The organism is Fulvivirga sp. M361 (genome assembly GCF_007097395.1).
Lineage (GTDB): Bacteria > Bacteroidota > Bacteroidia > Cytophagales > Cyclobacteriaceae > Fulvivirga.
Genome location: NZ_VKDC01000016.1, coordinates 57,672 through 115,342 on the forward strand (window position 1 = coordinate 57,672; position 57,671 = coordinate 115,342).

Annotated in this window: 53 protein-coding genes (2 of these 53 cut by a window edge); 19 read left to right on the plus strand and 34 right to left on the minus strand. The window is 39.8% G+C overall.

The window, feature by feature from the left end:
- The 3 genes in view from guaA to hemL are tightly spaced (at most 9 nt apart) and all read left to right on the plus strand, a layout consistent with a single transcriptional unit that may run on beyond the window.
- Nucleotides 1–1,313, plus strand: the 3' portion of a protein-coding gene (guaA, locus tag FNH22_RS17595) for a glutamine-hydrolyzing GMP synthase (protein ID WP_143399742.1). It extends 217 nt beyond the left edge of the window; 1,313 of the gene's 1,530 nt are visible here — the last part of the coding sequence; the start codon falls outside the window, past its left edge; it ends in the stop codon at nt 1,311–1,313.
- A gap of 9 nt (nt 1,314–1,322) precedes the next feature.
- Nucleotides 1,323–3,086, plus strand: a complete 1,764-nt coding sequence (locus tag FNH22_RS17600) for a tetratricopeptide repeat protein (RefSeq protein ID WP_143399743.1) — start codon at nt 1,323–1,325, stop codon at nt 3,084–3,086.
- Nucleotides 3,067–4,368 (plus strand): glutamate-1-semialdehyde 2,1-aminomutase, encoded by a 1,302-nt coding sequence (gene hemL / locus FNH22_RS17605; RefSeq protein WP_143399744.1) that lies wholly within the window; start codon nt 3,067–3,069, stop codon nt 4,366–4,368. The genes FNH22_RS17600 and hemL overlap by 20 nt, the downstream gene beginning before the upstream one ends.
- Before the next feature lie 21 nt (nt 4,369–4,389).
- Here the strand turns inward: hemL and FNH22_RS17610 are convergent, their stop codons facing one another.
- Nucleotides 4,390–5,667: a DUF3667 domain-containing protein gene (locus tag FNH22_RS17610; RefSeq protein ID WP_143399745.1), complete on the minus strand. Its 1,278-nt coding sequence runs from the start codon at nt 5,665–5,667 to the stop codon at nt 4,390–4,392.
- A 254-nt stretch (nt 5,668–5,921) separates the two neighbouring features.
- On the opposite strand from FNH22_RS17610, the gene FNH22_RS17615 reads away from it, so the two are divergent.
- The gene (locus FNH22_RS17615) at nt 5,922–6,959 is read left to right on the plus strand and encodes a hypothetical protein (RefSeq protein ID WP_255518084.1); all 1,038 of its coding nucleotides are present in this window, start codon (nt 5,922–5,924) and stop codon (nt 6,957–6,959) included.
- A gap of 57 nt (nt 6,960–7,016) precedes the next feature.
- Here the strand turns inward: FNH22_RS17615 and FNH22_RS17620 are convergent, their stop codons facing one another.
- Nucleotides 7,017–7,418, minus strand: coding sequence for an OsmC family protein (locus tag FNH22_RS17620; protein ID WP_143399746.1), 402 nt, complete (start codon nt 7,416–7,418; stop codon nt 7,017–7,019).
- A 23-nt stretch (nt 7,419–7,441) separates the two neighbouring features.
- Here FNH22_RS17620 and FNH22_RS17625 point away from each other — a divergent pair, with 23 nt between their 5' ends.
- Nucleotides 7,442–7,972, plus strand: a complete 531-nt coding sequence (locus tag FNH22_RS17625; RefSeq protein ID WP_143399747.1) for an adenine phosphoribosyltransferase — start codon at nt 7,442–7,444, stop codon at nt 7,970–7,972.
- Here FNH22_RS17625 and FNH22_RS17630 read toward each other — a convergent pair.
- On the minus strand, nt 7,955–8,395 hold the full coding sequence (locus FNH22_RS17630) for a response regulator (protein ID WP_185154274.1): 441 nt from the start codon (nt 8,393–8,395) through the stop codon (nt 7,955–7,957). The two genes, FNH22_RS17625 and FNH22_RS17630, sit on opposite strands and share 18 nt — an antisense overlap.
- A gap of 1 nt (nt 8,396) precedes the next feature.
- On the minus strand, nt 8,397–11,396 hold the full coding sequence (locus FNH22_RS17635; protein WP_143399749.1) for a PAS domain S-box protein: 3,000 nt from the start codon (nt 11,394–11,396) through the stop codon (nt 8,397–8,399).
- Nucleotides 11,397–11,504: 108 nt separating this feature from the next.
- On the opposite strand from FNH22_RS17635, the gene FNH22_RS17640 reads away from it, so the two are divergent.
- Nucleotides 11,505–12,095, plus strand: coding sequence for an LON peptidase substrate-binding domain-containing protein (locus tag FNH22_RS17640; protein ID WP_143399750.1), 591 nt, complete (start codon nt 11,505–11,507; stop codon nt 12,093–12,095).
- Nucleotides 12,096–12,257: 162 nt separating this feature from the next.
- Here FNH22_RS17640 and FNH22_RS17645 read toward each other — a convergent pair whose 3' ends face one another.
- The 3 genes from FNH22_RS17645 to FNH22_RS17655 form a co-directional block, all read right to left on the minus strand.
- Nucleotides 12,258–15,638, minus strand: a complete 3,381-nt coding sequence (locus FNH22_RS17645) for a methylmalonyl-CoA mutase family protein (protein ID WP_143399751.1) — start codon at nt 15,636–15,638, stop codon at nt 12,258–12,260.
- Between the two features lie 115 nt (nt 15,639–15,753).
- Nucleotides 15,754–18,078 (minus strand): patatin-like phospholipase family protein, encoded by a 2,325-nt coding sequence (locus FNH22_RS17650; protein WP_255518085.1) that lies wholly within the window; start codon nt 18,076–18,078, stop codon nt 15,754–15,756.
- Nucleotides 18,053–19,201, minus strand: a complete 1,149-nt coding sequence (locus FNH22_RS17655; RefSeq protein ID WP_143399752.1) for a class I SAM-dependent RNA methyltransferase — start codon at nt 19,199–19,201, stop codon at nt 18,053–18,055. The genes FNH22_RS17650 and FNH22_RS17655 overlap by 26 nt, the downstream gene beginning before the upstream one ends.
- 84 nt (nt 19,202–19,285) lie before the next feature.
- Between FNH22_RS17655 and FNH22_RS17660 the strand changes: the two genes are divergently transcribed.
- Nucleotides 19,286–19,858: a hypothetical protein gene (locus tag FNH22_RS17660; protein ID WP_143399753.1), complete on the plus strand. Its 573-nt coding sequence runs from the start codon at nt 19,286–19,288 to the stop codon at nt 19,856–19,858.
- A gap of 127 nt (nt 19,859–19,985) precedes the next feature.
- Nucleotides 19,986–20,414, plus strand: coding sequence for a hypothetical protein (locus FNH22_RS17665; RefSeq protein ID WP_143399754.1), 429 nt, complete (start codon nt 19,986–19,988; stop codon nt 20,412–20,414).
- 84 nt (nt 20,415–20,498) lie between these two features.
- Here FNH22_RS17665 and FNH22_RS17670 read toward each other — a convergent pair whose 3' ends face one another.
- The 8 genes from FNH22_RS17670 to FNH22_RS17705 form a co-directional block, all read right to left on the minus strand.
- Nucleotides 20,499–21,152, minus strand: coding sequence for a hypothetical protein (locus FNH22_RS17670; RefSeq protein WP_143399755.1), 654 nt, complete (start codon nt 21,150–21,152; stop codon nt 20,499–20,501).
- A 24-nt stretch (nt 21,153–21,176) separates the two neighbouring features.
- The gene (locus FNH22_RS17675) at nt 21,177–22,025 is read right to left on the minus strand and encodes a hypothetical protein (RefSeq protein ID WP_143399756.1); all 849 of its coding nucleotides are present in this window, start codon (nt 22,023–22,025) and stop codon (nt 21,177–21,179) included.
- Complete coding sequence (locus FNH22_RS17680) at nt 21,973–22,842, minus strand: tol-pal system YbgF family protein (protein WP_143399757.1); 870 nt, start codon at nt 22,840–22,842, stop codon at nt 21,973–21,975. The genes FNH22_RS17675 and FNH22_RS17680 overlap by 53 nt, the downstream gene beginning before the upstream one ends.
- Nucleotides 22,839–23,189, minus strand: a complete 351-nt coding sequence (locus FNH22_RS17685) for a hypothetical protein (protein ID WP_143399758.1) — start codon at nt 23,187–23,189, stop codon at nt 22,839–22,841. Before FNH22_RS17685 ends, FNH22_RS17680 begins: the two co-directional genes overlap by 4 nt.
- Entirely contained in the window at nt 23,189–23,896 is a 708-nt protein-coding gene (locus tag FNH22_RS17690; protein WP_143399759.1) for a hypothetical protein, read from the minus strand. The genes FNH22_RS17685 and FNH22_RS17690 overlap by 1 nt, the downstream gene beginning before the upstream one ends.
- Nucleotides 23,897–23,999: 103 nt before the next feature.
- Nucleotides 24,000–24,749 carry a succinate dehydrogenase/fumarate reductase iron-sulfur subunit gene (locus FNH22_RS17695; RefSeq protein ID WP_143399760.1) on the minus strand — a complete coding sequence of 250 codons (750 nt, stop codon included), beginning with the start codon at nt 24,747–24,749 and terminating at the stop codon, nt 24,000–24,002.
- A gap of 70 nt (nt 24,750–24,819) precedes the next feature.
- Entirely contained in the window at nt 24,820–26,754 is a 1,935-nt protein-coding gene (locus FNH22_RS17700; protein ID WP_143399761.1) for a fumarate reductase/succinate dehydrogenase flavoprotein subunit, read from the minus strand.
- A 17-nt stretch (nt 26,755–26,771) separates the two neighbouring features.
- Complete coding sequence (locus FNH22_RS17705) at nt 26,772–27,455, minus strand: succinate dehydrogenase cytochrome b subunit (RefSeq protein WP_143399762.1); 684 nt, start codon at nt 27,453–27,455, stop codon at nt 26,772–26,774.
- A gap of 426 nt (nt 27,456–27,881) precedes the next feature.
- Between FNH22_RS17705 and FNH22_RS17710 the strand changes: the two genes are divergently transcribed.
- On the plus strand, nt 27,882–29,114 hold the full coding sequence (locus FNH22_RS17710; RefSeq protein ID WP_143399763.1) for a M48 family metallopeptidase: 1,233 nt from the start codon (nt 27,882–27,884) through the stop codon (nt 29,112–29,114).
- A 23-nt stretch (nt 29,115–29,137) separates the two neighbouring features.
- Here FNH22_RS17710 and FNH22_RS17715 read toward each other — a convergent pair whose 3' ends face one another.
- Entirely contained in the window at nt 29,138–31,600 is a 2,463-nt protein-coding gene (locus FNH22_RS17715) for a YfhO family protein (protein ID WP_143399764.1), read from the minus strand.
- 592 nt (nt 31,601–32,192) lie between these two features.
- The gene (locus FNH22_RS32060; RefSeq protein ID WP_185154275.1) at nt 32,193–32,345 is read right to left on the minus strand and encodes a hypothetical protein; all 153 of its coding nucleotides are present in this window, start codon (nt 32,343–32,345) and stop codon (nt 32,193–32,195) included.
- A 320-nt stretch (nt 32,346–32,665) separates the two neighbouring features.
- Here FNH22_RS32060 and ffh point away from each other — a divergent pair, with 320 nt between their 5' ends.
- A complete protein-coding gene (ffh, locus tag FNH22_RS17720) occupies nt 32,666–33,997 on the plus strand; it encodes a signal recognition particle protein (RefSeq protein ID WP_143399765.1) in 1,332 nt (443 codons plus the stop codon).
- A 47-nt stretch (nt 33,998–34,044) separates the two neighbouring features.
- On the opposite strand, the gene FNH22_RS17725 is transcribed toward ffh, so the two are convergent.
- The 4 genes from FNH22_RS17725 to FNH22_RS17740 form a co-directional block, all read right to left on the minus strand.
- Complete coding sequence (locus FNH22_RS17725) at nt 34,045–34,284, minus strand: hypothetical protein (protein WP_143399766.1); 240 nt, start codon at nt 34,282–34,284, stop codon at nt 34,045–34,047.
- A gap of 43 nt (nt 34,285–34,327) precedes the next feature.
- Nucleotides 34,328–34,771 carry a hypothetical protein gene (locus tag FNH22_RS17730; RefSeq protein WP_143399767.1) on the minus strand — a complete coding sequence of 148 codons (444 nt, stop codon included), beginning with the start codon at nt 34,769–34,771 and terminating at the stop codon, nt 34,328–34,330.
- A gap of 172 nt (nt 34,772–34,943) precedes the next feature.
- The gene (locus tag FNH22_RS17735) at nt 34,944–35,921 is read right to left on the minus strand and encodes a pyruvate dehydrogenase complex E1 component subunit beta (RefSeq protein WP_143399768.1); all 978 of its coding nucleotides are present in this window, start codon (nt 35,919–35,921) and stop codon (nt 34,944–34,946) included.
- A gap of 123 nt (nt 35,922–36,044) precedes the next feature.
- Nucleotides 36,045–37,811, minus strand: a complete 1,767-nt coding sequence (locus FNH22_RS17740) for a tetratricopeptide repeat protein (RefSeq protein WP_143399769.1) — start codon at nt 37,809–37,811, stop codon at nt 36,045–36,047.
- 223 nt (nt 37,812–38,034) lie between these two features.
- On the opposite strand from FNH22_RS17740, the gene FNH22_RS17745 reads away from it, so the two are divergent.
- Nucleotides 38,035–38,250 carry a PspC domain-containing protein gene (locus tag FNH22_RS17745; protein ID WP_143399801.1) on the plus strand — a complete coding sequence of 72 codons (216 nt, stop codon included), beginning with the start codon at nt 38,035–38,037 and terminating at the stop codon, nt 38,248–38,250.
- Here the strand turns inward: FNH22_RS17745 and FNH22_RS17750 are convergent.
- From FNH22_RS17750 to hisS, 5 genes are all read right to left on the minus strand, one after another.
- Nucleotides 38,247–39,260: a glycosyltransferase family 2 protein gene (locus tag FNH22_RS17750; protein ID WP_143399770.1), complete on the minus strand. Its 1,014-nt coding sequence runs from the start codon at nt 39,258–39,260 to the stop codon at nt 38,247–38,249. The genes FNH22_RS17745 and FNH22_RS17750 overlap by 4 nt on opposite strands.
- Nucleotides 39,261–39,593: a YbaB/EbfC family nucleoid-associated protein gene (locus FNH22_RS17755; protein ID WP_143399771.1), complete on the minus strand. Its 333-nt coding sequence runs from the start codon at nt 39,591–39,593 to the stop codon at nt 39,261–39,263.
- A 102-nt stretch (nt 39,594–39,695) separates the two neighbouring features.
- On the minus strand, nt 39,696–41,645 hold the full coding sequence (locus tag FNH22_RS17760; RefSeq protein WP_143399772.1) for a gliding motility-associated C-terminal domain-containing protein: 1,950 nt from the start codon (nt 41,643–41,645) through the stop codon (nt 39,696–39,698).
- Entirely contained in the window at nt 41,642–41,893 is a 252-nt protein-coding gene (locus FNH22_RS17765; protein WP_143399773.1) for a hypothetical protein, read from the minus strand. The genes FNH22_RS17760 and FNH22_RS17765 overlap by 4 nt, the downstream gene beginning before the upstream one ends.
- Entirely contained in the window at nt 41,894–43,264 is a 1,371-nt protein-coding gene (gene hisS, locus FNH22_RS17770) for a histidine--tRNA ligase (protein ID WP_143399774.1), read from the minus strand. It abuts the gene before it with no gap.
- A 133-nt stretch (nt 43,265–43,397) separates the two neighbouring features.
- Here hisS and FNH22_RS17775 point away from each other — a divergent pair, with 133 nt between their 5' ends.
- Nucleotides 43,398–43,772: a hypothetical protein gene (locus tag FNH22_RS17775; protein WP_143399775.1), complete on the plus strand. Its 375-nt coding sequence runs from the start codon at nt 43,398–43,400 to the stop codon at nt 43,770–43,772.
- A gap of 45 nt (nt 43,773–43,817) precedes the next feature.
- On the opposite strand, the gene FNH22_RS17780 is transcribed toward FNH22_RS17775, so the two are convergent.
- Nucleotides 43,818–44,312, minus strand: a complete 495-nt coding sequence (locus FNH22_RS17780; RefSeq protein WP_143399776.1) for a metallophosphoesterase — start codon at nt 44,310–44,312, stop codon at nt 43,818–43,820.
- A 116-nt stretch (nt 44,313–44,428) separates the two neighbouring features.
- On the opposite strand from FNH22_RS17780, the gene FNH22_RS17785 reads away from it, so the two are divergent.
- From FNH22_RS17785 to FNH22_RS17805, 5 genes are all read left to right on the plus strand, one after another.
- Nucleotides 44,429–44,983 (plus strand): thioredoxin family protein, encoded by a 555-nt coding sequence (locus tag FNH22_RS17785; RefSeq protein WP_143399777.1) that lies wholly within the window; start codon nt 44,429–44,431, stop codon nt 44,981–44,983.
- Nucleotides 44,984–45,082: 99 nt separating this feature from the next.
- Nucleotides 45,083–45,871, plus strand: coding sequence for a universal stress protein (locus tag FNH22_RS17790; RefSeq protein WP_143399778.1), 789 nt, complete (start codon nt 45,083–45,085; stop codon nt 45,869–45,871).
- Nucleotides 45,872–46,044: 173 nt separating this feature from the next.
- Nucleotides 46,045–46,602 (plus strand): RNA polymerase sigma factor, encoded by a 558-nt coding sequence (locus FNH22_RS17795; protein WP_143399779.1) that lies wholly within the window; start codon nt 46,045–46,047, stop codon nt 46,600–46,602.
- An 11-nt stretch (nt 46,603–46,613) separates the two neighbouring features.
- Complete coding sequence (locus tag FNH22_RS17800) at nt 46,614–47,396, plus strand: HEAT repeat domain-containing protein (RefSeq protein WP_143399780.1); 783 nt, start codon at nt 46,614–46,616, stop codon at nt 47,394–47,396.
- A gap of 59 nt (nt 47,397–47,455) precedes the next feature.
- Nucleotides 47,456–48,277, plus strand: a complete 822-nt coding sequence (locus FNH22_RS17805; protein ID WP_143399781.1) for a DUF4097 family beta strand repeat-containing protein — start codon at nt 47,456–47,458, stop codon at nt 48,275–48,277.
- A gap of 94 nt (nt 48,278–48,371) precedes the next feature.
- Here FNH22_RS17805 and FNH22_RS17810 read toward each other — a convergent pair whose 3' ends face one another.
- The 7 genes from FNH22_RS17810 to FNH22_RS17840 all read right to left on the minus strand — a co-directional run bounded on the left by FNH22_RS17810 (nt 48,372) and on the right by FNH22_RS17840 (nt 55,729).
- Entirely contained in the window at nt 48,372–49,124 is a 753-nt protein-coding gene (locus FNH22_RS17810; protein WP_143399782.1) for a hypothetical protein, read from the minus strand.
- A gap of 105 nt (nt 49,125–49,229) precedes the next feature.
- A complete protein-coding gene (locus FNH22_RS17815) occupies nt 49,230–50,273 on the minus strand; it encodes a hypothetical protein (RefSeq protein WP_143399783.1) in 1,044 nt (347 codons plus the stop codon).
- Nucleotides 50,257–51,126, minus strand: coding sequence for a hypothetical protein (locus FNH22_RS17820; RefSeq protein ID WP_143399784.1), 870 nt, complete (start codon nt 51,124–51,126; stop codon nt 50,257–50,259). Before FNH22_RS17820 ends, FNH22_RS17815 begins: the two co-directional genes overlap by 17 nt.
- A 2-nt stretch (nt 51,127–51,128) precedes the next feature.
- The gene (locus tag FNH22_RS17825; RefSeq protein WP_143399785.1) at nt 51,129–51,698 is read right to left on the minus strand and encodes an RNA polymerase sigma factor; all 570 of its coding nucleotides are present in this window, start codon (nt 51,696–51,698) and stop codon (nt 51,129–51,131) included.
- Between the two features lie 67 nt (nt 51,699–51,765).
- Nucleotides 51,766–52,752: a Gfo/Idh/MocA family protein gene (locus FNH22_RS17830; protein ID WP_143399786.1), complete on the minus strand. Its 987-nt coding sequence runs from the start codon at nt 52,750–52,752 to the stop codon at nt 51,766–51,768.
- Between the two features lie 208 nt (nt 52,753–52,960).
- On the minus strand, nt 52,961–55,357 hold the full coding sequence (locus FNH22_RS17835) for a PspC domain-containing protein (protein WP_143399787.1): 2,397 nt from the start codon (nt 55,355–55,357) through the stop codon (nt 52,961–52,963).
- Nucleotides 55,358–55,390: 33 nt separating this feature from the next.
- A complete protein-coding gene (locus FNH22_RS17840; protein ID WP_143399788.1) occupies nt 55,391–55,729 on the minus strand; it encodes a PadR family transcriptional regulator in 339 nt (112 codons plus the stop codon).
- 310 nt (nt 55,730–56,039) lie between these two features.
- On the opposite strand from FNH22_RS17840, the gene FNH22_RS17845 reads away from it, so the two are divergent.
- Together FNH22_RS17845 and FNH22_RS17850 are read left to right on the plus strand one after the other, a co-directional pair.
- Nucleotides 56,040–57,110: a PorV/PorQ family protein gene (locus tag FNH22_RS17845; protein ID WP_143399789.1), complete on the plus strand. Its 1,071-nt coding sequence runs from the start codon at nt 56,040–56,042 to the stop codon at nt 57,108–57,110.
- Nucleotides 57,107–57,671: the 5' portion of a C25 family cysteine peptidase gene (locus tag FNH22_RS17850; protein WP_143399790.1), read on the plus strand. Its footprint extends 4,487 nt past the window's final position; the window shows 565 of its 5,052 coding nt (coding positions 1–565); it begins with the start codon at nt 57,107–57,109; its stop codon lies beyond the right edge, outside the window. The genes FNH22_RS17845 and FNH22_RS17850 overlap by 4 nt, the downstream gene beginning before the upstream one ends.

Consider the following 57,671-nt stretch of genomic DNA (forward strand, 5'->3'; position numbering starts at 1 on the left):
TACCTGTGTTAGGCGTGTGTTATGGCGCGCAATGGATGGCTCATCAAAATGGGGGTAACGTATTACCTTCGGAAATACGTGAATTCGGACGGGCAAAGCTATCCAAAGTAGATCAGCATAATGAACTAATGAAGGAGATGTCAATTGGCTCACAGGTATGGATGTCGCATGGGGATACTATTTCAACGTTACCTGAAAATTATGAAGTCATTGCCAGTACGTCTTCCATAGATGTGGCTGCTTTCAAAGTTAAGGACGAACAGACCTATGGCATACAGTTCCATCCGGAAGTGACACATTCGCTTCAGGGTAAAACACTGTTAAGAAATTTTGTGGTCCATATCTGCCAATGCGCACAAGACTGGACCCCGGACATATTCGTAGAAACTACTGTTCAAAATATAAAAGAACAGCTAGGAGATGACCAGGTGGTTATGGGCCTTTCAGGTGGAGTGGATTCTTCGGTAGCAGCGACACTTATCCACAGAGCAATTGGGAACAAACTGCATTGCATATTTGTAGATAATGGGCTATTAAGGAAGAATGAATTCGAAGAGGTTCTTGAGTCTTACCAGGGGATGGGACTCAATGTTACCGGAGTAGATGCTAAAGACAAATTCTATAAGGCACTGGAATCACTCACTGATCCGGAGGACAAACGTAAAGCCATCGGGCGTGTGTTTATAGAAGTTTTTGATGAAGAGGCTCATAAAATTACCAATGTAAAATGGCTGGGGCAGGGCACTATCTATCCTGATGTTATTGAGTCGGTTTCTGTAAAAGGACCTTCAGCGACGATTAAGTCACACCATAATGTAGGCGGGTTGCCGGACTTTATGAAGCTAAAAGTGATAGAGCCATTAAACACCTTGTTCAAAGATGAAGTGCGGCGTGTAGGAAGAACACTGGAAATTGATGATAAGATACTTGGCAGACACCCTTTCCCGGGTCCAGGACTGGGCATAAGAATATTGGGAGATATCACTCCTGAGAAAGTACATATACTTCAGGAAGTGGATCATATTTTTATCAAAGGACTTAAAGATGCCGGTCTTTACAGCGATGTATGGCAGGCGGGAGCCATGCTATTGCCTATACAGTCCGTCGGAGTGATGGGAGATGAAAGAACGTATGAACGCGTGGTTAGTTTGAGAGCGGTTGCCAGCGTAGATGGCATGACCGCAGACTGGTGTCACCTGCCTTACGAATTTTTGGCTGATGTCTCCAATGAAATTATCAATTCTGTGAAAGGGGTCAATAGAGTAGTGTATGACATCAGCTCAAAACCACCGGCTACCATTGAATGGGAGTAAAAAATACCTATGAAATTTATAAAGAATACATTGTTTGTCTGGCTTTTGTGTCTTTCTATACTGGGGATTTCACAAGATTTTCAACAGGATTATTTGTTTGCCAAGAATTTTTTCAACGAAGGAAAATATAAATTGGCTCAGGAGGCCTTTAAGCCATTAATTCCTAAAAATGAAAATAATCCGTTTTCAGCTTATGCGAGCTTTTATTATGCTGTGTCAGCCTACCGGGAGGGATTTCCTGCACTTGCTAAAGATATGTTTCTTCAGGTAAAGCAAGTTTACTCTAAATGGAGCCGGATAGATGAAGTTAATTACTGGCTTGGGCAAATTTATTTTGAAAAAAAAGCTTACGATCTGGCTGTTGATGTACTGAGAGACATTAAGTCCAAAACCATCAAGGCAGATGTCAGCGCCCTTAAAAAGCACTACTTTTCTCAAATTTCAGATAATGACCTTCTTATAGAGCTTTATCAAACCTATCCTGCTGAAAGAGAATTAGCCGGTGCGCTGGCTACCAGTATTTCGAAGCAGCCTCTCGTAAATCAGGACCATGATCTTATGAAAGAGATCATAGACCGCTTTCAACTGACTCCTGAAGACTTTAATGTGATTACTATTGAAAAGCCAGTCTTTAAGAAGGAATATAAGATAGCTATGTTGTACCCCTTTATGGTCAAAGACCTTGAGCCGGATGAAAGAAAAAAGTTCAATCAATTTGTGTTGGACATTTACCAGGGTGTTGAACTTGCCGTGGATAGTTTAAGAGGTAAAGGAGTGTCATTGAAATTATATACCTACGATACCCGCCGGGATGAAAAGGTAACACAAATGATCCTGGAAAAAGACGAACTTAAGGGTATGGATTTGATCATTGGCCCGTTTTCTTCCAGGCTCACAGCCATGGTAAACCAGTTTTCATTTACCCATAGAATAAATGTCATTAATCCTTTACGTACAGATTCGGACGTGATAGGGAATAATCCATATGCTTTTTTGTATAACCCCAGTAATGAGACTATTGGAAGGAGAATGGGCGATTATGTGATAAAGAACATGGACCGCAAGCCGGGTATTATTTTTTACGGAGAAAGTAAAAGCGATTCTATACTGGCCCATGCTTATAAAGAACGAGTAGAAAAAGACAGTTTTAATATTATTATCACAAAGCGAATAAAAAAAGACGCTACCAGGGAAATATTGGATATCCTGCTGGTTTCTGATAAAAAACTGAGCGCAGCCTCTTCTGAGGAAGCAAAAGAACGCTATCGCATCCCCCCGGATAGTATCAGTCATATTTTTGTGGCTTCTACAAATGACCTGATCTCGTCTAAAGTTATCAGTGCCGTTGAGACAAGGGGTGATTCGGTAAAGGTCATGGGGCCGGCGGACTGGCTTGAATTATCGCTTATTGATTACGATGCCTACCGAAGACTTAATGTCATGCTCTATGCACCTGTTTACAAAGTGAAAGATTCAGAAATGTATGATGCGTTCAGGCAGGCTTACGTAAGAAAACACAAAGTGGCGCCCAATAAATACGTGGAAATTGGTTACGATTTAATGATGTTGGTGGGGAATGCACTGGATAAATACGGCAAATATTTTCAGATAGGATGGAATAAGGAAGAGTTATTGGAAGGAAGCCTCACGGTAGGGCATCGTTTTAAGAATAGTAACGACAATCACATTGTCCCTTTGCTCACCTTTGAAGATGAAGGGGTGAAAATATCTTATGAGATTGAAGACGATAAGTATGCATTTCAAAAGCAGTAAGCAGCTATTTCAAGACGCACAGAAGTTTATACCCGGTGGAGTGAACTCTCCGGTAAGAGCCTTTAAAGCAGTAGGAGGTGACCCCATTTTCATTAAATCAGCAAAGGGAGCCTATGTATATGATGAAGATGGTAATAAGTACATAGAATTGATTAATTCATGGGGACCGATGATCCTTGGTCATGCACATGAGCTTATAGAAAAGGCAGTGTGTGACGCTATCCAAAATTCGCTATCATTTGGGGCGCCGACACGAAGAGAAGTTGAGATGGCCGAGCTCATTACTCAAATGGTGCCTTCCATCGACAAAGTGAGAATGGTAAATAGTGGTACTGAAGCTACTATGTCGGCAGTTCGGTTAGCGAGAGGGTTTACAGGTAGAACTAAGATCATCAAGTTTGAAGGGTGTTATCACGGACATGGTGATTCTTTTTTGATTGCAGCGGGCAGTGGTGCAGTGACTATGGGAGTACCGGACAGTCCCGGAGTAACCGCCGGCACCGCAAATGATACGCTTACTGCTCCTTATAACGATCTTGAGTCTGTTAAGGCTTTACTAGAAGCAAATACCGGTCAGGTAGCGGCACTTATCATTGAACCGGTGGCCGGTAATATGGGATGTGTTCTTCCTAAAGCAGGGTTTCTGGAAGGGTTAAGAGCACTCTGTGATGAACATGGAGTAGTGTTGATCTTTGACGAGGTTATGACTGGCTTTCGATTATCGCCGGCCGGGGCGCAGCAGGTATATAATGTTAAGCCGGACCTGACTACCCTGGGTAAAATCATAGGCGGAGGTATGCCTGTGGGTGCATATGGAGGTAAAAAGGAGATTATGGACTGCATATCGCCCGTAGGACCGATTTATCAAGCTGGTACGTTGTCAGGAAATCCGGTTGCTATGGCGGCAGGAATTACCATGTTGCAGTATCTTCATGATCATCCCGAGGTATACACACAACTCGAGGCGATTACATCGCGTATGGTGAATGGAGTGAAGGCAAATCTTAACAAGCTTGGCCTTAGCTTCACCATCAATCATATAGGTTCTATGTGGAGCTTATTTTTTAACAATGGTCCCGTTTTTGACTTTGAATCTGCCAAGAAATGTAACACCGCGCTATTTGGACACTATTTTAAAGAGATGCTGAATCAAGGGATTTATCTCGCACCTTCCCAATTTGAGGCATTATTTGTTTCTACGGCCATCAGTGATCAAGACATTGAAAGAATCACCTCAGCAAATTACCGGGTGCTTGAATCATTGAAAATCAATGATATATAAATAGGTGAGCGGTCCTTTTCTCTAGTAAAGAAGAAAGGAAACCACGATCTCAGTAATGAAAAATATAAATATGCAGCTCAGATATATCATGCCTGTGACATTGAACTTTATCAAGGTTTTAAACCAATGCTGTTTGTATACCTTTAGGAAAGACAGGTAAGCGTAAGTAGAAACAACAATGAAGCTCAACATTCCAAAAATTGCTGCATTGTCCTCATCAGATATCGCATACACCATGACCAGCAGGCTTATCCCATAAAAAAAATAGGCAAATGTATGTAAGTGTAATGCATGTATCAGATGTTTGATATAAAGCTGATCTCTTCTCGCATAAAGTAACTTCAATATGAGTGCGAAAAATGGAATTAGTATTAACATCATAAGGGGAAGGTTTTTCAGAATATACTCCACGAATTGCTGTTGGTCAGCGCGGTTTACCCGAATGATTTGACGAATAATATGTTCCTGCAATTCTGTAATATTTCCCATATGCAAAGAATCATATACCTGGTGGTCCGTAATTTGTCTTTTGTCTCTCAACTCGTCAATGAGTTTCCAATCTATTTCATTAAACACATTAAAAAAGTCCTTATTCTCATTTGAAGTAATTTTATCTATGTCTTCTGTGGCATTGTGGCTGGATTTCTTGTAGCTGCTGTCTGTTTCGACCCTTACCGGACTTATAATAGTCGAGTTGACCTCTTTTTCGTTGTTCATGACATCAAAACGCAATAATTTTTGTGCAGTAGTGCTGTCCAGAGCTATTTGCAATGCCTCTTTTTCGGTAGATGTAATATTCTTTTTGAGTGCTTTTCGTAGATCTTTTAACTTCGGGCCGTTGAGTTGTTTTTCTATTTCCTGTAATTTTTTCGCACCTAATGTTGCTTCGAGCGTGGCGAGGTCCTCAGCTTCAAGCCCTATAACATCATCCACTGTGTGATTTACCTGTATAATACCTTCATCGCCATCCTCTTCAATAGATTTTTTACCTACTAAAGTAAATATGAAGAAAAAGAAAAGGCTCACTACCAAGTAAAACCTGAGTGGATGTGCAAAAGACATTCGCTTACCGTTTACATAGGAAATAGTTAGGTTGCCTGGTTTAAAAAGAAACGGTATGACTGTATGCGCAAATTTCGAGTCAAGGGCAAAGAAGGTGTTAAAAAAGTCACTGACCAGCATGTTGAAGGAGACATAATTATCAGTGTTCTCCTGCCCGCACCTGGGGCAATAATTATAAACGCTGTCTAATAAAGCGCCACAATTGGGACATTCATTGGTTCTTCGTCTGATTTTCATTAGCGTCGATGCAAGTAATAAAATATCCGGTAAATGCTAAGCTACAAATCCTTAAAAGAATCATTATTTGATTAAAAATTCAGTTACCTTATCGGCCGTAACATAATCTATAATACGACACATAAATAGGTGAAAAACAACAAATATCATGTGATTTACCTTAAGATGGTCCGATCTAACGGATTTTTTACTATTTTTATATTTTGACGAAGTCTGTAGTGTTATTTGTCTACATATTTTTTAATAGCATGACCGTGAAAAGACCACGCATTTTTTTAGCTGCCGGCATGATGTTTCTCTGTCTTTGTAGTTTGGCGCAAAGCCGTAAGGACAAGAACCCGGTGACCTATGAGGAACTCTACGATGAACCTTATCAGATAAATAAGCTGTTTGTGCAATTTCAGCCAATGTATGGGGAACTTTATGTTTCAAATGTCAATGCTGGATTTGGACTGGAAGCCACTTATTTTTGGAAGGATAAAATGACATTCCGGGCACATGGGCGGCTCACCTATTTCAAACGTTTTGACTTTACCCGGGACCTTGCAGAGAAAAACAGTAATGTGCAAAACGTGCCTAATGTATTTAACTATTATGAGGCAGGAGCTACCTATCACATTAAAGATTTTGAAGAGAGCTCTTCGACGAAAATGTTTCTCTACAAAAAGAGTTATCGGGGCGCCCGTTGGGCATCCCGGGTTCCGTTGACGGCTGAAATACCATGTAAAGTGAGGAAAATATATGGTACCCGGCTTGGAGGTATTATATTTGATACCTCAGTAGATATTAACCGAAGCCTTGAAGCCCAGGACAAAACTTCTGATGTATTAGTAGATACTGACGGTAACTCTATACCTGCTGTGTTTACGGATGGCAATGGGGAAGAACAAGAGCTAGACATCTATAGCGGACAAAATGTAGCCGGTATTTATGTCGGAGGTTCAATTTCATGGATCAAAAATGTGGCAGTAGATTTTGATAGTAAATATACCGAAGGTGTAGACGACCTTATTTTTACCGCTTTTTTAGATATTATAGTAGCTCCTTCCGTGGGTGTGGATGATATCCGTTATAACGGTGTTGTATATTCCTCTGATGCACTGGACACCAGTATAATTGGCTTTAGGGCTGGTATTGATGGCAAATTCAATCGGACATGGAGCTGGGGATATGGTGGTGAAGTGGGAATACGACCGGGACTTAAGGGCAGAGGCTTTTATGCATTAGTGAAAATAAGCTTCCCGGTGTTCAGCACTAACCTTGACTATTCCGTAGAGGCATTTGGCAAGTAGGCCTTTTCGAAATTCTTTATCCACACAGTCTGATAAGAGGGATTTGCAATTAAAGAATTAACTTCGTTTGACTTCACACTCAATGGATATTTCAGGCTGGAGAGAATCTGCTACTGAACAGTATTTTTCTAATGATAAGGCTGTGATTTTTTCCAATTCTTCGACGGTAGCGTCAGGGGATATGAGCAGAAATTTTAATTTTATGTCTGTAAAGCCTCTTGGGTTTTCTTCTTTACGTGTACCTTCTGCTTCTATGATAAGATCATGAACTGTTTTTCTTCGTTTGGGGACCATCAAAGCAATTTCCACAGCAATACAGCCTGAAAGTGCACTTAAAACGAGTTCCATTGGTGAAAGGTGGAGTTTGCCTTCAGGCTTCATATCAATATTCACTATTCGCCCGTCTTCAGTGCTTGCTTTATATTCATAATCACTGGAATACCTGGTGGTAACTTTCATATCTTATCGTTTAATTTGCCGGTATGACTGGAATTGATAAAATTAAGGCGAAAATCCGGGATGTTAAAGACTTTCCCAAAGAAGGTATTATTTTCAAGGATATCACACCTCTTCTTCTGGATCCGGTATCTTGCGATGATGTGCTTGACGCTTTATTGGCGCCATGGGCCGACCAAAAAATAGACGCTATTGCCGCCATCGAATCCCGAGGGTTTTTCTTTGGAATGTTGATGGCCAATCGACTTGGTGTGCCATTTGTGCCTGTCAGGAAGGTCGGCAAGCTGCCCGCCAGGACGGTCCAGTATGCTTACGAACTTGAGTATGGACAGGCTGTTATTGAAATTCATGATGATGCATTACAAAAAGGAAGCAATGTTTTGATACATGATGATCTGCTGGCAACAGGAGGTACAGCTCGTGCAACAGCTGAATTAGTGCAACTGCTGGAGGGAACTGTTACAGGCTTTTCTTTTGTGATCGACCTGACATTTCTTAATGGGGCTTCAATTCTTCAGAAATACAATAAAAATATCCGTTCAGTTATCGCGTATTAATTCAATGTTGAAATATTTCTTTACTATCATGCGGATATGATCCTTAGTAAGAGGTTTGGAAATATATTCATCTATTTGTTCATAGCTTTCTGCCCTTCCAATGTCCTCTTTGTATACCGATGAACTGAGCATACATAATACTGATCGTTTCGGCAATTGAGGCCATACCCTGGAAATATATTCTTCCAGGAACTCCCATCCATTCATGATGGGCATATTGATATCCAGAAATATCAGATCCGGAAAATCTTCGAAATTTCCCAGGTTGTCAATCAGGTACTGCAGCGCTTGCTGTGCCCGTTGAAAATCGTCTATTTTTTTCGCGAAATTACAGTTTTCTATTACCTTCCTATAAATGAAATTTGAAACGTCATCATCGTCAATGATAAGTACCTTGAGTGTTTTATTTATTATCTTCTCCAAATCAGTACCGTTTAAAATAAACCATGAAAGAGGTGCCTTGATTTACTTCACTTTCAACCTCTATTTTTCCTCCTAAGGATTCTATTTGCGATTTTACAATGTACAGACCTAGTCCTTTTCCTTCCTTGGCTTCGTGAAAGCGTTGATACATTCCGAATAGCTTATGTCCTATCTTCTTCAAATCCATACCAATGCCATTATCTTTAATTGTGAGCACGGTATAATTGGCTATAACTTCTGTCTTGAGTGTGATGACAGGTGGAGCTTTCCCACGATACTTCAAAGAATTGATCAACAGATTTTGAAGAATACTTTCTAATGCTGACGGTCGAAATGTAATGGACCTCGCATGACTAAAATCAGCCTGAATAGTTGCCCCCACTTCTTTGATCTGAGTTTCAATGGCCCGGGATACGCGCAGTAAGATATCTTCAAATTCTACCGTTTCATTTTGTATTTCATGATGATCTTTCAAGTCTACCAGTTGTGTAAGGTCATTCAAACTGGACTTTAACTGATCTACTGAAAGTAGTATTTTCTTGTAGACCTCAAGATTGGTATCACGTAAGGGGCTTTTAGGATCGTATAGTTCCAATAATGTATCTATGTTTACCACAGGAGCACGAAGGTTGTGCGACGTGATGTAAGCAAATTGCTTCAATTCCTGGTTGGATATCATTAACTTATCTGCTAATATGGTGAGCTCTTTTTCGGTTTGTTTACGTTTTGTGATGTCTACCATCATCAATAGAATGGTAGGTTCCTTGTTTAGTTGAATAAGTTCTGCGGAGAGTAATACATTTCGTTTTTCATTGTGTCTGTTTAGTAGAATGGTCTCTTTACCATAGATTTTTCCTTCTTTGACTAACTGTTCCTTAAATGCGTTGTGGAGTTCCTGGTCTTGCCAGATATTTAAATCGATTGATTTCTTGCCTATTACCTCACCACTATCCATCTGTATCAAATCCAGGAATTTCTGATTTGCATCGAGTATTTTTCGATCTTTTAGCCGGGTGATCTTTACAGGAATTGGGCTTATATGGAAGGCCTGGTAGAACCTGCGTTCCGATTCCAGGGCATGAAAAGCAATTTCTTTATTCTTGGTTATGTTCCTTATTACAGACAAAAACATATTTTCTTTATACCAGACCGACCGTACTTCGAAATACTCTTTTTTATCCTCAGCCGTACATGAAAACTCCCATGTCCTGCTTTCATTGACATTATGTATGGATTGAAACCTTGAAATGAATTGTATGCCGATATTCTCTCCAAATACTTCCGTGACGTTTTTTTTAATGATTTCATCCGGTTTAAAAAAAATGGAAAAGTTACGAGGTATCTGGACATCAAGAATAACCCCATCTTCTTTGTTGATAAATATAGCATCAGGCAAGGTCTCAAGAAGCGCCATATTTCTGGCCTGACTTTCTCTTAGCGCTATGCCTGCTTTCTGACTTTCTGTTTCGTCCAGGATCATCCCCTCTATACTTACCAGTTCTCCTCTTTCCGCGAAAATCCCTTGTCCTCGTTCTAAAACAAATTTTGTGTCCTTGTCTTTAGTTATGATCCTGTAATGGACCTCGAACGGTTCTTTCTTGTCTAAGGCATCACGGATATCATGCCAGACACGATCCTTATCTTCAGGGTGTGTTATCCTGGTAAGGTCTACCGCATTTTTCCCAAAAAATTCGGAGTCGTGATAGCCGGTAATCTCATATGCGCCTGAACTGATAAACCTCATGGTCCAGTCTTTATCATTACCGGTGCTATACACCATGCCTGGAACATTCTGTAGGATGGCGCTAAGTTTTTGCTGACTTCTCTTTAACTCTTTTTCAGCTTGTTTTCTTTTTGTAATAAATTCAGTATGAATAATAAGTCCACCAATATTGCCTTCGTTATCTGTCCATGGCCTTACTTCCCATTTTAGCCATTGAGGAGTTCCGTCTGTTTGGACGAAATAATCTGCTGCATTTGATTCAAATGCTCCTTTTAATGCTCGTTGGTGCACTTTTTTCCAATAGTCCGTTACATCCGGAAACAACGTATAATGGTTTTTGCCTACAATGGATTCGGTCGACATTTTTTTCGGATGTTTCCACCAGTCGATGAGCCATCGGTCGCTACAAGCCATGTAATTCATACTCCGATCGAACATAGCTACGGCTACAGGCGTGTGTTTAATAAACTGCTGAAGGTTTCTTTCAGAAAGTTCTACCTCCCGGTTATGATCTTTGATGTAGGTTATGTCCTTATTGATAAGTAAAACAGCCTTTTTCCCGTGCCATACTACAGGGATCGCTGTGGAAGATACATATTTGAGTGTCCCATCTATACAAATAACCCCTTGTTCAAAGGGAGGAGCTTTTTCTCCCTTTTTCGTCACCTGGGACAGTCTTTTTTTTAGTATTTGTTTATTTTCCGGCAGTGTGAAATCTCTGGTCGACTTGCCAATCAAAGTTTCTATATTATCCGCTTTTAGTAGATCTGCAGCAATTTGGTTGGCAAATGTAATTTTTGTGTCCGGAGTTTGAATAATAATGGCTTCCGATGAATTCTCCGCTAATGCCTTATTCAATAACTTGCTCTCATTAAGTCGCTGTTTGGCTGTTTTTTGTTCGGTAACATCAACAATACATCCTGTATATCCTGCAATTTTCTCTGTTGTACCGGGGTTGGGGTGAAAGTGAATAATTAACCACTTTATGCTCCCGTTTGCGACAAGTAGCCTGGTTTCTATTGTAAAAGGTACATCTGTACCAATTTTGGCTTCCCATTCACTTTTTACTCTTCCCGTGTCTGTAAAATGCACAATGGTTAACCAATTGTTGCCCTTAATGTTAGATAATGGTGTGCCAATCAGTTTTTCCCATAGGCTATTCACATAGGAAACATTCCCATCAGCGTTCACATGGAAAATACTGAATGGGGATATTTTGCCCAATATAGATAAGGCATTGTCGTTTTGCTGATTTAAAGACAATTCAACTTGTTTCAAAGGTGCAGAGCTTCAATTGGTTAAGTAAATTATAGATTTTAAAAATAACTAACAATGAGATGTAATATAGTTACAAACATTACGTCAAGACTGATGTTATAATTAGTAATGGATGAACTAAAAAGGATTCCCGTTTTCCCTTTGAACATACTGCCCCTGCCTGGAGAATTAGTGCCCCTTCATATTTTTGAACCAAGATATAGGGAGCTTTTAAAGGATGTAGAAGTAAATGATATTGAATTTGGTATTTTATTCGCTCACCCTTCGAATGAAAAAAGATTGGGTTCTCTGGTTAAATTAGAGTCGATACTTAAAAGGTATGAAACAGGTGAGTCCGACATAGTAGTGAAATGCGTCGATACGTTTATACTGTCTAAGTTTTATAACCAATTAAGTCCTAAGCTTTATCCCGGCGGAGCGGTGTTTTTCCTGAACGCGATGGATGAGAGTTCAGTATCTGCTGATCTTTCTGCGAAATTTGAAGAATATATGGTGTTGCGCAACTCGAAAATTGATGATTGTGAATATAATATCCATGATATTGCCAATGAATTGGACCTGGATTTGACGGACAGGGTTAAATATCTGAGACTTTTGACTTCGGACAAACGCCAGCAATTTATCAATGAACGACTGGATTTTAGAAAGCACGTGCTTGACTGGGAAGTAAGAAGTAAAGACAATTATTACTTGAACTGATGATTTACCTGACTCCCCGAACCAGTTTTTAATGCCAAAATCTCCTTCTTGAATTGCCCGTCAGGCCGGTTTTTGTAATATCCATTACCAGCCATCTTGTGAACTCTACTGTTCCTGCAAGAGATTAAAATGAATTTTAATGAAATTCTATACCCTTTACGTTTACATATTCCTTCTGTACTGTCCGCCTACTTCGAAGAGTGCATTCGTAATTTGACCTAACGAGCAAACTTTACAGGCTTCCATTAATGCAGCAAAAAGGTTTTCATTTTTAATGGATGCTTCCTGAATGTTATTTAAATGGTTAATGGCCGTTTCATTATGCATGTGATGCAGGTTTTTGAGCATGTTTATTTGGTACTCTTTTTCTGCCTCTGTGGCACGTATAACTTCCTGAGGTATAATAGTAGGAGAGCCTTTTGAGCTGAGAAAGGTATTGACTCCTACTATGGGAAATTCACCGGTATGTTTTAACGTTTCATAATGCAAACTCTCCTCCTGGATTTTACTTCTTTGATACATTGTTTCCATAGCGCCTAAAACCCCTCCGCGTTCAGTTATCCTGTCAAACTCTGTAAGTACGGCTTCTTCCACTAGATTGGTGAGTTCTTCGATTATAAATGAACCCTGGAGCGGATTTTCGTTTTTTGCCAACCCTAATTCCTTGTTGATGATCAATTGTATGGCCATTGCCCGGCGTACAGATTCTTCGGTAGGTGTAGTGATGGCCTCGTCGTAGGCATTGGTATGAAGCGAGTTACAGTTGTCATAGATCGCATAGAGTGCTTGCAAGGTGGTTCGTATATCATTAAAGTCAATCTCTTGCGCATGCAGAGACCTACCGGAGGTCTGGATATGATATTTCAACATTTGAGACCTTGCATCCGCGCTGTATTTTTCTCGCATGGCTTTGGCCCATATCCTTCGTGCTACACGCCCTATAACAGCATATTCCGGGTCAATCCCATTAGAAAAGAAAAAAGACAGGTTAGGGGCAAACTTGTTGATGTCCATCCCTCTGCTGAGATAGTATTCTACATAGGTAAATCCATTGGCTAGTGTAAAAGCCAGTTGCGTGATAGGGTTAGCGCCAGCTTCTGCAATATGGTACCCTGAAATGGATACCGAATAGAAATTCCTCACATTCTGCCGGATAAAATACTCCTGGACATCGCCCATTAGCCGTAAAGCAAATTCTGTTGAAAAAATGCATGTGTTTTGGGCTTGATCTTCCTTTAATATATCCGCTTGTACCGTGCCCCGGACAGATGCTAACGTCTTGATTTTAATTTCCTCATAAATGTCTTTTTCCAGCACCATATCTCCTGTAACGCCGAGCAGCATAAGCCCTAAACCGTCGTTTCCTTCTGGTAACTCACCTTGATACTGAGGTTTTGGTATCCCCTTTTCCTGGTATATCTTGTCAATTTTTTGAGTGACTTTCTGTTCCAGTCCATTTTGCTTAATGTATAGTTCACATTGCTGGTCAATGGCTGCATTCATAAAAAAGCCTAGCAGCATTGGAGCGGGCCCATTGATTGTCATGGATACAGATGTACGCGGATCCGCCAGGTTGAAACCGGAGTAGAGTTTTTTCGCATCATCCAGGCAACATATAGAAACCCCTGCATTGCCTATTTTACCATAGATATCAGGCCTGTAGTCAGGGTCATTTCCATATAGCGTAACCGAGTCAAAGGCCGTAGAAAGCCTTTTGGCAGGCATAGCCAGGCTAACATAATGGAACCTTCTATTCGTACGTTCCGGTCCGCCTTCACCGGCAAACATACGAGTAGGATCTTCACCTTCACGTTTGAACGGATAAATGCCGCTCGTGTAGGGAAACTCACCCGGAACATTTTCCTGTAAACTCCAATGCAATATATCGCCCCAACTTTGAAATTTAGGTAAGGACACTTTAGGTATTTGTGATCCGGACAACGATTTTGAGTGTGTCGTAATGGAGATCTCTTTGTCTCTTACTTTAAACAGGTATGACTCATCTTTATATTTTTTCCATTTTTCCGCCCAACTTTCCAGGATCTTTAAATTCTTAGGGTCCAGATCCAAAACCGCCTTTTCGTACAGGTTGTCCAGTTCTTTGGATAACATTTCTTTGGTTTCTGAGTCTGACTCCTGAACTATTTCCATAGACCTTTTAAGAGCGAACAACTTTTCGGCTACCTCTTTTTGAGCATTCGCCCATTCACCATAGACGCGGTTGGATTCTGATATTTCTGATAAGTACCTTGTTCTATTGGCAGGGATCACATATACCTTTTCTGACATCTCATTGTTGATCTCAAAAGTGGAATGAAGGTCAGCAGAGGTCTTATCCACAATGTTCTGCATTACGGTCACATACAGTTGATTCATTCCAGGATCGTTAAACTGTGATGCTATGGTGCCGAAGACAGGTAAATCCTCATCCTTTGCTTCCCAAAGGTTATGGTTACGCTTGAATTGCTTCTTTACATCGCGTAAAGCATCAAGAGCTCCCCGCTTATCGAATTTGTTAATGGCTATTACATCAGCAAAATCAAGCATATCGATTTTTTCAAGCTGTGTTGCAGCCCCATACTCAGGTGTCATAACATACAGACTTACATCACTATGGTCTGCAATTTCGGTATCTGACTGACCTATGCCTGAGGTTTCAAGAATGATCAGATCATAAGAAGCAGCCTTAAGTACCTGTATAGTTTCGTCCACATGTTTGGACAGTGCCAGGTTGGACTGTCGGGTAGCTAATGATCTCATGTAGACCCGATCATTTTTTATCGCATTCATCCGGATCCTGTCACCAAGCAAAGCGCCCCCTGTTTTTCTTTTAGAGGGGTCTACAGATACAATTGCTATGGTTTTATCTTTAAAATCAAGAAGGAAACGCCTGACCAACTCGTCCACTAAAGAAGATTTACCCGCTCCACCTGTACCTGTAATTCCAAGAATGGGAGTAGCGATCTCTTTGGCTATTTCACGAATAGCAGTAAGGTCAGCGCTTGCGTCTTCCGGGAAATTTTCAGCTGCAGATATTAACTTGGCAATAGATTTATGGTCTTTTTCTGCGAGATGGTTTACTTCACCGTTCAACTGATTTCCTGTAGGGAAGTCGCTTCTTTCAATTAAATCGTTGATCATTCCCTGCAAGCCCATAGAACGTCCATCATCCGGTGAGTAGATCCTGGTGATACCATAGGCATGTAATGCTTCAATTTCATCAGGTAAAATAACTCCGCCACCGCCGCCAAAGATCTTTATATGTTCAGCGCCTTTTTCTTTTAAAAGGTCATGCATGTACTTGAAATATTCATTGTGTCCGCCCTGATATGAGGTCATGGCTATAGCCTGGGCGTCTTCTTGTATGGCAGTGTTGACCACTTCTTCCACGCTTCTGTCATGGCCCAGGTGTATTACTTCGCAGCCTGTGGCCTGAATGATACGGCGCATAATATTGATCGCTGCATCATGGCCGTCAAAAAGGCTGGCAGCGGTAACAATCCTTACTTTGTTTTTTGGTTTGTAGGGAGTTACATTATTCATAGGTCAAATTTGATTTGCGGATGAGCAAAAGTACGAGAAATAGGTGATTTTACTAACAATCATTAGTTAGGCTAATGACATCTGATATATAAGAAGGGTAATGCACTCGATTGGCTTATTCGTTTTCTTCCAGCAATTCCCTCAATTTCAGCAATGCCCGCTGATTCGAGTGGGTATCAATATTGGAGATAAGGCTTTTCTTTTCCCTTCCGGTAAGTCTCCAGCTCAGAGAGGCGCGTTGGACATTATTCATCCTGAGACTATCTGACCTGGAAAGGTTCTCTTTTGCATAGTCTTCAGGAATATATTGTACGTCGACACGGTCAATTTTGCCTTCAAACCAGTTACTGGCATAAGCAATCTTGTTGTCATTCGTAATATCTTGTAGAGATTCGAAATTTTGGTAGATGCTGCTAATGGGAAGAGTGGCCCGCTCAAAAAGGGACAGATTTTCTTTTGGTTGGATCGGACTGTTTTTTTCTGAGTCTCTGATGGAAAAAAGGATCACTCCCGAGGTGTTTTCGCTTATCCATTCTTTAAAGGCAAATAAAAAGCGCATGGCATCTGATATCCCAAAATTATCTGTAATACCGGCATCCATAATCTCCATTTTAGGATCACTGGGTAGGGTAGTGTTTGGTGTGATATAGGGGAAAGTAGCGCTCATTCTCAAGCCGCTTAAAAACCTGAGTTGCTCACTTTTTTGATCTTGGAAAAAGCGAAGAAAATCAATGCCATTCAGCTTGTTCTCATCATAAACTGTGTCCGTAACATTTGTTAAATACGACACATGCTGTGGGCTTATGTAAAGTTTTCTTCCATCATTAATAATGGTCGGGGCCATGATTAGCATGGGTATAATACTTTTTTGTTCAGCTTCTCTATAGCTGATCAAGGGCTTATCGAGAATGAATTCTGTGTTTTTGTTCAATTGATTTTCAAAGGTGTACCCTCTGTCTTTATCATATTGAAAGTTGTTATAATCAAACTTTTGGAACCCAACGAAAATATCATTCATTAATAAACTAAAGATGATGGCATTGAGATTGTCGCTGGCTATGTTTTTCAAATATTCCGGTGCGTGTGGGTCTATGTCCTCGCCAAGTTTTTGTTGGTAGATCAGCTCCCTGAAATAACTGGCACCAATTAATCCTCCCGAAGCCCCCGTGATCAGTATACTATTTTTCATGAGCCTGTCTTTGGTCATCTTACTGGCTGTCTGGAGGACGTTAAGTGTCCAAAGTGCCGCACGCTGTCCGCCACCGCTTACACAAATAAAAACCATTTTCGGTTTTTGTTCACCCGGGAATTTTGCCCGCCAATTATTAAGGAGTTCCAAAGTTTTTGTTTTATCTTCTTTCCGCTGGTCATGGTTCCCAAGAGCATTGACCCTTTCTAAATTATAGGGTGCGGGTTGGGTCGTATAGTCCAGTCCAAAAGCCGGGTAAAGTTTATTGAGAACATTATTTTTCATTAATGTGTTGGCCGCAAGTATGAGGATGATAATGGCTGTCAAAGACCAGTTGCCAAACCAGTACGAAAACGCGCCTGAAAACATGACGAATATGGTTAAAAAGAGGATAACACTGGCAGCAGCAGGCAACTGGAAGATTTCCAGGTCTTTAAAAATCCCCAGTAAGAATAAAGCAGCGACGGCAGATAGCTCTATGATCACCAGGTTAAAATGATTTTGATCAAATACCCTCAGAATGTTTTCCCTGTCATACTCTCCTTTTTCCGTATCCACTTTTATAGGGACACATCTCATATTTAGATAAAAGTCAATCCTTACCTGCTTTTTACGAGCGATATTCAGTTTTTTCATAGCGCTGGCGCGCGTGACTTTGATATTCTGTTTTAGTTTTTCATCTACTTTATCCACAACATATTTGAAGATATTTTTGTTGGTAAATCTAAAATAGGTAAAAAGCAAAAGGGTCATCAGTATATAACCAGACAGAAAACCTATGACATCTAAGAAGGTCTCATTTTGTTCGTTTGTTTCATTTGACGCCTTATAGCGAATGATAAGTAAAATGTAGTAGATGACAAAGACCAAAGGTATTATGCTGTTATTGATACTAAACGTGGTAAACGGGCGGGACAAGGTGCCAATGAAATTGAACCGGTGTCCATCCATAATATAGGACGTAATGTGGAAAGCTATACTGAACCCTGCTAATGTTAAGCCTAGCGTGAAAAAGCTTTGAAACCCGACCTGATTCATATAAACCGGATCCAGAAATAAGAAAGGGATGCCCAGGTAATTACCAAAATTGCCACTGATGATGGCAAAAAGGACTGCCCAGCATAGTAACAGAATTTGATTTCTCTTAACATGATTGACTAAAAGCTGTACAGGGAATGAGTAGAAAAGCCTTTGTATCAGCAAAAAAAGTCTGTGAAAAATCAGCTCAATGATGTTTTTTACTTCCGCCATATAGTTCATATTCCAAAAGACGGGCGTCGATCCTGGCATTGTGAAATTCTATTCTTCGCTTTGTCTTTAACCCAACATTTTTCAAAAGTTCCAGGTTGCCACTAAAAATATAGCCCCAGTAACCCTGACATTTTTGCTTAAAAAAATCACCCATTTCTGTATAAACAGGCGCCAGCTTGTTTTCGTCCCCGAGGCGCTCCCCATATTCCGGATTAAAAAATACGACCCCAGGTTGGCTTTTGGGTATAAAGGTTTCTTTAAAGTCGCATATACTGAATTCTATGAGATGATCTACACCGGCATTGGCAGCATTCTTTCTGGCTGCATCAATAGCTTTCGGACTGATATCCGTAGCAATAATTTTAAAATCAAGTTCTTTTTTAACCTTGCGCTGCGCTTCCTTATAAAGCTTTTTCCATTCTAACTCATTAAAGTACCTGAGGTGCATAAAACCATAATTTTCCCTGAATAGGCCTGGAGAGATGTTACAGGCTAATAGTGCTGCTTCTATGGCTAGTGTTCCACTTCCACACATAGGGTTAATAAAATGTGAATGACAGTCCCATTTTGAAGCGAGTAGTGCGGCTGCAGCTAATGATTCCTGCATAGGAGCTTTATGTGGGAATTTCCTGTATCCGTGTTTACTGATGGGTTCCCCTGAGGTATTGACATAAATGGTAGCCTGGTCACCTTTCCAATGAAGAAAAATAACCGTTCGGTTAGATTCCGGACCTGAATTAGGCCTTTCTCCTTTTATTTTCTGTATTCTGTCTACAATGGCATCTTTCACCTTTACGTTGGCATAGCGCGTATCACGTATGGTATCATTTCGTACAAAACCTTCAATTCTTATGTATCCTCTTTGTGGAATGATGCGTTCCCAGGCTATTTCTACAAGAGTGGCATAGAGCTCGTCCGCATTAGCTGCACGGAACGATTTAATTTCCATTAACACCTTGGAGGCCGCTCTCAGGTGCAGGTTTAACCGCATTGCATCTTGCAATGAACCTTCGATCTCTATACCCAACTGATTAATGACTCTGCTCTTATAGCCTAGTTCAAGTACTTCATTATGTACGTATGGAGAGATTCTGGGTGCACAAGAAATTATTATTTTAGACATCCGTTCTTACGTCACTGACAAAAAATGGTAAACAATATTTATATTTAGCCAATCCGAAAATGTAAACCTCTAAAGATTAATAAAATGAAAGACAATCTGCGTATTTTGTTCACTATTTTAGTTGGCACAGGTATATTCTGCTCATGCGCTCCAAAATACACCGCTGATTTTAGCCCTTCCAGAACATTTTACTCAACGGATAATATGGAAACGAAACCTGTATCTCCAAAAGGGGAGACAACGGTCAGGCATAAAGATACTTCCAGGGGATTGCCATCTACCGATTTTGAAGAGACTACATTTATCGCTTCGGCCGAACCTTTATCAAATCTCCCACAAAAAAAACAACGCACGGCTAAAGAGGTTATAGCTAAATACAGTACCAAAGAGAATCTATCCAACAGACGAGATGTAACTCACTTATCTATTAAGGAGAAAAAGGTCTTGATAAAAGAAGTCAAAGAAGATATAAAGGCGCTGAAAAAAGCTAAAAAAGAAGCCTCAATAGAAAACAAGAAAGTATATGCCGGTATAATTATTGCCGCCGCCGGACTTTTGATTGCCATTTTAGCCAGCGGAGCTTTAGGAGGATTGGCCATCATCGTAGGTATTGCATTGATAGCATGGGGACTTATAGAGGATGGAACTTTTTCTTAAAACGGAGATCATAATTGATATAATTTGATGTTGTGCTCGAAAATAACTGGGGTTTTACTTTTGAAATCTAGATGAAATGCATTTACTTGGGCCATTAATTAATCATTTTATTTTTAAACCCTTTATTATGAAAAGAGTCCTGTTACTTAGCGCATTTTTTGCGGTTATTTTTTCCTCCAACAGTTTTGCCAGCGCTAGCGACTATGTCATTGATGACATTGCTGTGGAACAAACGTTGGATAATGCTATTGAAATAGCAGTGAACAACCTGGATGTAAGTCCTGAAGTGTTAACCAATGTATTAAGTGAAAACGCTACGTTAGAAGGCAAAGTGCCTGTTATAGCATTTGTACTTGCTACCATTGGTATCACCAACTTCTTCGCTATTCACCGACTATACCTTGGTGGAACACCTATTTTGATTTTAGCATACCCATTCTTCACTTTCCTTACTTTAGGTATTCTTAATATTGGAGACTGGATTGTTCTGTTGATTGATGTCTTCAGAAACGACCTAGGGAAACACGAAGGTAGTGATGCACTATTTATGTGGTAAGACATTATAATTAATTTATAATAAAAAAAACCGATCAATTTTTGATCGGTTTTTTTATTTCCTTGTACAAAGAATTGATCTTTTCTAATACTTATATGGGAAATGATCGTGTAAGTAATTCTTTTCAACGATGTTATGCATCAGTTTTGTGTTCTTGAAATTTCCATTCAGCTTGAATCTCCATTTCCAATAAGGTTCATCATCACCTTTGGCATGGATCTTCATATTCATGTAGGTATTACTACCTGAAATATTTGCCAATTGATCTTCACTTTTCCACATCTTCTCAGACCCTTTACTGGCAGGGAGCACTAATTTGGCAGTTTCCACTCTGGTGAATATGACCGCATCCACTCCGAGTACCTCTATAAATTTAGGTATATCTTTTTCATCAAGGCCAGTAATATCATAACCGCCATCACTGAGTTTGCTGGTGATAGTCTCAATTGAAACCCACTCATGACCGTGTTTGTGCGATTTCTTGGAGAGCTCGGCATAAAGCTGTTGGTGTAATTCTCCACCTTTTTCCTTTTCGCCTTCTTTTAATGTTTCTTCGGTGATACCATCCGGAAGAGATTTATACTCTTTTTTAAGGAACTGGTAAGGAAGCAAGGCAATGGTCTTATGTGTTTTTGCCTTATCCTTATAACCTTTAACCCGGTCAGGCTTGCCTTGCGCCAAAAGGCTACTCATTGCTAACACTACGGCTAGTGCTGTAATACTTATTCTTTTTTTCATTATTAAAGGGTTTATTTTAAAAATTCAAAATAATAAAAAATTACTGGTTTCGAGCGCTTTAAATAATGAATTGGAAACCTTTTCATTAAAACGCGTAATTTTTTTTTGGTTATTTACTTTTATGGATTCAATGGCATGTTCAGTACTCCCCGCATAAAAAACATTGTACATCCCTCCACTTAGCAGTGCGGTAAAGTATAGTTTGTCTATAATATGATAGAAGGTAGAAAATACTATGCCACTTTTTAGGGTGAATGATAAAAGTCCTGAGGTGACCTGTCCCTCTCTCACTAAGACATAACCGGGAAAAAAGGTAGTAGCCAGTTGTTGTTTTTTGAGGTTCCGTATTTTCGGCCTTTTGGATACAGCAAATAACTCTGCTGTGTCCAGTTTTAGTGAATAAGATTCGTTCAGCTCTGAAACTAACTCACTTGCCAGGCCCCATTTTTGTTGTTCATTCAACGCCAATACGGCGATTACCTTTGCCTGATCAACTAAGGCGGTATCTTTCGAATAATACTTGAATTGAACATATTGATTGTAGGAATCATTATACTTAGAAGCCATAAAGGCGGTAAGTACAGACTCATACCTTAACCGGTCATTGATAGAGTCATTTTCGTCAAATAAGTTAGCGCGAAGCAAATTCTGATAGGCTTCATTGTACTGACCTAATAACTTATAACAAAATGCCTTTTTTAAAATGGCCTCATTTCGTACTTCCGGATCCTGAGTTTCGAACAGTACTCTTTCATACTCTACAGCAGCTACCTGGGTATATCCGGCTGTAAGTAGGCTGTCTGCGTATTTTACCTGTGCATTAGTTGAAAATGCTGCGTAAAGGAATATGAAGGTCCAATAATATTTTTTCATCTAAAGTAGAGTTAAGCTCGGTCCTGTAAACATTTACTGATAGTACACTGCCCCAAATATTAGCAATATATAATGCGGAGAAAAGTGATCCGAAAATGATAAATCGTGCGTCCGAACTGCCGCGTTTGACATAGGCCTCCAAAGCAGGGAGTCCAATCAGACCGGTTTTGAAAAATGTGGCCAGTGCTTCACCAGGCCTTTTAGTATATAATTTTCCCATTCCCGGTACAGCGGCAGACATAAAGCCTGCAAGAAATTTAGACTTTTTCTTAAATTTTTTCATGTTGTTATAATGGAGGTCAAGGTTTATTTCCTGCTTACTTAAAGCATGGTGCTTTTGGGTGAAATAAGTAGAAAATGATCTATACAGCGCTGTATCTCGTTTTAATAGCGATAATCCGGCCAATTGTAGTTTCTTAAGTTCAAAAAGCATTGAATCGTTGAGTGTGAGTTTACGAAGCTTTTGTTCTGCCATATCATATTCTTCCATATATGAGAGATTCAAGGCACAGTAAAAAGTACTTTCTACATGCAAGCCTGAGCTTTTGCTTACTTTATTGAAATAAGTAGTGGCCGGAGTGAAATCCTTTTGAAAATAATATGATTTACCCAGGTAGTAATTTAAAGTATCTGTTTGATTTCTGCTGAGGGGGCTGTTCTCCAATTTGAAATTTATCCATTCAGAGGCCCCTTTGTAATCGCGTGTGCTGAACAGGTAATTTAGAAAACGAATATCACTGGAAAAATTACGTTTTTGGCAGAAAACGCAACTAGTGTTAAAGATCAAAAAGAGAGTTAGGAGAGATTTTGATTTCATTTTTTATAGTAAGAAATCGGGTCTGCTACTTTTCCCTTACCATCTTTTCTAATTGGATGTGCATACAAGTAGGAAATGCGTCCTGATCGATTAATACGGTCTAGGGTTACAAACAAGTTTTTAGGAAAGCTTAAAGACTTAAAGGACTGTTTCGAAAAATGGAAAAAGTGTGTGTCAAAATATTTTTCTTTTGGGAATAAGCTTTTTAAAGGACTAATGCTTTTAGCCTGCGTAGCGCTATCAACCTTAACTTTGAGAAGGGAAAGGTCATTTTTAAAGCTTTGGGCTATACCATAACCTGTGCATGTGAAGAAAAGGATGAAAACGATATATAGTGCTTTTCTCATTATTCAACCACCCTGGCATTTACGGGTATCTCAAAGTCCAGTTGTGACTTATCCACCTGCTCATTGACCAATATATCTGAAAAAGCCACTTTAGTAATGGTAGAATCGGAAGGAGTGATGTAGTCTATTTGTGTAATAGCCGTCGGGAATGGAGTTTGACCGTTAAGCGTAATGTACTTATAAAAATAGGTCTTTTTCACTATCTGATCGTTTTGATCTGTATAGCTGAGAAAGATTGGCTTTCTTTTATCATGTACTAATTTCACCTCTTTTAACTGGCCGGAAAGTTCAATAGGTGGTTGCCATATGGTTACATTAAGACCTTCATCAAAGGATACATTGTGCATTTGAAAACCCATGGCACTTAACCCGAGGTCAGCTAATTTGTTCTGAAGGAAAAAATAGACCTGGGTCGTCTCCGTGCTGAACATAAGATTTTGGGTCTGAAAAACTACATTTTGCCTTTGATCATAAGCCTGGATATCTCCCTTACTATTCGTGATGGTAATATACGGTTTAGGCGTGGTGTAGTAGGTCACCATTTTTCCTTCCAGGTTATAGTAAACATCAGCTTCAACCTTTTTCAAATGACCATCCTTTACAGACCTGGATACCATGCTCAATTTAATGCGCTGTATAGGATTAAGGGAAGTATAGGTAAAAGAGCAGAGTAATACTAAAAGAAGTAGTCCTGTGATTTTTTTCATTGAAAAAAATTAAGTTCTAAAATAAACAAATTCGCCAAACCGATACAACAATTGTCATACCACTTTGGCGAATAAAAATTATTGCAGGCCTAAAAAAGTAGCCTTAGATATTGTCAGAACTTAGTTTAGCACCAAAAAACTCACGATTCATCATTGCTATATTCGTTAAACTAATTTCTTTAGGACATTCAGCGGAACATGCACCTGTGTTAGTACACGCACCAAAACCTTCGGCATCCATTTGAGCGACCATTTTTTCTGCTCGTGTTTTTCTTTCCGTTTGTCCTTGAGGTAACAGGGCAAATTGTGAGATCTTAGCACTGACGAATAACATGGCAGAGGCATTTTTACAGGCCGCTACACATGCACCACAACCTATACATGTGGCAGCATCCATAGCTTTGTCAGCTGCTTTTTTGGGTATAGGTATTTCATTTGCATCAGGTACTCCACCAGTATTGACCGAAACATAGCCTCCTGATTGTATAACCCTATCGAAAGCAGAACGATCTACTACAAGGTCTTTTAAAACCGGGAATGCCGTTGCCCGCCATGGCTCTACCGTAATTGTATCACCATCGCTGAAGCTACGCATATGAAGCTGACAGGTAGTAGTTTGCTTAGGTCCATGAGGTTTTCCATTGATATACAAACTACACATACCGCAAATTCCTTCACGACAATCATGATCGAAATGTACAGGGTCTTCGCCTTGTCTGACAAGCTTTTCATTCAAGACATCGAACATTTCCAAGAAAGACATATCAGTAGAAATGTCCTCCAGGTCGTAAGTTTTGAACCCGCCCTTATCTTTATTGTTCTTCTGTCTCCAGACTTTCAACTTTATTCTCATGCCAATGGTCTTTATTTATTCTCAGTATTCTTTTAGTTGACTCTATTTTGACTTGCTTATAGTCAATGGCTTATTTATAGCTTCGTTGAGTCAGTTTAACGTTTTCAAAAATCAGGTCTTCTTTATTCAGGACCTCTTCTTCTCCTTCACCTTTAAATTCCCAGGCAGAAACATAAGAATATTCATCATCTATTCTTAGTGCTTCACCTTCTTCGGTTTGAGATTCTTCTCTGAAATGGCCCCCACATGACTCAGCTCTGTCCAAAGCATCATCTACCATGAGTTCGCCCAGTTCAAGTAGGTCAGCTACCCGGTTGGCTTTTTCAAGAGATTGGTTCAATTCTTCATTGCTACCAATTACATTAACATCTTTCCAGAAGTCCTCTTTTAATTTTTTGATCTCCCCCTTGGCTTTTTTCAATCCTTCCGCATTACGAGACATACCGCAGTATTCCCACATGATCAGCCCTAATGCTTTATGGAAGTCGTCAACAGTCTTGCTGCCCTTAATATTTAATAATGTGTAGATTCTTTCCTTGACCTCTTTTTCGGCCGTTTTAAAAACTTCATCATCTGTAGATAACTTGTCATAAGGCATTTTTGCAAGGTAGTCACCTATTGTATAAGGGATCACAAAGTAACCGTCGGCCAGTCCTTGCATTAGCGCGCTGGCGCCTAGTCGGTTGGCGCCATGGTCAGAGAAATTAGCTTCTCCAATAGCATAAAGGCCCGGGACAGTTGTCATAAGGTTATAATCTACCCATAATCCGCCCATTGTATAATGAACCGCGGGATATATCATCATAGGTGTCTCGTAAGGATTTTCACCGGTGATCTGCTGGTACATATCAAACAGGTTGCCATACCTTCCTTCTATAGCATCTCTTCCATCCCTTTTTATGGCATCTGCAAAGTCAAGGTATACTGCCAAACCACTTTTGGCTACGCCTCTTCCTTCATCACATACATTTTTAGCATTCCTTGAAGCCACATCTCTTGGTACAAGGTTACCAAAAGAAGGGTATCGTACTTCCAGGTAATAATCCCTTTTATCTTCAGGGAGGTTTGTAGGCTTCAATTCACCTTTACGTATTTTTTCGGCATCTTCCACTGCTTTAGGCACCCAGACACGTCCATCATTCCTTAATGATTCTGACATAAGGGTTAATTTCGACTGGTGGTCGCCTGAAACCGGGATACAGGTAGGGTGGATCTGAGTGAAACAGGGATTGGCGAAAAAAGCACCTTTTTTATGTGCTCTCCATGCCGCTGTTACGTTAGAGCCCATGGCATTGGTAGATAGATAAAAAACATTACCATATCCTCCGGTGGCCAGTACTACGGCGTGAGCGGAATGTGACTCTATTTTTCCCGTTATTAAATTCCTTGTAATAATTCCCCGGGCCTGACCATCTTTCATCACTACATCCAGCATGTCTTCCCTGGAGTACATTTTAACCTTGCCATTGGCTACCTGCCGGCTCAAAGCGCTGTAAGCACCCAGCAACAATTGTTGTCCTGTCTGACCTTTAGCATAAAACGTACGAGATACCTGCGCGCCACCGAAAGACCTGTTGGCAAGCAGACCTCCATATTCACGTGCGAAAGGCACCCCTTGTGCTACACATTGGTCTATGATATCTACACTTACCTCAGCCAGGCGATGTACGTTTGCTTCTCTTGAACGATAATCACCGCCTTTAACGGTATCATAGAACAGCCTGAAGATACTGTCACCATCATTTTGATAATTCTTTGCTGCATTTATACCCCCTTGGGCCGCAATACTGTGTGCCCTTCTTGGGCTGTCCTGAAAACAGAAGGCTTTAACGTTATATCCAAGTTCTCCGAACGAGGCCGCCGCCGAGGCACCGGCCAGTCCAGTTCCTACTACGATAATATCATATTTACGTTTATTAGCCGGGTTAACCAACTTGACGTTGAATTTATGCTTAGACCATTTCTCTGATAGTGGTCCTTCCGGTATTTTAGAATCAAGCTTCATCTACGAAGTAGTTTAAATTAGATAGTCCTTAAAAACATAATGAGGGGTATTGCTGCAAAAGCAGCAGGTACTGCAATTGAATATACTATTCCCACTCCCTTTATAACAGGGGTATACTTCGGATGGTTTAGCCCGAGTGTTTGGAATGCACTTTGGAAGCCATGATACAAGTGGAACATTAATCCTCCCATGGCCAATACATAGAAAACTACATACCAAAGTTCACCATATGCCATGTTTACCACAGCATAGAGGTCTTTGAATTCAACTCCATCATACATTACAGTTGGTATTCCTCCCCAGTGCATCTCATACCAAAAGTGCTTTAAATGAAGCACCAAAAATATAAACACGATGGTGCCTAAAATGCCCATATTTCTGGAACTCCAGCTACTGTTAGTAGCTGCGGCAGATACAGCATAACCTACCGGCCGGGCTTTTTTGTTTTGAACGGACAACAGTATCGCCCATACTATATGAATAATAAAAGTGGCATAAAGCAGATATGAAGTCGTTTTTATGATCGGATTGGACGTCATGAACTTTGCATAAATATTAAAAGCCTGACCGTCGTCTGCATGTAGCAATTGGAAATTACCAATGAGATGTACCAATAAGAAAATAATAAGAAAAAGCCCTGTAAGGGCCATTAATACTTTTCTACCTAAAGTGCTGGATATTGTATCTGAGAACCAACTCATTAATGTATAATTTGATTGTTTAAAGTCCTTTTTTTTATGGGGTCAAATTTACATTTGAAAGACTAGGGAAGCAATTATGTTTATTATTTTTAAGAATTCTAAATAGGGTCGGGAATGGAGACCAGGAACACCTTTTATGCGGCGTTACACCATTCATAGATAAGGATGATAATGCCTGCCAGGAATACTAATCCACTTATGAAAAACTCATGCTTCACTATTCCTTTGATTTTTTTATTATGTTGCTTATTTCTTCTCACATCTAATAGACAACAATCGGTATGCCGTTAAATGAAATGTAAGTTAAATGAATAGCAATGCGAGTTTTGTTTAGGGAATAATTCTTTTAATGGGAATAGTTCTTTATTTGGGAATATATTTTAATCTGTCAGCATTCTTTATTTTTGTTTTTAAATTGAATATATCATGACGGATCAAACCATTCTGTACATTATCCTTGGCATCCTCTTTTTTGACTTTGTTTTTGAGCAGTTATTAGATTTTTTCAATCTGAAATCCAGCAAAACCGATTTGCCTGATGACGTCTCAACATTTTACAATCAGACTGAATATGAGAAGTCAATCAACTATCATAAAACATTAACCAGGTTCTCGTTCTATACGAGTACATTCAGTTTGATATTAACGCTGTTAATGTTTGCTTTCGGGTGGTTTGGAAGTATAGATGAATGGCTAAGAAGCTATTTTATGAATGATATCACATTAGCATTGTCCTACTTTGCACTACTTTTTGTCGTGTCTGATATATTGAATCTGCCTTTTCAGTTGTATAGTACTTTTGTGATTGAAGAACGGTACGGATTCAATAAAACCACTTACAGGGTCTTCTTTCTGGATAAAATAAAAGGGTACCTTCTTTCATTAGTGATCGGAGGTGTATTGATTGGAACGTTGTTGTATCTCATTACTCAACTGGGAGAGCATTTTTGGATGTATTTCTGGGGAATCGCAGGGTTTTTTATACTATTGGTCAATATGTTTTATACCAGTTTGATTTTACCTCTTTTTAATAAGCTTACCCCGTTAGAGACGGGTGAGTTAAAGACTGCCATACAGCAGTATAGTCAAAAGGTAAACTTTCCGTTAGATAATATTTTTGTCATTGATGGGTCTAAAAGATCAAATAAAGCGAATGCTTTTTTTTCCGGCATAGGCAAAAGGAAAAAGATAGTGCTTTATGATACCCTGATCAATAATCATACAACAGATGAATTAGTGGCAATATTGGCACATGAGGTAGGGCATTTCAAGAAAAAGCACATAATTCAGGGTTTTATTATGTCTATTTTACAAATGGGAGTGATGCTCTTCATTTTGTCAAAGATGGTTTTTAATGAGCAATTGAGCTTAGCCATGGGAGCGGATCAACTCGGTATTCATCTTAACCTGATAGCCTTTGCCATTTTATATACGCCTATTTCAAAGGTATTAGGGACAATAGGTAATGTAATTAGTCGGAAAAATGAATTTGAGGCAGATAATTATGCGTCTTCTACCTATTCGGGAGAATCATTGAAGGCCGCTCTTAAAAAATTATCCGTAGATAACCTGAGTAATCTTTATCCACATAAAGCGTACGTATTTTTTAACTATTCACATCCTCCGCTATTACAGCGATTAGCAGCTATTAAAGATTGAACCTGGAGCGCTGATGACAGGCGTTAGTTATCATCGTTATTTTTTGCGTAGTGTATTTTGAAGTTATATCCGATACTGCCTAATACGGCAATGAGTAAAAGGATGCAAGAGATGTATGTGATCGTATTTCCAGTGTAATAAGATTCAGGTTGGAAAGTAAACTCGATGGTATGTTGCCCTCCGGGTAGTTCAAGTGCCCTCAGTACGTAGTTAGCGCGTAGGATATCTTCGGTCTTGCCATCAACAGTAGCCTTCCATCCTACAGGATAATATATCTCTGAAAAAAGTGCAAAGGCTTTTTCTGATCCTGAGTAAGTGTATTTTAAATAATCTGGTCTTGCCTCAATCAGCTTGATTTCGCCATTGTCATTATAGCGTTCTCCGGATATCTCGAATTTGGAAACATCAACAACTGCCTGCGCTCTGGTATCAAGCTGACATGTTGCTTGTAATTCTTCTGTCGGACTGTTCACTTTCTCAATAGTTTTTACTAACCATGCAGAACCGAGAGTATGGTTATTAGTGATAACGGCATTTCTGGCATCTCCGAAAGTAATATATTTTGTGTTGAGCATATTGATAATCCCAAAGGAAGACAAATCGGTGTTGCCTTGCTGCAGCCCTTGAATAAGTTGAGTAGTTTCATTTTGGAGACAGTGATCGTACAGGTCTTGATAGCGACGCATTTTTGCTCCATGGTATCCACCAAGTGAATTGTGATGATAAGAAGTACGGGCTTCAGCCCATGCACCGCGTAGGTTATATACCCTGAATTCAGACTTATCTTTCAATATCACCTGATCAGCTTCGGTGGTTACAAAAAATGATTTGTCAGACTTTCTTCTATAATTGTCCTTACCAAAATACCGAACATCTATTGTCCATAGATCAATTAAGATAAGGAGAGAAAGGCCCAGGGACGTTAAAGTAAAAGAGACTTTTTGTTTTAGATGTCCGAAAATCAATATCAAGGCCAAAAGAATGAAAACAAAAGATCGTATTGCATCAGCTCTAAGGAGACTTTTACGGTCTTCTATTAAGGCCTCCAGAAACCAGGCGGGTAGTTGTGACTCCCCTTCTTTAGAGAAGGCGGCAACACCTGCAAAGAGCATAGCCAGCAAACAGAATCCCCCTGTAACCCCGAAAGCGACCAATAATTTCTTTTGTAACTCTTTACTCCATCGTGTAGAGAATAACTTTTCCAATCCTATCATACCAAGCAATGGCATGGCTATAAGGGTCAGGGTAAGTGCGAAAGTGACGGAACGGAATTTATTATACCCAGGAAGGTGATCGAAGATAAAATAATTGAATGACTTAAAGTTATCTCCCCAACTTAGCATAATACCCAATACAGCCACTGTGACCAGCCACACTATATGTTTTTTATCTGCAAAAAGAATTCCGATGACGAACAGAAAACAAATAATAGCCCCTACATAGTAAGGAGCTGACAGCCGCTGGTTTCCCCAGTAAGCGGAAGTATATCTGACCAACTGGTTGGCTACCTGAGGGTCTCCTGCTCTTTGTAATGCTGCCAATACCTTGCTGTCTTCATCTTGTGCCAGGAAGTTAGAGCTACTACCCCCATAAACATTTGGTAAGATCAATGTAAGTGGTTCAAATATACTGTTGCTGAATTCAAAGGCATAGTCACGCTTTAGCCCACTTTCATTTTCACCTTTTTCCAAAGTGTTGGAAATTTCAGATTTACCACGCATTGAATATTGGCTGTACTCCGCGGCAGACCATAGTCTTCCGGCATAAGTACCTACAGAAAGAATAGCTGATAGCATAAGTATTCCGCTTTTTAGGCCAAAAATTTTCAAATCCTTTTCTTTAAAAGATTCATACAACATCACCAACCCATAGATGCCTAATATCAATGCTAAATAGTAAGTGACCTGAGGGTGGTTTTCTCTCAACTGTAAGGACAGTCCTAATGAAGTGAGGCCAAACCCCAGCCATCTGTTTCCCTTGAACACAAGGTGTACTCCCGCCAACACCATTGGCATTAATGCCGTAGCTCCTATTCGTGCGTTGTGGCCTGCACTTAACCCTATGATAATAAAAGATGATAACCCAAAAGCGAGTGCTCCACCTATGGCCAGGTAAGGCCTGACTTTGAAAGCTAATAACAAAATATAGAAGCTTAAGAAAGCCAAAAAGACATTCTTTACAGGATGTGGCAGCCACAATGAAAGCACATATTTAAAACCGGAAATGATACCATCGTTCCATTTGAGGTTTACAAAATACGCAGGCATACCGCTAAACTGTGAGGTGGCCCAGAGTCCTTCTCTTCCTGTTTCCTGTCTATATTCCTTGAGCTGTTGAGCACCTCCTTGCCATTGATTGATGTCATGTTGGTTAAGGGTTTTATTATCAAAAAACAAAGGGTTAAAAAAGAGTACAGTAACCAGGAAGAAAAGAACTACAGCCAAAACATGAGGAAGAACGTCTTTCAGGAGATTAATTTTTTTCATAGCATAATTGTCGGAACCATGCAAATAAGAAAAGTTTAACTGCCAATTAAAAATATAATCTCAAGAAGCTTAAAAGCGCTTGATAAGTTCTTGATCAATAGATGGACCAATCTTTAGATAACAGCTAATTGACTATACATAAACAAAAGACTAAATATTTGGAGAACAAGCCAAAATAGTGTCCAAAGACAGTCGGATAAGGCCATTGGTTTTTTTGTCATGTGATGAGGTTTTCCATTACTACCGTGTAAATCAAAACTAAAACCTAATATATAATAAGATTGAAATGCTGCCCGGAAGTGAATAAATCTTGAGAAATATAGTGTTAAACCTGATGAAGGGCATTATGGATATTTGAGCATCGGAGATACGGACGACATTGGCTTTGAAGTATCTGCACCAAATATTGACACTGTGCAAGGTGGCACTACATAATGATACAAGTGGGAGAATCAGAAAGGTAGTATATCGAAAATCGAGGTGAAAATAATCTTCAGATAGTAATTGTGCTACAATAGAAGGATAGACTTCAGGATTTACTACTAACTTGAATTATCTTTAATCAGCTTACTTAATCTAATCAACTCAGGCTTTACAGAACCAGAAGAAAGAAGCTAATGACTAGTACAATGGCAATGGCAAAACTTAAACCGATGATGCCATAAATCTCATTCCGCATGGCTTCTTCGGTCTTTACCTCTTCTTCATCTATCCATGAATATTTAGTGTTTTTATCAAAATCCATGAAGACCCTAATATCAATAACTATGCTAGAAATAACTGTTCAAACGATTTGTAGCTTTGATTCTTTCTAAAATCCTCTGCATAAGCTACTAATACAAGACAATAAAGATTTCCACTGATAGAGAAATGTTTTGTTTGTTCTTTTTTTCCTTCCCCACATGGGAAATGTGTACTCAAACTGGGTGTCTTCTGGTACAAATTGAGTACGCGGATTGTACGATACATCTAACGAGTATGATCTCACCTGTGCCGAATATTGATTTTAGCGTTCGTTAGAACTACTAGAAATTCCTATTTTTGCAGCGCAAAAAATAATATATCATGTTCGATAATCTTAGTTACAAATTAGATAAAGCGTTTCAAACATTAAAGGGACAAGGGAGCATTACCGAGGTGAACGTAGCTACTACGGTGAAGGAGATACGTAGGGCGCTTATAGAGGCTGATGTTAATTATAAAGTAGCTAAGGAAGTAACCGATGAAATTAAAGAACAGGCCTTGGGTAAGGACGTACTTACAGCGGTATCTCCAGGTCAGTTGCTTACTAAGATCACCAATGATGAGCTCACTAACCTGATGGGAGGTAAAAGTGAGGATATTGATATTCAGGGCAATCCGGCTATTATCTTGATAGCTGGCCTTCAAGGTTCGGGTAAAACTACCTTTTCGGGGAAATTGGCGAACTACCTAAAAAAACAGGGGCGGTCTGTGATGCTCTCCGCATGTGATATATACAGACCTGCGGCTATTGACCAGTTAAAAGTACTGGGAGAGCAAATAGGAGTAGAGGTATATGCAGAGCCTGATAATAACGATGCAGTAAAAATTGCTGAGAGCGCGATTAAACAAGCTAAAGTGCTCAACAAGAAGGTGGTGATTGTCGATACAGCCGGGCGTCTGGCGGTGGATGAGCAGATGATGGATGAAATAGCCCGATTAAAAAAAGCACTCAATCCTACGGAAACACTATTTGTAGTGGATTCTATGACCGGACAGGATGCTGTGAATACGGCAAAGGCCTTCAATGATCGGTTGGATTTTAATGGAGTTGTTCTAACCAAGCTGGATGGGGATACACGTGGTGGTGCGGCTATTTCTATTAGAAGGGTCGTAGATAAACCGATAAAGTATGTTTCCCATGGAGAAAAGATGGAAGCTATCGACAGATTCCATCCTGATCGTATGGCCAATCGAATTTTGGGAATGGGAGACGTGGTTTCCTTGGTAGAGAAAGCACAGCAAAATTTTGATGAAGATGAGGCACGCCGTCTTAGCAAGAAAATACGAAAAAACCAGTTCGACTTTAACGATTTTCTTAGTCAATTGGAGCAGATCAAGAAAATGGGAAATATCAAAGATCTGATGGGTATGATCCCCGGAATGGGTAAAGCTCTGAAAGACGTAAACGTTGACGATGATTCATTTAAACCTATTGAAGCTATTATTCGCTCAATGACCATTGAAGAGCGGGAAAGGCCTGAGATATTGAACGGGGGCAGAAGAAAACGAATTGCTAATGGAAGTGGTACCTCAGTCCAACAGGTCAATAATTTGATCAAGCAGTTTGGCGATATGAAAAAACTGATGAAGACTATGAACAAAATGGGCGGTGGGAAACGTGGCCTTGCAGCTTTAAACCCACTTAGCAGATAAAATATAGCTCAGTCTTTATCCCGCTAGCTGTAGCAGTTTATGGTTACTTAAACCATAAACTCCAACGTTCCTGTCATGTACAGGATCAAAAATGCCAGGAAAACGCTGACACCTGTGATTAATAGCGTATTAAAGATCAATGTATTGCGGTTATTGACGTCATTTCTTAGTTTATTGTACGTAAATATCTCTACAAAATTGGACAGCGGTTTGCGCTTTCCTTTTTGAGGGGCTTCCTCAAAGCGTTCACCATATACATTTCGAATTTTCCTGAAGGGTTCCTTCATACCAGTGTCCGTTTATTCTAACAAAAAGTTAAAATAGGAGATTTTAATGACATTTGAATATTTTTTTGTAGATGGGCTTGCGATACATAAACTGTAACCATAATGCAGGTAGTAACAACCAGTCTAACATTTTATAAGGTGTTGTAAACGATATGTCATCAACAATTTCACTTTCAGTATCGTTCAACCTGATTACGCTATGATGATGTTCCCAGCTTTTTAAAAAGAAAGGAAGTTTCTTGCCTACGTCAATAAATTCGAAAACAGAAGAATCGCTATGGTCAAAAGTTATGAGACTTGTCCAGGTCTGCTTAAAAAGTAGAAAGTTAAGTTCGAGGCTAACACGGTCGCCTTTATTACACCCTTCAAACACCAGCAACTTTACCGGAGGAAAGGGGGGATTGAGTTTTAAAAAAAGTTTTTCAGTGAAGCCATTTTTGACTTCCAAATAATTGCACAAGACCTTGGATGAAATTTTCAGACGCATACTCCTATAATGGTGTAGGCGACGTTTTGTTCAGGAAAATATTGCGAACGAGGTGTTTCACTATGTGATTTATTTTAATAGCCGCTGTTTAGTGATAGTAAAAGGTCCTAACTAAAAAAGGCCATCTCATATTATTCTGAGATGGCCTTTTTTATGCTAAGTCTGCGATCAATTATACGTAGGAAACTGCCTTTATAGCTTCCATTGTTCTTTTTACGCTCGGAAGTATTACTTCTATAAGAGTGGGAGCATAAGGTAATGGCACATCTAAACTGTTGATCCTGTGGACGGGAGCGTCAAGATAATCGAAGGCATGTTTTTGTATATGGTAAGTGATCTCTGAGCTAATTGCGGCCAGTGGCCATGCTTCTTCAACAATCACCAGTCGGTTAGTCTTTTTCACGGACTGAACTACCGTATCATAGTCGATTGGTCGCACAGATCTGAGGTCTATTACTTCTATACTTATGCCCTCTTTTGCCGCTTCTTCGGCAGCCTGCATGGCTACTTTCATGAATTTACCAAAGGATACCAGTGTTACGTCAGTGCCTTCTCTTTTGATATCCGCTGAACCTATTGGAATAATGTATTCTCCTTCAGGCACCTCTCCTTTATCTCCATACATTAATTCAGATTCCATGAAAATAACCGGATCATCGTCTCTAATAGAAGACTTTAGGAGACCTTTAGCATCGTAGGGATTAGATGGTACAACTACCTTCAAGCCTGGTGTATTGGCAAACCAGTTTTCAAAATTCTGTGAGTGTTGTGAACTGAGCATTCCGGCATTTCCGGTAGGCCCTCTGAATACGATCGGAATATTAAATTGTCCGCCTGACATAGACATCATTTTTGCTGCTCCGTTAATTACCTGGTCTATTGCCACGAGAGAAAAATTGAAAGTCATAAATTCAATGACAGGGCGTAATCCATTCATGGCCGCTCCTACACCTACTCCTGCAAAACCTAATTCTGCAATGGGTGTATCTATAACTCTATCAGGACCAAATTCATCAAGCATGCCTTGGCTAACTTTGTAGGCACCATTGTATTCAGCAACTTCTTCTCCCATTAAGAAGATTTTCTCATCTCTTCTCATCTCTTCACTCATTGCTTCACCGAGGGCTTCCCTGAATTGTATTTCTCTCATAATATCTGATTACATGTTCAATCGTAAAAATAGTATGCAGATGGTTAACTGCAAAATTAGGTATGGACAAAATAAAAGCCCTGTGACCAAGTCACAGGGCTTTTATTATTTTTTTTCAATTTCTTACTTTAAAACGCTTCTAAAACTTTCGTTTGATACGTAAGATGCAAATTCAAGATCTTCCAAAGCTGCTTCCTTTAAAGAAGGAGTAGCTTTTACAGCAGAAGTTAAATTACTGATAACATCGGCTTCATTACTTAACCTGGCACTGGCAACCGCAGCTCCATAATAAGCAACACCCATGTTGCTATCTTCAGTTGTGGCTTCTTTGAATGAAGTCAATGCATTTTGATAGTCTTTATTAAGAATTTGTGCAAGCCCCTTGTTGAACAGGTTAACGGCGATGTTAGAGGCATTTGAAGTTGAACGAACAGCATCACCATATTTTGCCAACATGATCTCTATTGAACCTTTCACTCCATTTACGCCTTGAGCAGACTCGCCAGATAAACCAGAAGCCTTGGTAATATGATCGTACGCTTTGCTGGTGTTACCTTTCATTAAATGAACAGAGGCAAGGTTCGCATGTACTTCTGCACTGGCATTTTTGTTAGCAGCAATTTCTAATTGCGCTAAGGCCTTGTCTCCGTTTGCGTCTGCATTACCTTCCATAGCCATTGCGATGTAAACTGCGCCTAAGTTATTGTGTGCATTCCAGCTACCGCTCTTTTTAGTGGCGGCCTTGTAAATGGCTTCTTTTTCTGACAAAGAAGGTGTCAGTGTTGCACCATACATAAGTTCTTCTTCTGAAAGAGTATCCGCAGAAACTGAACCGCCAGCAATTTGCTTGGCTAAAACGGATATTTCAGCATCTGTTTTCTTTTCTTTTACTTTCAATATCTCAGTTTTAGCTACTCTTAATTTAGGATATAGTTCTCTGAACACTTTTTTGTATGTAGCTAATGACTGAAGCTTATCTTCTTTTTCTTCGTATGAACCAGGTCCGTTTACGATATCAAGATAGGCAGATTTTTCTTCCGAAGATATACCTTCATAAGCGGCTAATGAATCTTTAAATACTGTCCAGTCCTCTACAAGATCTTTCGTGATAAACTTGATAGAATCGGCTTTACCAGCATAATCATATTTTTTCATTTGCTTTTTGTAGAAAGCACTAATGGCTTCAGCCCTGTCTTTGGCCAGTTTGCTATTGACACGCTCTTCACCTTCTGGTGAGTGAGTACCCGTGATAGTAACAGTTCGGGTTACATTCTTTGCAGCGATGAATGCATCAAGCTGCTTACCTCTGTTACTTCTTCTTTCCGAATATTTCAATACGGACCTGCCCTGGTCAAAATAGAAGTTAACTTTAACAGGTGTTAACTCTTCCTGATTATTGTATCCATGATCGGCGTAAGTAGCAAAATATACAGGCTCTACTAACTGAGAGGTTGTAATTATACCAGGAGCTACACCCAGCCTTGGAGATTCCTTAGACTTATTGTTCTTAGGGTCAGAAGCTACACCTTGTACTTCTAACATACCTGTTTTCATAGCAGGGCTATAGGCGAAACTATATTCCTTGCTTGCTTTGGGCTGCTCTGTTGAAGCGTTAGGGTAGTCATCTGCTTTGAATTGGATAGGTTCCAATGCAATTTCGTTATCACCATATTTATAGAAGGTGTTGAGGGTATATATTTTGCCCTTTTTCAACATTTTCACAGGGAGATTGGCTGACATCTCAAATGAGACGGTATCTGCATGTACTTCCAGCGGCTTTGGTGATACGGTCAAGTTTTGTTGATCGGCCATTTTCACCATCTGATTCAGAGCACAGCCTGATAGTGACATCACCGCAAACAAAGCTATAGCGTAGAATAAATTTCTCATCGGATTTACGTTTTTAAATTTTTTTCGTGGAATTAGGTTAACCTTGTGTGTTCAATTTTACCTGCAATAATAGCAAAAAAATAGTAATGAACTAGTTGTAAAAGCACTAATATGGCCTATATATTTGTGAAGACGCATATTTATCGTTAAGTCTCAAATAATCCCGATCAAGTGTCTTGAATTGTTGATCAAAGGCTTGTACCTTTACTAATTGATAAAGATGATGAAAAGATTACAGGTTTTTATAGAAAAATACGCTTTTGGGGTATGCTCTCATTTAGGTGAAAAAATGGGTATAGCTTCTTCAGCTATCCGCATCACTTTTATATACGCATCCTTTATTACTTTCGGATCACCGATTATTATATATCTGGCATTAGCTTTCATAATGAACATCAGAAAATACCATAGAAGGCATAATCACGCCTGGTATTATTAAGGTAGATCATTGTATTTTCTTATTCCTTTCATGAAATATTGAAATACAATTGACCCTTTATAGATTAACTGATGCCGATCACTTGAGTTCATTTTCTTTATCTGTCTTCTTTTTTCAGCGGTAATGCTTAGTTTCTGAAGAAAATGGAGGTTTGCTTTAATTACAGCCAATCCATCTTTCGGGCTATCAAAAAGAGTAAATTTGACAGCTGCAATAATGTCTAGTATTATTCTTGCCGGGAGCTTCCAGATGAGTTCTTTCGTGGAGCTATTTTTATAGAGAAGGGTTAGTCCATTACGAAAATTGAGGTAAGTCTTTCTTGGATTGGTTCGTTGCAATGTGCCTCCTCCTACATGATAGACTTTGCTGGAACCATTGTACATTACTTTGTAACCAGCTGCATTGATCCTCCAGCATAAATCTATTTCCTCCATATGAGCGAAAAAATCCGGGTCGAGACCTCCCAATTCATGAAAGACGTCTGAACGAATGAAAAGGCACGCACCGGTAGCCCAAAATATCCTTTGAAAATCATCATATTGACCCTGATCTTTTTCTAACGTAAGGAACAGCCTTCCTCTGCAAAAAGGATAACCGAGTATGTCCAGTTGCCCACCACCTGCTCCGGCATATTCAAAACGGTCCCTTTGATTGAAATCAAGGATCTTGGGCTGTGCAGCGGCTATTGTGGGGTCTGCATCCATTGATCCGACCATGGGCTCCACCCAGCCGGGCGTTACCTCCACATCAGAGTTAAGAAGTACATAATACTTTGAAGTTACCTGCGTCAATGCCGTATTATACCCTTGGCTATAACCCTGGTTTTCATCGATTATTATTAATCGAATATTGGGGAAATTTGATTTTAAATACTGGACAGAATCATCGGATGAGTTGTTATCAGCTACTATTACCTCACATCCGGGACTATTGGCTAAGACTCCTGGCAGGAAACGTTCCAGGTAGGCCCGGCCATTGAAGTTAAGAATAACAATGGATACATTGTCCATCTACATTAACCCACCGAGGTCCAGGCCTGGAATGTTTGGCAACAACCCCTCTGTACTTTTTTTCATTTCCTCTTTGGCGAGTATTTCCACCTCAGCAGTGGCCTTGTTGACAGCAGCTATTATCAAGTCCTGGAGCATTTCCTGATCTTCTGGTTTGATAAGGTCCTGGTCCAGTTCCAATTTGATTACTTCTTTTTTGCCGTTTACCGTAGCTTTCACCATACCACCTCCTGATTCTGCTGTGGTTTTAATATTTACCAGATTATTCTGAGCTTCCTTGACTTTGGCTTGAACCTCTTTCATCTTGCCCATCATTTTCATCATATCAAACATAGCTGCATACTTTATATTATAATCTATGTGCCGTTCTAAAGGGGGGACAAAAATGGCGTGATTAAGAATGAAATCAAAGAGTTAGTGTTTTTTTCGGTTTGCTTATCTGATGAGAAGTACGGTGCCGGTTTTTGCGATCTCACGACCCGCCTGGTCTATGATCTCTACTTTGAATACATATGTGCCTAACGGTAAATCTTTTCCTTCAAAAGTGCCATCCCATCCGGTTTCAGGATTGTCGGAAGTAAAAACAAGTTCACCCCATCGATTAAAAATATTTAGTTCATACGATATCATAAACTTACCATTAACAGTAAATGTCTCGTTGATATTATTCCTGTTGGGAGTGAAGGCATTGGGGTAATAAATATTATTGGGTTTAATAATGGTAAGCACATTTGAAAAAGCTTCTGAAAGAGAATTATCGATGGGGTTAGCGCGTATGCGATAACGAATTACCTGTTCCGCATCGTTATTATCGATTTCCTGTAGTTCAGAGGCTGCTGAGACAATAGCAGGTGCAGGAGTATTAAGGTAAGATTTTTCTATTGTGTAATTACTCAGACCATTTTCCCACCCTTCATAATCATTCCAATCCAGCCTGATCGTATTGTCAGGGGAAATGGTACCTGTAAGTAGCATAGAGCATGCAATAACCCCATCTTCATTACGATTGCTGCACTCATCGACAGCATCTATCCTGTAGCAATACGAAATTTCATCAGGGATTAAATTTTCTTCTCTAAAACTTGCTTCTGTAATGCGGGCAATGGTACTGAGGGAGTTTACATTGGTGCCCCTTGATATGGCGTATTCTGCAATCGGCTCAGCCGGATTTTCCGGCCATATCAAATCAATGGCGTTTCCCTCTACACTTACCGTCAGGTTATTAACCGGTTCGGGAGGTACGGTGCTGAACGAGGTGCCACATCTTTCCAGCGATTTGCTAATAAATCCTGCCGCATAGTTTGCGTTAAGTACGTAACAATATTCTGTGTCACAATCTATGTCGGTATCATTCGAGGAGGTACCCGTCAGACCGGGGCGAACCAATTGACTTCCCCCTCCATTTCGTCTAAATTCGAAATCATCAATAACCCCCAATGCCGGGGAAGACCAGTTTAATTCGTTCACATTATCCTCAAATGCTACATTAAATAAGACATTACAAATGACCGGTGACGTGACTTCTGAACCTGCACACGGGTCTATCGAACGGATCCGGAAGCAATAGAAATTGTTTTCAAGATCTAGGTTTTGGATAGTATCTTGTTCTGAAGTGTCTTCTAATAAAGCATTGAAACTGGTCCAGGCCCCATCGTTAACACTTATTTCCAGGCGATGTTGAATGTCCGGTTGTAAATTGTAATATAAGGCCAATTGGTCGTTAGTAAGGCTTACCAGTGAATCGAATGAGGATGGAATGATAAGATTTACAGGAACCAGATCATCATTTGTGAGTGCACAATTGTCAGCGGAATTAGTATCTATCCCCCTGACTGAAACGATACGAGGAACCGTATTTGCATAGTTGTGCTCAGCGTTGGAGGCGCCTAGTGGAACTTCCAACTCCGGGCTGCCATCGCCAAAATTTATAATGTAGTTATTGTATTGATTATCCTGGATATCTACTTGTATTGAGCGGCCTGCACATGAATAAATGTTGAAGTCAGGCGCCGTTTTATCATTGATCTGAATATCCATAAAGTCTGGTCCGTTAGGTCTTTCGAATAAGACCTGAAGTCGGTAATTACCCGCTTGAGTATAGGTGAATTGCTCCGGATTAGGTTTTACAACAAATACATTCTCCTCTAAATAAGAAAAATCACAACAACCTATGCCAGCAAAGCAATCGCAAGGCGAAGTGGCGGTCATGCGAATGATAATTTGTAAGCCCTCACAGCCTCTAACGATGGTTCCGGAGCACCCTCCCGTACAGTCATTTATTACATCTACTTCAAACCAGCCCTTTTCACTCGTATACTGACCGTATACGTTTGGCGTACTTAGAATAGCAGCAAGAAAAATAATGGTTTGAGGTATTTTCATCATTCCAACTCTTCAGGTTTCAGAAACGCAATAGTTTGTTGGATGTCATCGTGCAGGATACGATCATTTTCTATGAACGAGATAGGTTGCTTGAAATTGTCCATGAAGTTCTCCTGTGCCTCTGAAGGACTTAGTTGATGTCTGTATTGGATTATCGGTGTTGAAAGCTTTTGTTCTTTTGTAATACCCCATAATTTAGCCATTGACGTCAACAAAAATACTATTTCTGATATAGTATAGACTTTACGCACTTAGTCAATGGATAGTTTTCCGATGATACTTTCTAATGTGCATTTTTCTTCATTTCCGGTATGCATATCTTTAAAAGTAAGCAAGCCGGTGTTAACCTCTTCTGATCCTACAACGATCACATAAGGGATCCCTTTTTTATTTGCATAACTAAATTGCTTTTTAGGTTTGGCCGGATCAGGGAATATTTCTGAGGAAATACTTTTCCTTCGAAGCCTGTTTAAGGCACCCAGCCCATATTCAAAAGAAGTTTGATCCAGATGAATAATAAGCACTTTGGTGCCTGTGAGTTTGTCAGAAGGAAATAAGTCAAGCTCTTCCATAACATCATAGATGCGATCTACTCCAAAAGAAAAGCCTACACCACTTAAGTCAGGAACACCGAAAACCCCCGTAAGATCATCATAACGTCCACCTCCTGTGACGCTTCCCATGCTGACGTTATTCACTTTTACCTCGAAAATGGTGCCGGTGTAATAGGAAAGCCCTCGTGCAAGTGTAACATCCAGCTCTATGTGGTGATCATCCAGTCCGAACTTTTGGACCATAGCTAAGATGGATTCTATATCATTGATACCTTCTTCACCTGAAGGAAAGCCTTCAAGCACATTTTTCAGAATATTCAACCTTTCTAAGTTCTCACCACTTATGTTCAAAACTTGCTCAGCTTTTTCCACTGATTCATTTGTTAGCCCTCGATTGACCAATTCCTGTTTGACTTTGGCCATACCTATCTTATCGAGCTTGTCAATAGCCACTAAAAAATCGGTTTCCTTGTCTTTCGCCCCTATATATTCCGTAACACCATTCAGTATCTTGCGGTGATTCATTTTAATGGTGAAATCGGTAATCCCTAACTGTTCAAAGACCTCATTGATCATAAGTATGATCTCGGTTTCACACAGTAGTGATTCTGTACCTATTACGTCGGCATCGCATTGATAAAATTCTCTGTAACGTCCTTTTTGAGGGTTATCAGCTCTCCAGACCGGCTGCATTTGATAGCGCTTGAACGGTATAGTCAGCTCATGCCTGTTTTTAACTACATATCTGGCGAAAGGTACGGTAAGATCATATTTGAGGCCTTTTTCAGAAACCTTAGGCAGTACTTCTTTTGAACCTGAAGTAAAATCGTCTGAGGTAACCTTTCCTAAGAAGTCGCCTGAGTTAAGCACTTTATACAATAGCCGATCACCTTCGTCGCCATACTTTCCGGTCAGTACGGATAAGTTTTCCATTGCCGGTGTTTCCAGGGGCATAAAGCCGTATTTTTGAAAAACATCTTTTATATTTTGGAAGATATAGTTTCTTTTGGTCATTTGTTCCGGACCAAAATCACGCATTCCTCTGGGTAAGTTAGGCTTTTGACTCATGGCGGCAAAACTACAAAAAAGGCTGAAAACCGTTTTTTATTAGGAATGACCTTACACAATTTACAAATACCTTTTTTCTATTAGAAATTATTACTTTAAGTTTGCACCCTATTTTTATTAAGATACGATTGAAATGGCAGTTACCAGACTAAAAAGAAAAGCAAAAAGAAATAAATCCAGAGCGAAAGCAAGGAAGCAAGATATTCAACGACTCAGTCAAAAGCCTGTGATTAAAAATGTTGATATAGAGCAGATCAAAGAAGAATTTGCTAAAGGAGGTAAGAAAACCACTGCCAAGGAGAAAAAAGAAGTAACAGAAAAAAAAACACCTAAGGCAGCAGAAGCAAAATCCGATGTTGCAGTGGAGGAGGCTCCGAAGAAAAAGGCAGCACCAAAAAAGAAACCTGCAGCCAAGGCAGAGAAACCGGTAGCTGAGGCTAAAACTGAAAAGAAGCCTAAGGCAGCAACTAAGGAAAAAAAGCATAAGGAAGACAAAGAAGATAAATAATCAGATCTTAAACATAAATAAAACCTTGATTTGATCAGGGTTTTTTTATGCCCTTTTGCCAAGTTCTATCACTTGCATATTTTCAATTTTGGCTTGATTGATCTCAAACCTCATGAGTGTTTTGACCTTGTGAAAGCCTTGTATTCCGGCTGCGCCCGGATTGATATGTAGTAAGCCGTTCTTTGGATCTTTGATCACTTTAAGAATATGTGAATGTCCGCATATGAAAATATCGGGGACCTTATCCGCCAGTACCTTTTTTGTTCTGGCATTATACCTGGGAGGATAGCCTCCTATATGAGTGATCCATACATTAAGGCCCTCACAGGAAAACCATAGATCTTCCGGACATAGTGTTCTTATGTCATGTCCGTCGATATTTCCATAAACTCCTCTGAATGTCTTAAACTGTTCTAATTGAAGGACAATGTTTGATGTGCCTATGTCTCCGGCATGCCAGATCTCATCACAAGATTCAAAATGTTGGAATATACGATCATCCAGGTGACCATGGGTATCTGATAGGAGTCCGATCTTCATATTTATGCTAAATTAAGTGATTTGAGAATGATATTTTTTTTCTAATGCGGGAACGAATGAATTATTTAATGGATTTACTTTATTAATTTCACCAAGTACTAACTCAACTTGAAGCTATGGCACTGACACCCTCCACTATGATTCCTCTGGGAACTGAGGCTCCTTTTTTTAAGCTGCCTGATACTATTACGGATCGCATGTATGACTTGAATGATTTTCAGTCTGATGTTGCAACTATTATTATGTTCGTTTGTAATCATTGCCCTTATGTGAAGCACGTACAGCCAGAACTGGTTAAACTTGCTGAGGATTATATACCCGAAGGAGTCAAACTAGTGGCTATTAGCTCCAATGACGTAGAAAACTATCCGGAAGATTCGCCTGAACTGATGCGTGAAGAAGCCAAAAAATGGGGTTATCCTTTCCCTTATTTATATGATGAAACTCAGGTTGTGGCAAGATCTTTTGATGCTGCCTGTACCCCGGATTTTTATATTTTTGATAAAGACCTTAAGCTTGTCTACCGAGGTCAGTTGGATGACTCGCGCCCTGGTAATGGAAAACCGTTAACAGGAAAATCCATAAGAGAGGCACTCAATGACCTTTTAAAAGGAAATCCTATTTCAGAGAACCAAGTGCCCAGCCAGGGATGTAATATAAAGTGGAGATAACACTCCGGGTGTAGTGAATTTATCTATGTTCCCCGTGAGCTTTATCCTAGTTAAAGTAAGTAATACAACTATTTTTAAAGTTTAAACAAGAAGCATTACATGAGCAAAATTCAAAAAATCCTGATCCCCACAGATTTTTCTACCCAGGCTCAAAAGGCCGTACAATATGCAGTAGATTTTATTAAAGAGGACAGCGACATAGAGCTTCTTTTGGTTCATGTCTTTGATCCGGAGAACAGTATTGTGACAGTGGATGAAGCAGAGTTACAATTAAAAAAAATACAAGAAGAGACGATCAAGCCAAAGGGCATACCAAGTGATTTCATTGTGCACTCAGGTGAACTTATGACTTCTCTGCAAAAGCTTCAGAAAGATGAAAACGTCGATTTGATCATGATGGGGACGGTAAGACCAGAATCCCCTGATGTAGAGATGGTGACCCGTGCCGCTCAATTCGTTAAGGCAGCGGACTGTCCAATACTTATTATACCTGAGAATGTACAGTCTTTCAGACTTAAGAAAATCGCCCTTGCATTGGGTAAAAATGAAATTGACGATTCGTTTGCACTAGGTATCCTTCACTTTATTGCGCGTTATTTTGATGCGAAGGTGCACATACTCACTATTACAAGCGATGATTCTTCCTCCACTGTGGAAAATAAGAATGCGGCTACATTATCATATTACCTGGAAACAATAGATTATGAACATCATTTCCCGGTTTATTCAGATATCGAGCAGGGAATTACCGAATACGTTGCACAGAATAATATTGATATGGTGGCCATACTACCACGAAATCATGCTAAAAAGGATAAACCATCCGAAGGTAGACTTACGAAGCTGTTAGCTCTTCATACGCGCGTACCTTTGCTTGCTATTGATTAAGCATATAGTCATGTGATTTTGAAAAATACCCGGGCCCTTCGTGCCTGGGTAACTTTAGTTAAAAATCAGCTGCTTGCCTGTGATTTAACAAAAAATCCTTCCAATGTGTAACCAATCCGATTACACTAAGTTTACCCCGATGAACATGAGCATCATATAACTAACCGGTAGACTTGGAATCAATTTCAGATAATGCTCTCATGCTTAATGTGCGTGATGGGAAACTCGACCATTTGGGGCTTTTATTCGAAAGATATAAGAAGATACTTTTTGGATTCTTTTACAACCTCAGTGGTGATCCGAACCTTAGTGAAGACCTGGTGCAAAGCGTATTCGAAAGAATATTGAAGTATAGACAGGGCTTCAAAGGAGATGGTGAGTTTAAGCTATGGATGTTTCATATTGCCAGGAATGTGAATATAGACCACTACCGGAAAACGAATAAACTTCAAAAAGAAGATATTGAACATTGGAGAGAGCGTATAGGGGATAAAGTATGCAATAGTGAGGAGGCTATGGGTAAAGCTGAGGAACTTAAGATCCTTCAAATGGCTATCGCAAGGCTGGATATGGAAAAAAGAGAGGTGATCATTTTCAGTAAAATTGATGGTCTGAAGTACAAGCAAATTGGAGAGCTGTTAAACTGTAGCGAGGGAGCTGTTAAAGTAAAGGTTTTCAGGGCTATGCAGACTCTGAAAGCGGAGTACCTGAAAATTGAAAAGGCAATTTGAACGAATGTAGCGTGGAAAAGGATAAAGATAGACTTATTGAAAAATACCATCAGGGCAACCTGACATATGAAGAAGGAAAGCAGCTTGAAAGCTGCATCGAAAAGGGCATCATTAAGCTGGAAGACCTTAGCGACCTGTGTCATTTGAATAAAAAGTTAGACATGATGGCTTCCGTTGAACCTTCGGAAAGCCTTACCTATTCCTTTCATCAATTATTAAATGAACAAAGGAAGGCGAGAAAACCATTGGGCTTTAAACTATCCGGTATATGGAATGCAAAACCCATATTTCGTTGGACGTATAGTTTAGCGCTCATGATGGCCGGTATTACCATCGGATGGTTGGCTAAAAATAGCAATGCTACCCATACTGAGGTAGGTAAATTATATGCCGAAGTACAGGAAATGAAGGAAATGATGATGCTCACACTTCTTGAAAAAGAGTCTACCAGTGATCGATTAAGGGCGGTAGGGCTGACCAGTGATATTTCCGAGGTGAGTGATAAAATCACGGATGCACTTTTGAAGACATTAAATAATGATGAAAATGTAAATGTTCGATTAGCAGCATTAGAAGCATTATTTCCCTATGCCAGTAATACCAAAGTAAGAAAAGGACTGATAACCTCTATTACAAACCAGGAATCACCTATGGTTCAGATGGGGTTGGCAGAAATGATGGTGGCCCTGCAAGAGAAACGAGCTATTGGCTCTCTTCGAGAGCTACTTAAAAAAGAAGAAACACCGCAGGAAGCGAAAGACAGGATAAATGAGAGCATTCAAATCCTGATATGATAGAATTAAGCTCAAAATCTGGTCCAAAAAATAAATAGGATAAGTTAACAACGAAAATCATGAAAAGTCTCAAACAATTATTAGCAGTAACGTTGGTCATACTTACTGTTCCGGCAGGAGTATCTCAAGATAATGGCGAATTTACTGTGCCATTTACTGATCCGGGTAAACGTGGAAAAATAAAAGTAGATATCAGGAAAGGTTCCATAGATGTGATCGGGTCAGAGCGTAAGGATATATTGATCAGATATTCTCCGGCTAAATATAAATATAAAGTGAAGAATAAAGAGAAGGAAAAAGCAAAGGAGAAAGACGGTCTTAAAAGGATCTCCAGTGGATTAACTAATCTCGAAGTCAGTGAAAAAAACAATTACATTAACGTAGAGTCTGATTCATGGGAAAAAGGGATTGATTTAGTCTTTGAGGTCCCTAAAAATATAGACTTACATGTTGAAACTTATCAGTATGGAGATATTTTTATTAAGAATATAGCGGGAGAAGTAGTCGCTGATAATTATAATGGTAAGATAAAAGCTGAGACTATTTCAGGGTCATTAGTGGCAAATACCTATAACGGATCTATTAAAGCAACTTTTATTACCGTAAAACCTGATACACCTATGGCTTTTACCACCTACAACGGAGATGTTGACCTTTCTCTACCGGCTGATTTTAAGGCATCTCTCAAGATGAAAACATCCCAGGGGGAAATCTACTCCGGATTTGATTTTAGTGCAAAAGAAACTAATCGATTGAAAGAGGAAAAAAAGTCTGGCACCTACAAAATTTATTTGGAAGATTGGGTGCGAGGAGATGTTAATGGTGGTGGGCCTGAGATTATGATCAAAAATTATAATGGAGATATCTATCTACGCAAGTAGAAACAGCATCTCTTTATTTCTTGCCAAACCAGTTGATTTTATAGGTAGGCCCGGAAGCCTACCTTTCTTTGATGACTACATTCGATCATTACTTTTAGAGAACCACACCAAAACTGAAGGCATTAAGTTTTGGCCCCTTGTTATCCGCAAAAAGTTCATTAAGATCATAATTAAAGAAGAGGTCCAGGCCCCTAAAGCCTACTTGGCCACGCACACCATATCGGATATTATTTAGGAAAAAGCTGTCTTTATCTCTATCTCTTTCTTTGTCTCCATCCATTTCGGTGACATATTTGGCATAACTCATAATCCGGTATCCTGCGTACATGCCAGCTCCTATGCTGAAATCACTTCCATTACCACTACATTCCCAATGCCTCCATCGTTTATGACGACGACTATTTGTGCCAAATTTTAAAGTGGGAACAGCGCTGACGTTCACAAAGGCGGCTGTGAGCTTACTTTTCCTAAAGTCAATATCTTCAGTAAACTGGCTGAAAACGACCCCATCAGGTTCTTTTGTTATACGTACCGATTCATCCTGGAACTTGAAATTGTACCAGCTCACATCTGCCCCCCAATCCAGGTATAAAGGGCCGGTAATTTGGGTCTCGTTGATGGCCTTAAGTGCAATGTACCATGACCCCCAGGGGCGAACTTCATATAATTCATTGTCTTCAACGGGTGATTTTCCGCCTTCCAGGTAGTCGTTAATGCCCAGATCGATCCTAAAGTCGCTGTAGGTTCGGTAGCGCCTCTTTCTTTTCTCCTTTTTTTCAGTGTTATCCTGAGAATATGCTCCTGTTACGAATCCTGTTGCCAGGAAAATGGTTAAAAATAATTTCATCCTTTTCATCATTTTTGAGTTTTGATCCTGTTGTTATATATACATAGTTATTCCATTTGCAGTATCCTTGAGGACCTGCATCCATAAGTTAAATTTTCTTGTTGTTTATAAAGTCAGGCCTATGCTGAAAGCATTAAGTGCTGGCCCTTTTCCTTCATTAAAGAGCTCGTTAATATCATAATTAAAGAATATGTCAGTACCGCCAAAGCCTATTTGAGCGCGTATACCATATCTGAGGTTAGATAAGTTGAAGCTGTCCTTATCCCTGTCCTTGTTCTTGTCACCATCTTCCCTCACTACTATTTTACTGTAACTTCCAATACGATAACCAACATAACCTCCCACGCCAAACCTGAAGCCACTTTTGTCCCCTCTTTTCTCGAACCAGTCACGGTTTCTGCGCCTGCGAGGTTCTTCTGAAACGAACATAGGAACCATTGAAAAATTGACATAAGCCGCGGTGAGCTTGCTTTTCACATAGTTTAATCCGGCGTTATCTTCCCGGAATTCAATCACATCACCATCTACTATCCTGACAGCATCATTTTCAAATTTGAAGTTGTACCAGGTGATACTGGGACCCCATTCCAGGAAAAGAGAGTTACTCAGATGAGTTTGGTTTACTGCGGCAAAACCTATGTACCATGATCCCCATGGACGTACGGAATACAAGGCATTGTTCTCATCCGGAAAATTTCCATTTTCCAGGTAGTTATTGGTACCCAATTCTACATTGACAAAATGATAGGTAGAACGTCTCCTTCGATTTCGGTCGCGATCTTCTTCCCGGTCTTTTTCACGATACTTTACGTAGCGTACCTCATCATACTCTTCTAATTCTTCTTCGACTCTATCCACTACTATGGTAGTGTCTGCCAGGGTACTTGCGTTTGTGTCTGTCATGGTCGAGTCCTGATTTAGCTTCAGACTAAGTTCTTTCAGGATTTGATTAAGGTCATAGTTTTTTAATCGTTCCAGGTCTTCCTGGTCCCTTACCAGAAAGATGATCTGACTTTCCCCCACATTAATGATTAAAGAATCGGTGACTTCTTGCGCTAAAATAGGAGGTATGTTACTCCCAAGTAGAAATAGCAAGAGCGCCCATGATAACCTCAGTTTTGGTGTTGTTATGTTATTTTGAGTTGTCATGTTCTCTTTTTTTGGAGTTCAGGGCAAGCAAGTTGTTTTTTGCCTCCCGAAGCTCTGCCAGTCCATCTCCTTCTCTAATATTTTTCACAAAACCAATGATCTTCTTGAAGCCTTTTTTATCCATTTCTTCAGGCGTATTCTCTTCCGGTCTCTCATCAGTGATGGCGGCAACAGCTATCTTGGCATTAAACTGTTCTATATCAAAGGTTAATGTCTTGCCCTCAACCTCAGATGTCTTTTGTTCTGTAGATGCCATAGTTGCCATTTTGGTTGCATTGGTGCCTGTAGTTTGCTCGGCTGACACCTCTGGCACTTCATTTTTCTCTACCTTTGTTAATGTTGCTGTAGCTTTTTGGTCAGCTGTTATTAGATTGGTCGTATTTTTACTCTTTTTCCTAAGTCCTTTCTTCACCGGTATAGCAGTGGTTCTTTCAGGCTCATCCTTTTTTGCAATCACTTGCTCAGTGGCCATCGATCGTTTTGAAATATCATTTGTTGCGAGGGGCGGTGAAGCTTCAGCCGTAATGTTTTGTGGTGTCCTGGATTCATCTGTAATGGGTTCTTCCATTAGGACAGGTTTCTTTTGTTTTATCTCATCATCATTCTTTACCTTGTCAATGCTATCTTTAAAAGCAATGGGCTGTTGCTTTTCTTCTAAGGCAAACCGCATGATAACACCCCCAGCCATGAAAAGTAATAGAACCGCAGCTGCTATCCTGGTGTAAAACCAAATGCCACGATTTTTTCCACTATTGATCCCCTGCTCTACTTTAGACCAGGATCGGGGTGAAGGCCGTTTTTGTAATGCCTCCAGTTTATTTTTAAAAAGGTCATCTAGCTCCTGACTGCTCATGCCTATTGTATTTTTTGATTTAATAGCTGTTCTGTTTTAAGCAATTTTTTTTGGAGTAAGCCCCTGGCTCTGCTCAACTGTGATTTTGAGGTGTTCTCACTAATACCCAATTGCTCTGCGATTTCCTTGTGTGAATAACCTTCTACAGCATACATGTTAAAAACCGTTCGATATCCGGTGGGTAACTGATGCACCAATTGGAGAAGATCATCTGCTTCCAGCTCACTGTTCAGCGTGTGATAGTTAGGTTCGCGGTCAATCGTTTCGATATCTACTTCCAAATACATGTTCTTATTCTTACGTATGAATGTAAGCGCTTCATTTACCATAACCCTTCTTAGCCAACCTTCAAAACTTCCTTCACCCTTGAACTGGTCTATTTTTCTGAATACTTTTACAAAACCACCTATCATTACATCTTCTGCCTGATCCGGATCTTTAATATACCGGCAACAGGTGCCCAGCATGGAAGCAGCATACCTGTTATACAGTGCTTCCTGTGCCTGACCGTCTTGCTGGCAGCATTTCCTGATCAGAATATCTTCTTCAGATCGATGAATTTTGAGTGTCATTTAAAGTGTTCTCGAAGACTAGATGCAATATACTAAACAAGGGTTGCACCTTAAGTTAAAAAAACACTTACGCCGATTTTTCAGAAGGGTAGACCAGGCCTATATCGTTCCTGATTTTGTCCATAAGAGAAAGAAATTCTCTGCTTTTTGACAGCGGCACTACTTCACTTTCCATTTTGCCTGCAAGAACTGAACGCGTTACTTCATCCGCCTCAAAATTGTATCCTATGGATTCGCGAGAATCTTCAAAAATAACAGGTTCTGAACCATCATATTGTGTCAAGATGGCCTTACGTGCCTTCCAGAAATTAGGAATATGTATATGCCCTTTTGTACCATAGATAAAACCATCGTTAAGCATGGAGTGTCCTACCGAACAAGACAGGTCTGCCAATATACCGTCAGAAAATCTTAGTTGATAAATATCTGTAATATCTACATTGGTGGGGGCTTTAGAAGACATTACCTGCACGTCTTCTATTGGGGCGTTGGAAAATAGCAGAGAAAGTGCAATAGGATAAATGCCTACATCCAGTAAAGCACCACCCGCCAGATCAGGGTTAAAAAGCCTTGATTGAGGGTCGTAATTGGCTTTAAAACCGAAGTTTGCCTTGATCATATTAATTTCACCAATAGCGCCTTCAGCCACCCATGCTTTGGCTCTTTGCAACGGAGGTAGAAAATAGGTCCACATGGCTTCCATCAAAAAGAGCTGCTTTTCACGAGCGAGTTGCGTTAATTCATCTAATTCATGAACATTAATACCAATGGGCTTTTCGCACAGTACGGATTTATTGTTTTCCAGACATAATAAAGTGTTCTCCCGGTGTAATGTGTGTGGTGTAGATATGTATATGACATCTATATCCGGGTTTAAGGTTAATTGTTCATATGAACTATGATATGTTTTGATTTGGTGAGTTTCAGCAAATTGCCGGGCAGAGACCTCTGTTCTCGAACCTACAGCTACGAGTTCGGCATCCTTTACAAACCTAAAATCCTCAGCAAATTGCCGGGCTATCTTTCCTGTTCCGAGTATTCCCCATTTTACCATAGGTATTGTTGGTTCCTGGTCGTTCTAAAGTGGATATCGATTGAATGTTAATGTTGGACACTTTTGTTTATTTAATCAACTTTCTGACGGGTAATTATCATTGATATAACGGTATTTCATCTCTTGCTTATGACTGATGGGTAATAAATAAGGAATATAAAAAGCAAAGGGCCTTTAATTCAGACCCCTCCCTGATTATTCGATCCATTTAATTATTCTCCGGATCGTTGACTACCGTGGCGCCGCCCCGGAATTTTATATTGCTGATAAGTGATTCATCCATGATGATTTCGTCGGTAACAAATGCTTTGGCACCAGCTGCTCCTTTTGCTTGTAACGTGGCCCTTTTTACTTCGTAGTCATACGCATTAAGTTGTGATGCGCCCCTGAGGTCTGCAGTTAACTCGGACCCCGTACCCTCTAATTCTATTTCAGCGGCACCTGATGCGTCAATCTCCAGGTTATCAATGTTGAAATTACCTTTTACATATGAAGCTCCATCAACTTCCATCATAAGGTCTCTTTGCTTCAAACCTTTGATATAAACCTTAGATGATCCGCTAAGGTCCAGTCCATGCAGGTAGGGCATCATGATAACCATTCGTATTTCTTTTTTGCGAATACTTCTTTTATCATACGCTCCATAGCGGTCCCAACTGATTCTGATCTGATCACCGTTTTCTCTTACTCTGACCTGATTAAGGTCAGGAGTGCTACCTTTTAGCAATATTTCATATTTGTTGGACTTTATAATGTCTACAGTATAGGCTCCCTGTATAGAAAGGTCCTGAAAGCCATCAAACTGCATGGTACGGTTATACTTTTCACCGTCTAACTCTGTGCTGTTATAGTTGTCGTTTTCCTCACAGGTAAGGCAAGTCAAACCTTCTTCCGGGGTGAAGGACCATACATTGTCTTCCATATCAGATACCCGATAACCATTCACATAAATCGTATTCCTCATAATATGGCGTAAATCTTCATCCATCATAAATTTACTGCCGTAAGGAATGTACAGGTACGATTCCAGGCGTTGTCCCCGAAATATAGCATCTCCCCTGAACTCTATATTAGAGTCAAAAACTAAGACGGAATCCTGAAAATCCACATTATAGGTAACCATTTTGGCATTTTCAATGGCATTTCTTCTTGAACTGCCCTGTGATTCAAAATTCTTTTCAAGTTTGTATTCATTTCCGTCATACCCACGCAATGTTAATGTTGCCACCTGGTAATCCTCCATGCCAATTTCATTAAGTTTTAAAATCGCTGTTTTATTACCTACATCATATGTTTCAGTCACAGAGTATTCTCCATCCTCCTTAAACCGATAGACTATTCCAGGTACATTGACACTGACTATAATAATACTGACGATAAACATGGCAAAAAGTGTCCAACCTGTAGAGGTACTGAACACAATCTTTCTTGCTATCATAGACGACCCGAGTAACATGATGAAAATACTCGGTACTAATACTGTGGTAAGCGCGGCAAGAGCAGTAAATGTAGGGAAGCTGTTAGATACTAACTCCACAGGAAAACCAATGTCGTTCCAACTGAAATATTCAGGGCTCCATATCCCTGCTGAGAATACTCCAAATACGACACCGAGGCTAACTACCATGGAAAATACCAGTACAAGCCCAATAAAAATGAGAAACAGTCCTATGATAATTCGTATGAAATCGGTCAGGAAAACAAAAATGGGGGCTATAATCGCCCCTAATGTTTTAATGATCAATGCAATAAGCCTAAAAGGAAATAAGAGGATCTTAACAAAAATGCTCTCCTCTTCCTGATCTTCTACCTTAAGATTCTTTTTTACATTGGTTTCAATGTTTGATAGGGTCACCGGTTCACCCTTCATCTTTACCTTATCAGTAATAGACTTTGCTTCAGGGAGTATGATCCATAAAATAACATAGATGATCAGGCCAGTACCTCCAAGGAAAATGGTAAGCACAAAAATTAGTCGAATAACAGCTGCATCTACCGCAAAGTAGGCTGCCATTCCGGAACTTACGCCAGCAATAACCTTTTTTTCCGGATCACGATACATCTTCTTTATATCGTTGTCTTCTTTAGGTTCATCGCTCCCGGGAAGTACGATCCATAAAATGATATAGAATAAGAAGATAATTCCATAACCAAATAACAGAAGCAGGAAGGCAAGCCGTATCCAAAGTGGATCTACTTTAAAATAATCTGCAATGCCTGAGCATACTCCTCCAATAATTTTCCTGTTAAGGTTTCGTCTTAACTTTTTTGAGTCATCTTCACGTGTTTCTGTTTCCTGTTCTTGTTGTTTGTCATCGGGCTCATCTATTTCAGGTTCTTCAACCGCCTGAAAGTCACGAATACTTCCCATTGTGGCGATGAGCGCTTTAACATCTTCTTCGGTAATAACCTGTTTATCTTCATGAAGTTTGGCCAGGAATATCTCGGCCATCCTATTTTCAATGTCTGCAATAATTTCCTGGTTGTCTTCGAATGAAGCGAAATACTTGTTAATGGAATCCAGGTAGTTTTTTAACTCTTCATAAGCATCTTCTTCAATGTGAAAGATAATGCCGCTGATATTGATACTTATATTTTTTTTCATTGTTGTATTCTTTAGTGGTGGATGAATGGGCGATTAGCTGGCAGTCTTTTTTTGTGTTATCAACCGGGTAGATTTTACCAGATCTTTCCAGGTAGCATTCAGGCTACCTAGAAAATTGCCGCCATCTTCCGTAAGTGTATAATACTTACGAGGTGGCCCTGAGTTAGACTCCACCCATTTATACTCTACCAGTCCGGCTTTTCTAAGACGGGTGAGTAATGGGTACAACGTACCTTCCACCACCATGATCTTGGCAGACGTGAGCTCTTCCAGCATATCCGAAGCATATACCTCACCACGCGAAATAATGTGCAGAATGCAGTATTCCAAAATACCCTTCCGCATCTGTACTTGTGTATTTTCCAAATTCATTCTGTTTATTTTAAGTTTCCCCATTCAATCAATACATTGAGAGTAAGCTTGAAAAGAGGTTTTTGACCTTGTTCTACAAGTATACGCAAAAAGGTACTATGTGTTGCATAGTACTAAGTAAATACTATTAGCTTGTTATATATTCATGCTAAACAAAATGAGTAGTTTAGTGCTTTTATAAATAACCACATATATATTCCAGGTCAAAACCCATTGTTACCTGCCAGACCATTCTGGCATTTACTTATTCAGAAGTAGGGAGAGAACTAGCTGGTTTTAATATATTTACATTGTTTAGTTGAGGATATTAATGGTGAGAATTTTTCTTTTATTGGGATTGTTATTTTCCTGTTCAGCTGAGGTTTTTTCTCAGACCAGTGCACCTAAATTCAGCAACGAATTTTTATCTATAGGGGTAGGGGCCAGAGGGTTAGCCATGTCCGGAAATCAGGTAGCTACCGTTTCTGATGCTACAGCAGGATATTGGAATCCCGCCGGATTGCTGAATAGTCAGACTAAATATGACTTTTCACTTATGCATGCTGAATACTTTGCAGGTATTGCCAAATACGATTATGCTGCCTTTTCTACCCCCATTGATTCCATGAGCCGATTAGGTATATCTTTGATTCGTTTTGCTATTGATGATATACCTGATACCCGGTTTTTGTACGATGCCAACGGTGCATTAAACTATGAAAATATCCGTTTTTTTTCTGCAGCAGATTATGCCCTTCTTATTTCCTATGCACGGAAAGTACCGATTTTAGGAGGATTGAAAATGGGGGCTAACTTCAAAGTGATCCACCGTATTGCAGGTAACTTTGCCAATGCCTGGGGTTTTGGGTTGGACCTGGGCGCTCAAATTGACCTCAAGAAATGGAATTTTGGTATTATGGTAAGTGATATTACCGGAACCTTTAACGCCTGGAACCATAATACAGGTTTGGTGATTGATGTTTTTACACAAACAGGCAATGAAATTCCAAGTAATTCACTGGAAGTAACGCTTCCCAAAGCTACCGTTGGTGTAGCAAGATATTTTCCAATTAAAGAGAAGTTTGGTGTTCAACTGGCACTGGATTTTGTTACATCCTTTGACGGACGAAGAAATGTATTGATCAAGTCTGACCCTGTTTCTATCGATCCTGCATTGGGATTGGAAATGGACTACAAAAAAACGATCTTATTGCGTTTTGGCCTGGGAGACATTCAGGAGGTAAAAGATTTTGACGGATCTACCTATCAAACTTTCCAGCCTAATTTTGGCATGGGCGTTAATATAAAAAAGATAACCATTGACTATGCACTAACAGATATTGGTGACCAGTCTGAGTCGTTGTATAGCCATGTTTTCTCCCTTAAAGCAGCGTTAGATTGAAACATATTACAGGCATAGTATTAATTCTGATGAGTGTAGCTCATGTGTTGAGCGGACAGGACTATGGGAATGAATGGATTAATTTTGATCAGCAGTATTTCAAAATAGGAGTAGCCGAGGATGGAATATACAGGATCAGCTTTTCGGATTTACAAAATGCAGGTTTTCCTTTAAATACTACTGACCCTCGCAGACTCCAGCTTTTCCATCGGGGTGAGGAAGTAGCCATTCATGTAGAAGGAGAAGGAGATGCCGTTTTTAATACTACGGACTTTATAGAATTCTATGGCCTTCGTAATGATGGCACACTTGATGCAGACCTTTATGAGCCACCTGCATCCCAGCCTCATCCTTTTTATAACATATTTAGTGATACTTCTGCCTATTTTCTCACGTTTAGGCTGACTCCCGGAAATGGGAAGCGCATGGAAAACTTTTCAGAAAACAATACGGGCAGCCTTCCCGCACAGGTAGCACATTTGGAAGATGTTTTACAACTTAATGTAAATGATTACTCACAGGGACGAGGGTTCTCTACTGATGAAGTGATACGATTTACAG

What these genes read in the sequence shown, in the direction of transcription:
- FNH22_RS17600 (WP_143399743.1), top strand. Translation starts at nt 1,323, where the DNA reads ATGAAATTTATAAAGAATACATTGTTTGTCTGGCTTTTGTGTCTTTCT.
- hemL (WP_143399744.1), top strand. Translation starts at nt 3,067, where the DNA reads ATGCATTTCAAAAGCAGTAAGCAGCTATTTCAAGACGCACAGAAGTTT.
- FNH22_RS17610 (WP_143399745.1), bottom strand. Translation starts at nt 5,667, where the DNA reads ATGAAAATCAGACGAAGAACCAATGAATGTCCCAATTGTGGCGCTTTA.
- FNH22_RS17620 (WP_143399746.1), bottom strand. Translation starts at nt 7,418, where the DNA reads ATGAAAGTTACCACCAGGTATTCCAGTGATTATGAATATAAAGCAAGC.
- FNH22_RS17625 (WP_143399747.1), top strand. Translation starts at nt 7,442, where the DNA reads ATGACTGGAATTGATAAAATTAAGGCGAAAATCCGGGATGTTAAAGAC.
- FNH22_RS17640 (WP_143399750.1), top strand. Translation starts at nt 11,505, where the DNA reads ATGGATGAACTAAAAAGGATTCCCGTTTTCCCTTTGAACATACTGCCC.
- FNH22_RS17645 (WP_143399751.1), bottom strand. Translation starts at nt 15,638, where the DNA reads ATGAATAATGTAACTCCCTACAAACCAAAAAACAAAGTAAGGATTGTT.
- FNH22_RS17650 (WP_255518085.1), bottom strand. Translation starts at nt 18,078, where the DNA reads ATGGCGGAAGTAAAAAACATCATTGAGCTGATTTTTCACAGACTTTTT.
- FNH22_RS17655 (WP_143399752.1), bottom strand. Translation starts at nt 19,201, where the DNA reads ATGTCTAAAATAATAATTTCTTGTGCACCCAGAATCTCTCCATACGTA.
- FNH22_RS17660 (WP_143399753.1), top strand. Translation starts at nt 19,286, where the DNA reads ATGAAAGACAATCTGCGTATTTTGTTCACTATTTTAGTTGGCACAGGT.
- FNH22_RS17665 (WP_143399754.1), top strand. Translation starts at nt 19,986, where the DNA reads ATGAAAAGAGTCCTGTTACTTAGCGCATTTTTTGCGGTTATTTTTTCC.
- FNH22_RS17670 (WP_143399755.1), bottom strand. Translation starts at nt 21,152, where the DNA reads ATGAAAAAAAGAATAAGTATTACAGCACTAGCCGTAGTGTTAGCAATG.
- FNH22_RS17675 (WP_143399756.1), bottom strand. Translation starts at nt 22,025, where the DNA reads ATGAAAAAATATTATTGGACCTTCATATTCCTTTACGCAGCATTTTCA.
- FNH22_RS17680 (WP_143399757.1), bottom strand. Translation starts at nt 22,842, where the DNA reads ATGAAATCAAAATCTCTCCTAACTCTCTTTTTGATCTTTAACACTAGT.
- FNH22_RS17685 (WP_143399758.1), bottom strand. Translation starts at nt 23,189, where the DNA reads ATGAGAAAAGCACTATATATCGTTTTCATCCTTTTCTTCACATGCACA.
- FNH22_RS17690 (WP_143399759.1), bottom strand. Translation starts at nt 23,896, where the DNA reads ATGAAAAAAATCACAGGACTACTTCTTTTAGTATTACTCTGCTCTTTT.
- FNH22_RS17695 (WP_143399760.1), bottom strand. Translation starts at nt 24,749, where the DNA reads ATGAGAATAAAGTTGAAAGTCTGGAGACAGAAGAACAATAAAGATAAG.
- FNH22_RS17700 (WP_143399761.1), bottom strand. Translation starts at nt 26,754, where the DNA reads ATGAAGCTTGATTCTAAAATACCGGAAGGACCACTATCAGAGAAATGG.
- FNH22_RS17705 (WP_143399762.1), bottom strand. Translation starts at nt 27,455, where the DNA reads ATGAGTTGGTTCTCAGATACAATATCCAGCACTTTAGGTAGAAAAGTA.
- FNH22_RS17710 (WP_143399763.1), top strand. Translation starts at nt 27,882, where the DNA reads ATGACGGATCAAACCATTCTGTACATTATCCTTGGCATCCTCTTTTTT.
- FNH22_RS17715 (WP_143399764.1), bottom strand. Translation starts at nt 31,600, where the DNA reads ATGAAAAAAATTAATCTCCTGAAAGACGTTCTTCCTCATGTTTTGGCT.
- FNH22_RS32060 (WP_185154275.1), bottom strand. Translation starts at nt 32,345, where the DNA reads ATGGATTTTGATAAAAACACTAAATATTCATGGATAGATGAAGAAGAG.
- ffh (WP_143399765.1), top strand. Translation starts at nt 32,666, where the DNA reads ATGTTCGATAATCTTAGTTACAAATTAGATAAAGCGTTTCAAACATTA.
- FNH22_RS17725 (WP_143399766.1), bottom strand. Translation starts at nt 34,284, where the DNA reads ATGAAGGAACCCTTCAGGAAAATTCGAAATGTATATGGTGAACGCTTT.
- FNH22_RS17730 (WP_143399767.1), bottom strand. Translation starts at nt 34,771, where the DNA reads ATGCGTCTGAAAATTTCATCCAAGGTCTTGTGCAATTATTTGGAAGTC.
- FNH22_RS17735 (WP_143399768.1), bottom strand. Translation starts at nt 35,921, where the DNA reads ATGAGAGAAATACAATTCAGGGAAGCCCTCGGTGAAGCAATGAGTGAA.
- FNH22_RS17740 (WP_143399769.1), bottom strand. Translation starts at nt 37,811, where the DNA reads ATGAGAAATTTATTCTACGCTATAGCTTTGTTTGCGGTGATGTCACTA.
- FNH22_RS17745 (WP_143399801.1), top strand. Translation starts at nt 38,035, where the DNA reads ATGAAAAGATTACAGGTTTTTATAGAAAAATACGCTTTTGGGGTATGC.
- FNH22_RS17750 (WP_143399770.1), bottom strand. Translation starts at nt 39,260, where the DNA reads ATGGACAATGTATCCATTGTTATTCTTAACTTCAATGGCCGGGCCTAC.
- FNH22_RS17755 (WP_143399771.1), bottom strand. Translation starts at nt 39,593, where the DNA reads ATGTTTGATATGATGAAAATGATGGGCAAGATGAAAGAGGTTCAAGCC.
- FNH22_RS17760 (WP_143399772.1), bottom strand. Translation starts at nt 41,645, where the DNA reads ATGATGAAAATACCTCAAACCATTATTTTTCTTGCTGCTATTCTAAGT.
- hisS (WP_143399774.1), bottom strand. Translation starts at nt 43,264, where the DNA reads ATGAGTCAAAAGCCTAACTTACCCAGAGGAATGCGTGATTTTGGTCCG.
- FNH22_RS17775 (WP_143399775.1), top strand. Translation starts at nt 43,398, where the DNA reads ATGGCAGTTACCAGACTAAAAAGAAAAGCAAAAAGAAATAAATCCAGA.
- FNH22_RS17780 (WP_143399776.1), bottom strand. Translation starts at nt 44,312, where the DNA reads ATGAAGATCGGACTCCTATCAGATACCCATGGTCACCTGGATGATCGT.
- FNH22_RS17785 (WP_143399777.1), top strand. Translation starts at nt 44,429, where the DNA reads ATGGCACTGACACCCTCCACTATGATTCCTCTGGGAACTGAGGCTCCT.
- FNH22_RS17790 (WP_143399778.1), top strand. Translation starts at nt 45,083, where the DNA reads ATGAGCAAAATTCAAAAAATCCTGATCCCCACAGATTTTTCTACCCAG.
- FNH22_RS17805 (WP_143399781.1), top strand. Translation starts at nt 47,456, where the DNA reads ATGAAAAGTCTCAAACAATTATTAGCAGTAACGTTGGTCATACTTACT.
- FNH22_RS17810 (WP_143399782.1), bottom strand. Translation starts at nt 49,124, where the DNA reads ATGAAATTATTTTTAACCATTTTCCTGGCAACAGGATTCGTAACAGGA.
- FNH22_RS17815 (WP_143399783.1), bottom strand. Translation starts at nt 50,273, where the DNA reads ATGACAACTCAAAATAACATAACAACACCAAAACTGAGGTTATCATGG.
- FNH22_RS17820 (WP_143399784.1), bottom strand. Translation starts at nt 51,126, where the DNA reads ATGAGCAGTCAGGAGCTAGATGACCTTTTTAAAAATAAACTGGAGGCA.
- FNH22_RS17825 (WP_143399785.1), bottom strand. Translation starts at nt 51,698, where the DNA reads ATGACACTCAAAATTCATCGATCTGAAGAAGATATTCTGATCAGGAAA.
- FNH22_RS17830 (WP_143399786.1), bottom strand. Translation starts at nt 52,752, where the DNA reads ATGGTAAAATGGGGAATACTCGGAACAGGAAAGATAGCCCGGCAATTT.
- FNH22_RS17835 (WP_143399787.1), bottom strand. Translation starts at nt 55,357, where the DNA reads ATGAAAAAAAATATAAGTATCAATATCAGCGGCATTATCTTTCACATT.
- FNH22_RS17840 (WP_143399788.1), bottom strand. Translation starts at nt 55,729, where the DNA reads ATGAATTTGGAAAATACACAAGTACAGATGCGGAAGGGTATTTTGGAA.
- FNH22_RS17845 (WP_143399789.1), top strand. Translation starts at nt 56,040, where the DNA reads ATGGTGAGAATTTTTCTTTTATTGGGATTGTTATTTTCCTGTTCAGCT.